Annotated in this window: 53 protein-coding genes (2 of these 53 only partly in view); 25 read left to right on the top strand and 28 right to left on the bottom strand. The window is 72.1% G+C overall.

Annotated features, from left to right (window positions below; genetic code table 11):
- Positions 1–761: the 3' portion of a cytochrome P450 gene (locus ACWEVP_RS42845; RefSeq protein WP_452068324.1), read on the top strand. It extends 430 nt beyond the left edge of the window; 761 of the gene's 1,191 nt are visible here — the last part of the coding sequence; its start codon lies off the left edge, out of view; the stop codon is at positions 759–761.
- A gap of 2 nt (positions 762–763) precedes the next feature.
- Complete coding sequence (locus ACWEVP_RS42840; protein WP_452068323.1) at positions 764–979, top strand: ferredoxin; 216 nt, start codon at positions 764–766, stop codon at positions 977–979.
- On the opposite strand, the gene mtnA is transcribed toward ACWEVP_RS42840, so the two are convergent.
- Positions 976–1,941: an S-methyl-5-thioribose-1-phosphate isomerase gene (gene mtnA / locus ACWEVP_RS42835; protein WP_452068322.1), complete on the bottom strand. Its 966-nt coding sequence runs from the start codon at positions 1,939–1,941 to the stop codon at positions 976–978. The two genes, ACWEVP_RS42840 and mtnA, sit on opposite strands and share 4 nt — an antisense overlap.
- A 46-nt stretch (positions 1,942–1,987) precedes the next feature.
- Here mtnA and ACWEVP_RS42830 point away from each other — a divergent pair, with 46 nt between their 5' ends.
- A complete protein-coding gene (locus ACWEVP_RS42830) occupies positions 1,988–2,383 on the top strand; it encodes a RidA family protein (protein WP_452068321.1) in 396 nt (131 codons plus the stop codon).
- Between the two features lie 296 nt (positions 2,384–2,679).
- On the opposite strand, the gene ACWEVP_RS42825 is transcribed toward ACWEVP_RS42830, so the two are convergent.
- Positions 2,680–3,474 carry a PIG-L family deacetylase gene (locus ACWEVP_RS42825; protein ID WP_452068320.1) on the bottom strand — a complete coding sequence of 265 codons (795 nt, stop codon included), beginning with the start codon at positions 3,472–3,474 and terminating at the stop codon, positions 2,680–2,682.
- A gap of 73 nt (positions 3,475–3,547) precedes the next feature.
- Between ACWEVP_RS42825 and ACWEVP_RS42820 the strand changes: the two genes are divergently transcribed.
- Positions 3,548–4,030, top strand: coding sequence for a DinB family protein (locus ACWEVP_RS42820; RefSeq protein ID WP_452068319.1), 483 nt, complete (start codon positions 3,548–3,550; stop codon positions 4,028–4,030).
- On the opposite strand, the gene ACWEVP_RS42815 is transcribed toward ACWEVP_RS42820, so the two are convergent.
- The 4 genes from ACWEVP_RS42815 to ACWEVP_RS42800 form a co-directional block, all read right to left on the bottom strand.
- Positions 4,027–4,824, bottom strand: coding sequence for an Fpg/Nei family DNA glycosylase (locus ACWEVP_RS42815; RefSeq protein WP_452068318.1), 798 nt, complete (start codon positions 4,822–4,824; stop codon positions 4,027–4,029). The genes ACWEVP_RS42820 and ACWEVP_RS42815 overlap by 4 nt on opposite strands.
- 37 nt (positions 4,825–4,861) lie before the next feature.
- Positions 4,862–5,920 carry a helix-turn-helix domain-containing protein gene (locus tag ACWEVP_RS42810; RefSeq protein WP_452068317.1) on the bottom strand — a complete coding sequence of 353 codons (1,059 nt, stop codon included), beginning with the start codon at positions 5,918–5,920 and terminating at the stop codon, positions 4,862–4,864.
- Positions 5,921–6,664: 744 nt separating this feature from the next.
- Positions 6,665–7,294: a glyoxalase gene (locus tag ACWEVP_RS42805; protein ID WP_452068316.1), complete on the bottom strand. Its 630-nt coding sequence runs from the start codon at positions 7,292–7,294 to the stop codon at positions 6,665–6,667.
- A gap of 64 nt (positions 7,295–7,358) precedes the next feature.
- Positions 7,359–7,913, bottom strand: a complete 555-nt coding sequence (locus ACWEVP_RS42800; protein ID WP_452068315.1) for an ester cyclase — start codon at positions 7,911–7,913, stop codon at positions 7,359–7,361.
- Positions 7,914–7,968: 55 nt separating this feature from the next.
- On the opposite strand from ACWEVP_RS42800, the gene ACWEVP_RS42795 reads away from it, so the two are divergent.
- Entirely contained in the window at positions 7,969–8,631 is a 663-nt protein-coding gene (locus tag ACWEVP_RS42795; protein ID WP_452068314.1) for a TetR/AcrR family transcriptional regulator, read from the top strand.
- A 6-nt stretch (positions 8,632–8,637) separates the two neighbouring features.
- Here the strand turns inward: ACWEVP_RS42795 and ACWEVP_RS42790 are convergent, their stop codons facing one another.
- The 4 genes from ACWEVP_RS42790 to ACWEVP_RS42775 are packed head-to-tail and all read right to left on the bottom strand — an operon-like array spanning position 8,638 to position 11,379.
- Positions 8,638–9,099: a phage tail protein gene (locus tag ACWEVP_RS42790; RefSeq protein ID WP_452068313.1), complete on the bottom strand. Its 462-nt coding sequence runs from the start codon at positions 9,097–9,099 to the stop codon at positions 8,638–8,640.
- Between the two features lie 47 nt (positions 9,100–9,146).
- Complete coding sequence (locus tag ACWEVP_RS42785) at positions 9,147–9,854, bottom strand: phosphatase PAP2 family protein (RefSeq protein WP_452068312.1); 708 nt, start codon at positions 9,852–9,854, stop codon at positions 9,147–9,149.
- Entirely contained in the window at positions 9,851–10,525 is a 675-nt protein-coding gene (locus ACWEVP_RS42780) for a dienelactone hydrolase family protein (protein ID WP_452068311.1), read from the bottom strand. Before ACWEVP_RS42780 ends, ACWEVP_RS42785 begins: the two co-directional genes overlap by 4 nt.
- Entirely contained in the window at positions 10,522–11,379 is an 858-nt protein-coding gene (locus ACWEVP_RS42775; RefSeq protein WP_452068310.1) for an arginase family protein, read from the bottom strand. The genes ACWEVP_RS42780 and ACWEVP_RS42775 overlap by 4 nt, the downstream gene beginning before the upstream one ends.
- 65 nt (positions 11,380–11,444) lie before the next feature.
- Between ACWEVP_RS42775 and ACWEVP_RS42770 the strand changes: the two genes are divergently transcribed.
- Positions 11,445–12,797 (top strand): TrpB-like pyridoxal phosphate-dependent enzyme, encoded by a 1,353-nt coding sequence (locus ACWEVP_RS42770; RefSeq protein ID WP_452068309.1) that lies wholly within the window; start codon positions 11,445–11,447, stop codon positions 12,795–12,797.
- A gap of 19 nt (positions 12,798–12,816) precedes the next feature.
- On the opposite strand, the gene ACWEVP_RS42765 is transcribed toward ACWEVP_RS42770, so the two are convergent.
- A complete protein-coding gene (locus ACWEVP_RS42765) occupies positions 12,817–14,091 on the bottom strand; it encodes a diguanylate cyclase (protein WP_452068308.1) in 1,275 nt (424 codons plus the stop codon).
- A 208-nt stretch (positions 14,092–14,299) separates the two neighbouring features.
- Here ACWEVP_RS42765 and ACWEVP_RS42760 point away from each other — a divergent pair, with 208 nt between their 5' ends.
- Entirely contained in the window at positions 14,300–14,557 is a 258-nt protein-coding gene (locus tag ACWEVP_RS42760; RefSeq protein WP_452068307.1) for a hypothetical protein, read from the top strand.
- A gap of 31 nt (positions 14,558–14,588) precedes the next feature.
- Here the strand turns inward: ACWEVP_RS42760 and ACWEVP_RS42755 are convergent, their stop codons facing one another.
- From ACWEVP_RS42755 to araD, 3 genes are all read right to left on the bottom strand, one after another.
- Positions 14,589–15,788: an MFS transporter gene (locus ACWEVP_RS42755; RefSeq protein ID WP_452068306.1), complete on the bottom strand. Its 1,200-nt coding sequence runs from the start codon at positions 15,786–15,788 to the stop codon at positions 14,589–14,591.
- 43 nt (positions 15,789–15,831) lie between these two features.
- Positions 15,832–17,610, bottom strand: coding sequence for a VanW family protein (locus tag ACWEVP_RS42750; RefSeq protein WP_452068305.1), 1,779 nt, complete (start codon positions 17,608–17,610; stop codon positions 15,832–15,834).
- Between the two features lie 93 nt (positions 17,611–17,703).
- Positions 17,704–19,416, bottom strand: a complete 1,713-nt coding sequence (araD, locus tag ACWEVP_RS42745; protein ID WP_452068304.1) for an L-arabinonate dehydratase — start codon at positions 19,414–19,416, stop codon at positions 17,704–17,706.
- Positions 19,417–19,493: 77 nt separating this feature from the next.
- On the opposite strand from araD, the gene ACWEVP_RS42740 reads away from it, so the two are divergent.
- Genes ACWEVP_RS42740 through ACWEVP_RS42730 form a run of 3 tightly spaced genes read left to right on the top strand, consistent with a single transcriptional unit; the run spans position 19,494 to position 21,643 of the window.
- Positions 19,494–20,147 carry a GntR family transcriptional regulator gene (locus ACWEVP_RS42740; RefSeq protein ID WP_452068303.1) on the top strand — a complete coding sequence of 218 codons (654 nt, stop codon included), beginning with the start codon at positions 19,494–19,496 and terminating at the stop codon, positions 20,145–20,147.
- Complete coding sequence (locus tag ACWEVP_RS42735) at positions 20,144–20,647, top strand: metallophosphoesterase family protein (protein ID WP_452068302.1); 504 nt, start codon at positions 20,144–20,146, stop codon at positions 20,645–20,647. Before ACWEVP_RS42740 ends, ACWEVP_RS42735 begins: the two co-directional genes overlap by 4 nt.
- Positions 20,648–20,656: 9 nt before the next feature.
- Positions 20,657–21,643 carry a PHP domain-containing protein gene (locus ACWEVP_RS42730; RefSeq protein ID WP_452068301.1) on the top strand — a complete coding sequence of 329 codons (987 nt, stop codon included), beginning with the start codon at positions 20,657–20,659 and terminating at the stop codon, positions 21,641–21,643.
- Here ACWEVP_RS42730 and ACWEVP_RS42725 read toward each other — a convergent pair.
- The 3 genes from ACWEVP_RS42725 to ACWEVP_RS42715 all read right to left on the bottom strand — a co-directional run bounded on the left by ACWEVP_RS42725 (position 21,633) and on the right by ACWEVP_RS42715 (position 23,915).
- Positions 21,633–22,268, bottom strand: coding sequence for a L,D-transpeptidase family protein (locus ACWEVP_RS42725; protein WP_452068300.1), 636 nt, complete (start codon positions 22,266–22,268; stop codon positions 21,633–21,635). The two genes, ACWEVP_RS42730 and ACWEVP_RS42725, sit on opposite strands and share 11 nt — an antisense overlap.
- A 35-nt stretch (positions 22,269–22,303) precedes the next feature.
- Complete coding sequence (locus ACWEVP_RS42720) at positions 22,304–23,149, bottom strand: chitosanase (protein ID WP_452068299.1); 846 nt, start codon at positions 23,147–23,149, stop codon at positions 22,304–22,306.
- 175 nt (positions 23,150–23,324) lie between these two features.
- Entirely contained in the window at positions 23,325–23,915 is a 591-nt protein-coding gene (locus ACWEVP_RS42715) for a TetR/AcrR family transcriptional regulator (protein WP_452068298.1), read from the bottom strand.
- Positions 23,916–23,981: 66 nt separating this feature from the next.
- Here ACWEVP_RS42715 and ACWEVP_RS42710 point away from each other — a divergent pair, with 66 nt between their 5' ends.
- Positions 23,982–25,460, top strand: a complete 1,479-nt coding sequence (locus ACWEVP_RS42710) for a flavin-containing monooxygenase (RefSeq protein WP_452068297.1) — start codon at positions 23,982–23,984, stop codon at positions 25,458–25,460.
- On the top strand, positions 25,441–26,277 hold the full coding sequence (locus tag ACWEVP_RS42705; RefSeq protein ID WP_452068296.1) for an SDR family oxidoreductase: 837 nt from the start codon (positions 25,441–25,443) through the stop codon (positions 26,275–26,277). Before ACWEVP_RS42710 ends, ACWEVP_RS42705 begins: the two co-directional genes overlap by 20 nt.
- On the opposite strand, the gene ACWEVP_RS42700 is transcribed toward ACWEVP_RS42705, so the two are convergent.
- From ACWEVP_RS42700 to ACWEVP_RS42685, 4 genes are all read right to left on the bottom strand, one after another.
- Positions 26,250–27,140 carry a hypothetical protein gene (locus ACWEVP_RS42700; RefSeq protein WP_452068295.1) on the bottom strand — a complete coding sequence of 297 codons (891 nt, stop codon included), beginning with the start codon at positions 27,138–27,140 and terminating at the stop codon, positions 26,250–26,252. The two genes, ACWEVP_RS42705 and ACWEVP_RS42700, sit on opposite strands and share 28 nt — an antisense overlap.
- 76 nt (positions 27,141–27,216) lie before the next feature.
- Entirely contained in the window at positions 27,217–29,307 is a 2,091-nt protein-coding gene (locus ACWEVP_RS42695; RefSeq protein ID WP_452068294.1) for a M4 family metallopeptidase, read from the bottom strand.
- A gap of 125 nt (positions 29,308–29,432) precedes the next feature.
- Positions 29,433–30,593, bottom strand: coding sequence for a saccharopine dehydrogenase family protein (locus ACWEVP_RS42690; protein WP_452068293.1), 1,161 nt, complete (start codon positions 30,591–30,593; stop codon positions 29,433–29,435).
- Between the two features lie 79 nt (positions 30,594–30,672).
- On the bottom strand, positions 30,673–31,287 hold the full coding sequence (locus tag ACWEVP_RS42685; RefSeq protein ID WP_452068292.1) for a GOLPH3/VPS74 family protein: 615 nt from the start codon (positions 31,285–31,287) through the stop codon (positions 30,673–30,675).
- Positions 31,288–31,477: 190 nt separating this feature from the next.
- Between ACWEVP_RS42685 and ACWEVP_RS42680 the strand changes: the two genes are divergently transcribed.
- The 5 genes from ACWEVP_RS42680 to hrpA all read left to right on the top strand — a co-directional run bounded on the left by ACWEVP_RS42680 (position 31,478) and on the right by hrpA (position 39,147).
- Positions 31,478–32,935 (top strand): APC family permease, encoded by a 1,458-nt coding sequence (locus ACWEVP_RS42680; RefSeq protein ID WP_452068291.1) that lies wholly within the window; start codon positions 31,478–31,480, stop codon positions 32,933–32,935.
- Positions 32,932–33,498, top strand: coding sequence for a GNAT family N-acetyltransferase (locus ACWEVP_RS42675; protein ID WP_452068290.1), 567 nt, complete (start codon positions 32,932–32,934; stop codon positions 33,496–33,498). The genes ACWEVP_RS42680 and ACWEVP_RS42675 overlap by 4 nt, the downstream gene beginning before the upstream one ends.
- A gap of 48 nt (positions 33,499–33,546) precedes the next feature.
- Positions 33,547–34,710 carry a lactate 2-monooxygenase gene (locus ACWEVP_RS42670; RefSeq protein ID WP_452068289.1) on the top strand — a complete coding sequence of 388 codons (1,164 nt, stop codon included), beginning with the start codon at positions 33,547–33,549 and terminating at the stop codon, positions 34,708–34,710.
- Between the two features lie 115 nt (positions 34,711–34,825).
- Positions 34,826–35,149: a hypothetical protein gene (locus ACWEVP_RS42665; protein WP_452068288.1), complete on the top strand. Its 324-nt coding sequence runs from the start codon at positions 34,826–34,828 to the stop codon at positions 35,147–35,149.
- A 113-nt stretch (positions 35,150–35,262) separates the two neighbouring features.
- Positions 35,263–39,147, top strand: coding sequence for an ATP-dependent RNA helicase HrpA (hrpA, locus tag ACWEVP_RS42660; protein ID WP_452068287.1), 3,885 nt, complete (start codon positions 35,263–35,265; stop codon positions 39,145–39,147).
- Here hrpA and ACWEVP_RS42655 read toward each other — a convergent pair.
- Positions 39,116–39,364 (bottom strand): hypothetical protein, encoded by a 249-nt coding sequence (locus tag ACWEVP_RS42655; RefSeq protein ID WP_452068286.1) that lies wholly within the window; start codon positions 39,362–39,364, stop codon positions 39,116–39,118. The two genes, hrpA and ACWEVP_RS42655, sit on opposite strands and share 32 nt — an antisense overlap.
- 116 nt (positions 39,365–39,480) lie before the next feature.
- Between ACWEVP_RS42655 and ACWEVP_RS42650 the strand changes: the two genes are divergently transcribed.
- A complete protein-coding gene (locus tag ACWEVP_RS42650) occupies positions 39,481–41,244 on the top strand; it encodes a sialidase family protein (RefSeq protein WP_452068285.1) in 1,764 nt (587 codons plus the stop codon).
- 78 nt (positions 41,245–41,322) lie between these two features.
- Positions 41,323–41,916 (top strand): hypothetical protein, encoded by a 594-nt coding sequence (locus tag ACWEVP_RS42645; RefSeq protein ID WP_452068284.1) that lies wholly within the window; start codon positions 41,323–41,325, stop codon positions 41,914–41,916.
- Here ACWEVP_RS42645 and ACWEVP_RS42640 read toward each other — a convergent pair whose 3' ends face one another.
- Positions 41,917–43,605, bottom strand: a complete 1,689-nt coding sequence (locus ACWEVP_RS42640; RefSeq protein ID WP_452068283.1) for a bifunctional 3'-5' exonuclease/DNA polymerase — start codon at positions 43,603–43,605, stop codon at positions 41,917–41,919.
- Between the two features lie 156 nt (positions 43,606–43,761).
- Here ACWEVP_RS42640 and ACWEVP_RS42635 point away from each other — a divergent pair, with 156 nt between their 5' ends.
- Positions 43,762–45,396 carry an acyl-CoA synthetase gene (locus ACWEVP_RS42635; protein ID WP_452068282.1) on the top strand — a complete coding sequence of 545 codons (1,635 nt, stop codon included), beginning with the start codon at positions 43,762–43,764 and terminating at the stop codon, positions 45,394–45,396.
- Here the strand turns inward: ACWEVP_RS42635 and ACWEVP_RS42630 are convergent.
- A complete protein-coding gene (locus tag ACWEVP_RS42630; protein WP_452068281.1) occupies positions 45,391–45,681 on the bottom strand; it encodes a nuclear transport factor 2 family protein in 291 nt (96 codons plus the stop codon). The genes ACWEVP_RS42635 and ACWEVP_RS42630 overlap by 6 nt on opposite strands.
- A gap of 75 nt (positions 45,682–45,756) precedes the next feature.
- Between ACWEVP_RS42630 and ACWEVP_RS42625 the strand changes: the two genes are divergently transcribed.
- Positions 45,757–48,693 (top strand): helix-turn-helix transcriptional regulator, encoded by a 2,937-nt coding sequence (locus tag ACWEVP_RS42625; RefSeq protein WP_452068280.1) that lies wholly within the window; start codon positions 45,757–45,759, stop codon positions 48,691–48,693.
- Positions 48,694–48,787: 94 nt separating this feature from the next.
- Here the strand turns inward: ACWEVP_RS42625 and ACWEVP_RS42620 are convergent, their stop codons facing one another.
- Positions 48,788–49,708 (bottom strand): hypothetical protein, encoded by a 921-nt coding sequence (locus ACWEVP_RS42620; protein ID WP_452068279.1) that lies wholly within the window; start codon positions 49,706–49,708, stop codon positions 48,788–48,790.
- A gap of 369 nt (positions 49,709–50,077) precedes the next feature.
- Here ACWEVP_RS42620 and ACWEVP_RS42615 point away from each other — a divergent pair, with 369 nt between their 5' ends.
- The 4 genes from ACWEVP_RS42615 to ACWEVP_RS42600 are packed head-to-tail and all read left to right on the top strand — an operon-like array spanning position 50,078 to position 53,461.
- On the top strand, positions 50,078–50,830 hold the full coding sequence (locus tag ACWEVP_RS42615) for an SDR family oxidoreductase (RefSeq protein WP_452068278.1): 753 nt from the start codon (positions 50,078–50,080) through the stop codon (positions 50,828–50,830).
- The gene (locus ACWEVP_RS42610) at positions 50,827–51,882 is read left to right on the top strand and encodes a phosphotransferase family protein (RefSeq protein WP_452068277.1); all 1,056 of its coding nucleotides are present in this window, start codon (positions 50,827–50,829) and stop codon (positions 51,880–51,882) included. Before ACWEVP_RS42615 ends, ACWEVP_RS42610 begins: the two co-directional genes overlap by 4 nt.
- Positions 51,883–52,539 (top strand): histidine phosphatase family protein, encoded by a 657-nt coding sequence (locus tag ACWEVP_RS42605; RefSeq protein WP_452068276.1) that lies wholly within the window; start codon positions 51,883–51,885, stop codon positions 52,537–52,539.
- Between the two features lie 10 nt (positions 52,540–52,549).
- Complete coding sequence (locus tag ACWEVP_RS42600) at positions 52,550–53,461, top strand: SMP-30/gluconolactonase/LRE family protein (protein WP_452068275.1); 912 nt, start codon at positions 52,550–52,552, stop codon at positions 53,459–53,461.
- Here the strand turns inward: ACWEVP_RS42600 and ACWEVP_RS42595 are convergent.
- The 3 genes in view from ACWEVP_RS42595 to ACWEVP_RS42585 are tightly spaced (each overlapping or abutting the next) and all read right to left on the bottom strand, a layout consistent with a single transcriptional unit that may run on beyond the window.
- Positions 53,458–54,285: an enoyl-CoA hydratase family protein gene (locus tag ACWEVP_RS42595; protein WP_452068274.1), complete on the bottom strand. Its 828-nt coding sequence runs from the start codon at positions 54,283–54,285 to the stop codon at positions 53,458–53,460. The genes ACWEVP_RS42600 and ACWEVP_RS42595 overlap by 4 nt on opposite strands.
- Complete coding sequence (locus ACWEVP_RS42590) at positions 54,282–54,974, bottom strand: SDR family NAD(P)-dependent oxidoreductase (protein ID WP_452068273.1); 693 nt, start codon at positions 54,972–54,974, stop codon at positions 54,282–54,284. Before ACWEVP_RS42590 ends, ACWEVP_RS42595 begins: the two co-directional genes overlap by 4 nt.
- On the bottom strand, positions 54,971–55,478 hold the 3' portion of the coding sequence (locus ACWEVP_RS42585) for a benzoate-CoA ligase family protein (RefSeq protein WP_452068272.1). It continues 995 nt past the right edge of the window; 508 of the gene's 1,503 nt are visible here — the last part of the coding sequence; the start codon falls outside the window, past its right edge; it ends in the stop codon at positions 54,971–54,973. Before ACWEVP_RS42585 ends, ACWEVP_RS42590 begins: the two co-directional genes overlap by 4 nt.

Raw genomic sequence — 55,478 nt, 5'->3', positions numbered from 1 at the left:
TCCCGGTCGCGGTGATCTGCGAGCTGCTCGGCGTCCCGGTCGCCGACCGGCCGAAGTTCCGCGTCTGGAGCGACGCCGCGCTGTCCACCAGCGGCCTGACGCCGGAGGAGTTCGAGCGCAACCGCGAAGAGCTGCGCGACTACATGCGCGGGCTGATCGCCGAACACCGGGCGCAGCCCCAGGACGACCTGATGACGGCGCTGATCGAGGCGCGCGACACGCGCGACCGGCTGACCGAGCTCGAGCTGGTCGACCTGTGCGTCGGCATTCTCGTCGCCGGCCACGAGACCACCGCGAGCCAGATCCCCAACTTCGTCTACGCGCTGCTCGACCAGCCTGAGCAGTGGAAGCGGCTGGTCGACGACCCGGACCTGATCCCGGCGGCCGTCGAGGAGCTGCTGCGGTTCGTGCCGCTGGGCGCCGGCGCCGGGTTCGCGCGCTACGCGACCGAAGACGTCGAGGTCGGCGGGGTGCTCGTGAAGGCGGGGGAGCCGGTGCTGGTGGCGGTCGGCGCGGCCAACCGCGACCGGCTGCAGTTCGACGACGCCGACCGGCTGCGGTTCGACCGCGGCGACACCCACCACCTGGGCTTCGGCCACGGCGTCCACCACTGCCTGGGCGCGCCGCTGGCCCGGCTCGAGCTGCAGGAGGCGCTGCGCGCGTTGGTCACCGAGTTGCCCGGCATCCACCTGGCCGGCGATATCGTGTGGAAGACGCAGATGCTCGTCCGCGGACCGCGGTCGATGCCGATCGGATGGTGAGCATGACCTGGCACGTGGAAGTCGACGAACACACCTGCATCGGCTCGGGGATGTGCGCCGCGCTGATGCCCGAGGTGTTCGTCCTGGACGGTGCGGTCGCGCAGACGGCGGCGTCCGAGGTGGAGGCCGACGAGACGGTGCTGGACGCGGCGGACTCGTGCCCGGCGATGGCGATCACGGTGACCGACGGCGGCCGCGAGATCGGCCCGCGCCCCTAGGGTTCGAGGCGGCCGTGTTCGGTGACCACGGCCGTGATGAGCTCGTACGGGGTGACGTCGAAGGCCGGGTTGAAGGCTTGGGTTCCCCCCGGCGTGATCGGCGTGCCGGCGAACGCGGTGAGCTCGCGGGCGTCGCGCTCTTCGATGGCGATGCCCGCGCCGGTCTCGAGGGTCGTGTCCACAGTGGACGACGGCGCGACGACGACGAACGGGATCCCGTGGTGCTTGGCGGCGATGGCGAGGCCGTAGGTCCCGATCTTGTTGGCGACGTCGCCGTTGGCGGCGATCCGGTCGGCCCCGACGAGCACGCAGTCGACCATCCCCCTGGCCATGGCGGCCGCGGCGGCGCCGTCGGGCTGGACGCGGTAGGGGACGCCGGCCTCGGCGAGTTCCCACGCCGTCAGCCGGGCGCCTTGGAGGAGCGGGCGGGTCTCGTCGACGAGGACTTCGCCGACGAGCCCGCGATCGTGCAGGTGCCAGACGACGCCGAGGGCGCTGCCCCACCCGACGGTGGCGAGCTGCCCGGCGTTGCAGTGGCTGAGCAGCCTCAGCGGCCGGCGCGGGCATTCGTGGAGCACGACTTCGGCGGCGTGCGCCGAGGCGGCCTTGTTGAGTGCTTCGTCCTCGTCGAGCAGGGCCAGAGCTTCTTTGAGGACGGCTTCGGGACCTTCGCTGCGCTTCGCGAGGGCGCGCTCGACGCCCCAGGCGAGGTTGACGGCGGTGGGCCGGGCGGTGGCGATCCGACGGGCATCGGCCTCGACGTCGTCCCCGATCCGGGCGGCGAGGGCGACCCCGAGAGCGCCGGCGGCCCCGAGGGCGGGCGCCCCGCGGACGGCGAGCCGTTTGATGGCGTCGACGAGCTCACCGACGGTCCGCAGGTACAGCAGCCGGAACTCGCCGGGCAGGGCGGTCTGGTCGATGACGACGACGGCGCCGTCGGCCCAGTCGATGGTCCTGCGCACGTGCCCTCCCTGGGTAATCGGTTGCGCGCCCGGCGAAGATGCGGTGGTGACCATTGAACGGCAGAACCCACCCGGGCTGCACACACCACCGGGCTACCACCACGTGGTCTCGGTCTCGCGCGGACGAACGGTGTACCTGGCGGGCCAGTGCCCGCTGGCGCCGGACGGAACGGTGGCGGAGGGGCTGAGCGACCAGGTCGACCGGGTGGTGGCCAACACGGCGACGGCGTTGAAGTTCGCGGGGGCAACGCCGGCGGACGTGGTCCGGACGGTGGTCTACGTGGTGACGACGGACCGCGAGGTGCTGTCGGAGGTGTGGGACCGGTTGACGGGCTCGGAGATCGGAGCGGCGTTCACCTCGGCGAGCACGCTGCTGGGGGTGGCCCAGCTGGGGTATGAAGGCCAGTTGGTGGAGCTGGAGGTAACGGCGGCGCTGGACTGAGAGCGGCCGGGCGGGCGACCGCCACCGGCAGCGGCACCGGCGCCGCGAACGCTCGCCGGGCCCACCAACGCAGGCAGGGCGGGCTCGCCAGTGGGGGCGTGGGGTGACGGGGGCCCGGCGCTGCGCCCCGCGATTTACCCTCTCCCCGGCCCCGGCCCCGGCCCCGGCCCCGGCCCCGGCCCCGGCCCCGGCCCAAGCCCTCGGCCCCGGCCCAAGCCCTCGGCCCGCCCCGGCCCCGGCTTGGCCCAAGCCCCCGGCCGGCTCGGCCCGGTCTCGGCCCCGGCCCAGCCCGGCCCCTACAGCCCGGCCAGCAAATCCGTCTCCGTGATCCCCGGCCCCTGCCCGGTCCGGATGAACCACTCGGTCCCGAACGCGAAAGCGAAAGCATCATCGGGCATGGCCAGCATGAACATGTCCTCGCTGATCTGACTCGGGTGCGCCCGCATCGCCGCCCGCTTCAGCCCCACGTACTTCGACACGTCCACGGCCGCCGTGATCTCGGCCTCCGGCTTCCCGAACTCGACGTTCTCCGGTGGCTTCGGCGCCGCCTCCTCGGGCATGAGCCCCTGCTCCACCGCCTCCTCGAAGCCGCGCTGCATGAACTCGCGGTTGAACGTCGCCTGGAACACCCTGGCGGTGCCCGCCAGCTCGGCCGCGCGCAGGCCGACCCGGTGGACCTGGATGTGGTCCGGGTGGCCGTAGTCGCCGTTGTCGTCGTACACCGTCAGCACGTCGGCCGACTCTTCGCGCAGGATCTCCGCCAGCTGCCCGGCCGCCGTTTCGACGTCCGCCCGCCAGAAGCACGCCGGGTCGTCGTTCGTCGGCTCGCCCATCATCCCGGAGTCGCGGTAGCCCAGGAACTCGACGCGGGCCACCCCGAGGATCTCCGCGGCCGCGTGCGACTCCCGCACGCGCCGTTCCCACAGTTGTTCGCCCTCGGCGAGGAAGCCGTCGGGGACCTCGCCGACCTCGCCCTTGGTGGCGACGACGAGCACGACGCGGTGCCCTTCGGCGACGGCCTTGGCCATGACACCGGCGGTGCGCAGGCATTCGTCGTCCGGGTGGGCGTGGAAGGTGACCAGTGTTGCCATGTCCGCCAAGCTACCGAACACCACCGACAAAAACCGTCCGCCAGGGTGCCCACCTGCCGCTAGGGTGCCCGTCGTGGCGGACGAGAAGAGCACCCTGCTGTCGTTCCTGCACGCCCAGCGCGTGGTCGTGACGGCGATCCTCGACGGCCTCGGCGAAGCGGCGCTGACGACCCCGGTCCTGCCGTCCGGCTGGACCCCGCTGGGCATGGTCGAGCACCTCGGGTACGCCGAGCGGCACTGGTTCCAGGAGATCGTCACCGGTACCGCGGACCCGCTGCCCTGGCCCGGCGACGACCACGAGCCGCTGCGAACCCCCCGTTCGCCCGACGTCGTCTTCGCCTTCTACCGCGAACAGTGCCGCCGCTCCGACGAGATCTTCGCCGCGACGCCGTTGTCCGCGCCGCCGAAGCTGCGCCACCCCGCGCCGCTCGGGGACGAGATCGCCGACCTGCGCGGCGTGGTCCTGCACATGGTCGAGGAGACGGCCCGCCACGCCGGCCACCTCGACGTCGCCCGGGAGCTGATCGACGGGCGCACCGGGCTCGGGCCGCGCTAGGCCTGTTCCTTCGCGCACCACCAGGTCGACCGGCCGCCGACCGTGCCGTGCGCCATCTCCGCGCCGCAGCGGGGGCAGTGGCCGCCCGCGTGGCGGTGCCCGATGATCTCGCCCGTGTGCACGCCGCCGTGCTTGATCGCCGCGCGCAACGACTTCCGCAGCGCCTTGTGCAGGTCCGTGAGCTCCTCGCCGGTCAGCTCGTGCACCGGGCGGGCCGGGCTCACCGCCGCCTGCCACAGGGTTTCGTCGGCCAGCAGGTTCCCGATCCCGGCCAGCACGGACTGGTCGAGCAGCCGCGCCTTCACCGGCGCGCGCCCGCGGCCCACGCGCGTGCGGAAGTCCGCGCGCGACACCTCGCCCGCGTCCGGGCCGAGCGCGTCGAGGTCGGGGTCGAGGCGCACCCGGCTGAGCCGGCGCGTGTCGAAGAGGCGCAGCCGTTCGCCGTCGGCGAAGGTGATCCCGAAGCGGAACCATTCGGGCTTCTCGTCGCGGCCGCGGAAGCGGCGGGGCCCGGGCGGCCCGCTACGGCCCGCGAACCGCAGCTGCCCGGCCATCCCCAGGTGCAGGCCGAGGTTCGGGCCGGGCTCGCCGTCGCCGTTCTCCGTTTCGCACCACAGCGTCTTGCCCCGCCGGTGCGCCTCGGTGAGCCGCCCGCCCCGCAGCGCGGCGGCGAGGTCCCCGGGCGCGTGCGGACGGCAGACCCAGTCGTCGTGGTCGTCGACGTCCCGGATCTCCCGGCCGAGCGCGTCGGCGAGGACCTGGCGGGCGAGCTCCACTTCGGGCAGTTCCGGCACGCCGACCAGTCTGACCGGTCCGGCACGCGGCCGCAGATCACTCGGGCCGCATCCACTCGTAGAGCCGGTGCTCCGGGTTGGTGAGGTCCGGCGGGGCCACCACCCGGTCGATGACGAACGCGCGCGCGACGAACCCGAAGTGCTGGTTGGCGCCGACCCTGCCGCGCAGGTACGCCTGGTTGGCGGGCCCGAGGACCGGGTCGGTCAGGCACCGGGCCGCGGCCAGGGTGCCACGGGCGTACCCGCCCGCGCAGATCGTGATGGTGCGCCGCCGGTCGAGCGGGTTGACGCCGCGGAAGAACAGGATCACGTCCTCGTGGAGAATCGGCGTCCCGGTCCCGTACGCGTCGTCGCGGACGGGGCTGAACCGCCGTGGTTCGCCTCCGTCGAGGACTTCCACGCCGAGCCAATCCATTTCGTCCCTGCGGACCGATATTTTCGCGGGCAGGTGCAGGGCGGAAAACATGTCCCGGGTCAGCGCGTTGAAGTCCGATCCGCCGATCACCACAAGGTGACTGGCGTAGTCCGCGGTTTGGAGCTCGTCCGTTCGCGCGAACCGTACGTCGTTTTCCGGGTTCAGCGCGCGGATATGGCCGAAGAGGTGGACCAGCGCATCCGGATCGGCGTAGGTCAGCAAATCGACGTAGTCGGGGTCCCGCGGATCGCTCGGTCCGAATTTGCCTGCCGCCGATTCCGGGATCCGCCCGCAGGTGATCATCACCGGCTCGTCCGGCGGGAACCGCCAGAAGTCGGGCACCTCTTCGTCCTCCGCGTCGGCGACGACGTCCGCGGGCTGCCCGGCGACGGCTCTTTCCCACGCGTTCGTCCACGCAGCCCGGTCTTCTTCGGGAATGCCGAACGCCGTCAGCAGGGCCAGGAAAAGATCGCGCCGCGGCCCGCGCCTGCCCGCCAGTACCCCGGCCACGGTGGAGCGGGGCAGCACGTGGCCCTGTTTCTCGCCGAGCCGCTCGATGTCGCGCAGCGACGGGTTCCCGGCGCGCACCCGGCATTGCCGGAGCAGCGCGGCCAACTGGGTGAGCGTCGAGACCCCGGACGGGTCAAGGTCACCGAACGGTCCGGTTCGGGCAAGCGGCATGGTGACATCGTGTCCCATCCCGGCCGGTTTTGTCTCACATCGTCTCATCCTTTCGCGTTCGTCTTCGTGTGTCCGCCAACGTGGTGCGAAAACCGCGCGCGCCTGTTCAATCGGCTCAGGGACATCGGCTCTGCCGAGGGGACGGACAATGCTGCACAAAGGTCAACTCGTTTACGGACTGGTCATCGCCGTCGACGTCGAAGGGTTCTCACGACGGGGGATCCTCGATCAGGCCGCGGTGCTGCTCCGGCTGGAAGAAGTGCTCGACCGGGCCGCCGAACGGGCCGGGCTCGCCCGCGCCGAATGGCTCCGGCAACCACGGGGGGACGGTGAACTGGCGATCCTGCCCGCCGATTCCGACGTTTCCCGGGTCGTCGCGGATTTCGCCCACGAGGTCGCGGAAGAACTGCGCCGGGGGAGCCGGCCCCGGGTGCGGTTGCGGATTTCGATGCACCACGGCGCCCTGACCGCCGGCGTGTTCGGGCCGATCGGGGACGCCCTGGTCGTCGCCTGCCGGTTGCTCGACGCGGACTCCGCGCGCGAAACGCTGGCCCGCCACGCCGGTGAAGACGTCGTGGTGGTCGTTTCCGATCGGCTGTACGAAGACGTCGTCGCCACGCGGTTCCGCGGGCTGCGCCCCGATCGGTTCCGGCCGGTGACCGAGCGGGTGAAGGGGCGCACCTACCGCGGCTACCTCTGCGTCGGCAGCCCCAAGGCCGTGCCCGCCGAGCGGGTCAGTGGCTTTTACGCGTCAAGTGACTCGTGCGTGCTCACTTCCCAAGCGAACCCGTCCGGGTCCGTGAACGCCCCGGACGGGTTGTTGACGGCGATCCGGTGCGACCCACTGCCTTCGTGGGCGACGCCGGCCTGCTTGGCGAGCGCCTTGCGGCGGTAGAGCGCCAGCTTGATCGGGCTCTCGCCGCCTTCGAACTCGACGTACATGCGGCCGAAGCTCTTCGCGACGGCGAGCCCGTGATCGACGTAGAACTTCTTGGTGGCGGCGACGTCGGCCACGCCGAGCAGCAGCACGATGGCGTCGAACGCCCGCGTGACGGGGCCGGTGTCCTTCTTGTTCGAGGTGGCGAGGGTCCAGATCGCGCCGTCGGGGGCCTGGACGGCGCCGCCGTAGCCCCACATGGACTTGGCGGCGGGCTTGAGCGTGGTGGCCCCGGCTTCCACGGCACTGGCCATGAGCGAGTCGACGTCGCCGGGCTGGGCGACGGTGAGGGAGAGGGTGTAGCCGCGGAACCCGCTGGACGGCTGCCGCGCGGTCCGGAAGCGGAGCCGGCCGGTGAGGCCGAAGGCGTCGGCGTAGAAGCGCTCGGCCGCCGCGGTGTCGGCGACCTCGAGGGTGATGGAGTCGATGTTCGTCATGCCGGTAACGCTAGGTCCGGCGCGGTGACCAGCGCTTCTCGATTCCTGATCGGTTGGCGGGCGGTCAGGAAGCGGCCCGCGCGGCCCGGCGTTTGGCCAGCGCCATCCGCACCAGGTACGGCGGGGTGGGCGGGATCCAGCCCAGCTGCTCGGCCATGCCCAGGTCGTCGCGGTTCGCCCAGTGCTCGACGACCTTGCTCCCCGCCACCCGGAACCAGTGGGACTGCGTGACGCTGAAGGCGTTCCCCCTGGGCGGCATCGCCTGCTTGACCGCGGCACGCTCGTCGTAAGTCACGAACGGCCCGGTCTGCCGGCCCACCATGCTGGTGTGGAGCACCACCAGGTCGCCGGCGTGCACGGCGTCGTGGATTTCCCAGTGCAGGTCCGAATAGGCGGCGCGCAGCCACAACGCCGTCGCGTAGAACGCTTCGGCACCACGTCCGCGGCAGGCCTCGGGCTCGTCCTTGCCCTCCCGGTTGGTGGCGTCGGGGTGGATGACGGTGCGGAGGTCGGCGAGGCTGCCGGTGCCCATCAGGTGCATCGCGCGGACGCAGACCGCGATGGCTTCGTCGTCGGAGGTGCTGGGTCTTCCGGTGGAACCGCGGGTCGTGGTGTCCATGACACCTCTCCTTGGTTATAGTAGAGATAGATTGAATCTAAGGGGACTATAAGCAATGTCACACGAGGGCGTCAAGAAGCCCGCGGAGCCACGCCGCTACGACAACTCGACCCGGGCCGAGCAGGCGAGAGCCACCCGGCGGCGGATCCTCGACGCGACCTACCGGCTGCTGCTCGACAACGGCTACGCGGCCACCACGATCAAGGCTGTCGCGGGGGCGGCCGGGGTGTCGATCGACACCGTGTACAAGGCCTTCGGCACCAAGGGGAACCTGATCAAGGGCGTCTACGACGTGGTGCTCGCGGGCGACGACGAGCCGACGCCGCTCATGGAGCGGCCCGTCTGGCGGGAGTTCGCCGCCGAGACCTCGGCCGTCGGAAAACTGCACAAGTACGCGGCGGTGTGCCGCGTGCTGTCGGCCCGCCTCAGCCCGCTGCTGGCGCTGCTGCTGTCGGCGGCGCGCTCGGGAAACCCGGAGCTGGCCGCGTTCGCCGACACGATCGAGGGGGAACGGCTGGTGGGCGCCGGTGCGGTGGTCCGGGCGGTCGCCGAGATCGGCGGGCTGCGCCCCGGGCTCGGCTTCGACCGCGCCCGGGACATCGTGTGGACGCTGAATTCGCCGCAGGTCTACCAGCTGCTGGCGGGCGGGCGCGGGTGGACCGACGACGAGTACGAGGAGTGGCTCGCGCGCGCGTTGACCACGCAGCTGATCGGTTAGCCCGGGTCAGTACTCGCCCTTGATGACGAAGTAGGAGCCGCGGATCGTACCGGCCAGCTTGGACTTCTGGCGGGCGAACTTGAACGCCGCCAGTTCGGCAGGCACCTCCATCCCGTCGGACAGCTTGAACCCGACCGCGCGCTTCCCGCCGTCGTCCACTGTGTACATCACGTTGACCGACAGGCCGTTCTCGTAGAACACGTAGGCCATCCGGATGTTCTCGACCTGGAACTCCGTCGCCTCGAGCGGGCGGGACGCGATGGTGATCCCGCGTTCGGTCTCGAGGATCCGGTGCACCCAGTCGACGACGGGCCGCGCGTCCGGCGCGGGCTCGACCGTGAACACGTGGTCGTACTTGTTCTTGAAGTACCGGGCCTCGTTCGCCCGCAGGCCGGCGAGCGCGGCCGCGACCGGCGACGACTCCAGGCCGGTGGTCGACACGGTGGTGAAGTCCACGGCGTAGGGCATGGGCGTTCCTCCGGCTGACGGACTCGGCTTATGCGCTGGTGGTGACTTTAGACGACGCGGTGCCAACCGTGGTGCCGACGCGCGACGAGGCGGCCCGACGCCCACGCCGCCGCGATCGACGCCGCCAGCAACGCCACGCTGCCCACGACGTCCAGCACGTAGTGGTTCCCCGTGGTGATCACCACGCCCACCATGAGCACCGGGAACAGCCACGCCGACAACGCCCACCGCTTGCCCCGGAGCGCGGTCCACACCGCATAAGCGCACCACAGCGACCAGCCCACGTGCATGCTCGGCATCGCCGTGTAGTGGGTCGGATGCACCCAGCTCTCCTGGTGGAACAAGTCGTACCGGGCCACGATGTCCACCGCGCCCGGCAACGCCGAGCGTGGTGGAGCCAGCGGTACCGCCCAGTAGACCGGCAGCACGAGCACCGTCATCGCGACCATCGTCCGGCGGACCCGGCGGTACACCTCGGTGTGCCGGACGAACACCCACACCAGCACGCCCGCGATCGCCACGTAGTACAGCCGGTACACATACACCGCCAGGTGGGCGAGCGGCGGATTCCCGGCCAGCCAACGGTTCGCGCTCGACTCGACGTCGATGTGCACCGCGTGTTCCGCCGACTGGACGGCCAGCGCATGAGCGTTGGCGGCGGCGAGGTCCGTGCCCAGTAAAGCGGCGATACGAGCGAACAGCACGAACCACAGCAGCAGGATGACCACCTCGGCGACCCGCCCGCCCGGTGTCACGCCGGCAGGGTGCGCCGGAGGAACTCCGTGGTCAGGCCCCAGGCGTGCGCCGCCGCCTCCGGGTGGTGGAACATCGGGGCCACGTTGTTGTGGAACGCGTGCCCCGCCTCCTCCTGCACGTGGATCTCCGCCCCCGGGTGCCCGGCCACCGCCGCCTCGACCACGGCCACGTCCGTCCGCGGGATGTACGGGTCCCGCCCGCCGAAGTGGAACTGGATCGGGCACGTCACCCGCGCCAGGTCCGCGATCCCGCTCGCGACCGTCGAGCCGTAGAACGACACCGCCACGTCGGGATCGCCCTCGGCCGCCGCCGCGAACGCCAGCGACCCGCCCAAGCAGAAGCCCAGCACACCCACTCCGCCCGTCACCGAAGGCGAAGAACGCAAGCGGGCCACGGTTTCCAGCACGTCGGCGAGCCCCAGCGCCGGGTCGAACTTCGACGCCACCTCCATCGACGCCGCCACCCCGGCCTCGTCGTGGGTCGACGACCAGCCGGGCGCGATGCGCCGGAACAGCTCCGGGATCGCCACCACGTACCCCGCCGCCGCGAGGTCCGCCGCCACCGAACGCAGGTAGTCGTCCAGGCCGAAGATCTCCTGGACCAGCACCAGGCCCGGGCCGCGACCGGACGGCGGGTGCCACACCGGGAGGTCCGTCGGCGCACTGTTCATCGGAAGGTCCTTTCCAGGATGTCGGCGACCAGCTCGGCCTGGCGGCCGTCCGGGTCGAGGTCGGGGTCGAACACCGTCAGCTCGAACCCCGCCGCGCCCGGCAGCGCCAGCAGCCCGCGCAGCAGCGAAACCAGCGTGTCCGGGTCCAGGCCGCCCGGATCGGGACTGTCCACAGCGGACACGTACGCCGGGTCCAGCACGTCGATGTCCACGTGGACCCAGAACCCGGCCACGCCGTCGAACGACGGCAGGGAAACGCCGGAGGTCATCAGCTCTTCGGAAGTGACGAAGGAAATTCCCGCCGCGTCCAGCTGGGACGACTCCGCCGTCCGCACCCCCAGCACCCGTACGTCCTCGTCGCGCACGTACGGCCGCAGCCCGTCGATGTCGGCCAGTTCGGCGGCGCCGCGGCCGGTCATGATGGCCAGGTCTTCGCCGGCCGCCGCGCCGACGTGGGCGGCGATGCCCAGGTGGCGGAAGTCGTCGTGGCCGTCCAGGTAGGCGATGCCGTGGCGGCCGGTCCGGCGCAGCGCCAGCATCGCGCCCAGGGAGATCGAACAGTCGCCGCCCAGCACCACCGGGAAGCCGCCCGACGAACGGACCGAGGCGATCCGCGAAGCGAGGGCGCGCGTGTAGGAGGCGATGGCCGCCGAATTGCGGACGCCGTCGCCCGGCGACCACGTGCCGACGTAGCGCCCCGGCGTCACGACGCCGCCGTCGGAGGCGCCCAGGCGATCCAGGATCCCGAGGTCGCGCAGCACCCCGGGCGTCTTGTAGCAGCCGGGCACCGCGCCCTCGGCCGGCGGGCGGAGGCCCAGGTTGGACGGTGCGTCGATCAGGACGTAGTTCCCCACCCGGTCACCGTACTGGCTCCGCGGCCGGAGGCGTCCTAAGTTGAGGTGCCGACCAAGGAGGCTCGATGGCCGAGAAGACCAAGTACGTCCTGGACGAAGACGAGCTGCCGACCCAGTGGTACAACGTCATCCCCGATCTGCCGGAGCCGCCCCCGCCCCCGCTGCACCCCGGCACCCGCGAGCCCGTCGGGCCGGCGGACCTCGCCCCGCTCTTCCCTCAGGCGCTCATCGCCCAGGAAGTGACGACTGATCGCTATGTCGACATCCCGGAGGAGGTGCGGGAGGTCTACCGGCTCTGGCGGCCCTCGCCGCTGTTCCGGGCGCGGCGGCTGGAGAAGGCGCTCGGCACGCCGGCGCGGATCTACTACAAGTACGAAGGTGTCAGCCCGGTCGGGTCGCACAAGCCGAACACCGCGGTGCCGCAGGCGTTCTACAACGCGCAGGAGGGCGTCACCCGGCTGACCACCGAGACCGGGGCCGGCCAGTGGGGGAGCGCGCTCGCGTTCGCCTGCGCCCAGTACGGGCTGGAGTGCGAGGTCTGGCAGGTCCGCGCGTCCTACGACCAGAAGCCCTACCGCAAGCTGATGATGGAGACGTTCGGCGCGACGGTCCACCCGAGCCCGTCGGAGCTGACCGAGTCCGGCAAGGCGATCCTCGCCGAGCACCCCGACTCGACCGGCAGCCTCGGCATCGCGATCAGCGAGGCGGTCGAGCAGGCCGCGCAGGACCCGGACGCGCGGTACGCGCTCGGCAGCGTGCTCAACCACGTGCTGCTGCACCAGACGATCATCGGCGAAGAGGCGCTCAAGCAGTTCGAGCTGGCCGGGGACACCCCGGACGTGCTGGTCGGCTGCACCGGCGGCGGCTCGAACTTCGGCGGGCTGGCGTTCCCGTTCCTGCGGGAAAAGCTGGCCGGCCGGATGGACCCGGTGATCCGCGCGGTCGAGCCGGCCGCGTGCCCGTCGCTGACGCGCGGGAAGTACGCCTACGACTTCGGCGACACGGCCGGGCTCACGCCGTTGCTCAAGATGCACACGCTCGGGCACGAGTTCATCCCGGACCCGATCCACGCGGGTGGCCTGCGCTACCACGGGATGTCGCCGCTGATCTCGCACATCTACGAGCTCGGCCTGATCGAGGCGATCGCGATCGGGCAGCAGGAGTGCTTCGCCGCGGGCGTGCGCTTCGCGCGGTCCGAGGGCATCATCCCGGCGCCGGAGCCGACCCACGCGCTGGCGGCGTGCATCCAGGAAGCGTTGCGGTGCAAGGAGACCGGTGAGGAGAAGGTGATCCTCACGGCGCTGTGCGGCCACGCGCACCTGGACCTGCCGGCCTACGGCGCCTACCTGGCGGGGGACATGGTGGACAACGACCTGTCCGCGGCCACACTGGAGCACTCGCTGGCGACGCTGCCGTGACCACCGGCCCGTCCGGAGATCAGAGAACGTCCGGGATCTCCGGGCGGGCCAGCTCGGTCCGCGTCTCCGCCAGGACCACCCGGTCGCGGCCCGCCGCCTTCGCCGTGAACACCGCGTCGTCGGCCGCCTGCAGCAGGATCGTGTACTCCTGCGCCGTTTCCGGGTACACCGCCGCGCCGATCGACGCCGTCAGGCCGTCGATCACCTCGGGCTTGCCCGGGCGGATCACCGGGACCGGCACCTCGACGCGGGCGATCGCCGCGCGGATGCGGTCGGCGATGGACACGATCTCCGCGCTCGTCGTGCCCGGCAGCAGCACCACGAACTCGTCGCCGCCGAAGCGGCCCACGTAGTCGCCGCCGCGGACCGAGCCCTGGATCGCCGCCGCGATCGCGCGCAGGACCTCGTCGCCCGCGAGGTGGCCGTTGCCGTCGTCGATGGCCTTGAAGTGGTCGATGTCGATCATCAGCACGCCGGCCGTCGACGCCAGCTCGGCGGCGCGGGCCAGCTCGTTGCGCGCCAGCTGGACCCAGAACTCCGGCGCGAGCAGCGCCGTCTTGGAGTCCGTGCGCGCGGCCGCCTGGAACTGCGGCAGCAGCAGGCCGACGTGCAGCGCCACCGGCGTCACCATGAGCACCGGCAGCAGCCACGGCCGGACCGTCATCACCAGCGCGATCCCGCAGCCCACGCCGACCGCGGCGAGCACGATCAGCACGTCCGACGGGTTCCCGAACGCCTGCCGCGGCGGCTTGCCCGGGTTGCTCATCAGGATCGCCAGGATCACCAGCACGTAGTTGAGTCCGAAGTAGACGATCCCGGACAGCAGCAGCGCGGTCATCCCGCCGAACCCGTCCAGGTACGGCACGTACGGCGCCACGTGCCCGGTGCCGGCCGACAGCACGGCGCCCGCGGCGAAGCAGGCGAGGACGACCGTGGCTCCGGAGAACACTTTCCGGTGAATCACGCCGCGTCGTTTGTAGACCCGCACCCAGGAATGGGCGTAGCTGACGACGATGACGAGCGTGGCCAGCGGCGGGGGCAGCAGGAGCAGCCCGGCGAAGATCCAGATCGACTGCAGGTGCATGTGCGGGCGACCGTCCGCGGCCAGCTCGCGGATGCGCTCGATGCGTTGCGCCGCTTCGAGGTGCACGATCTCGCCCGCGAGGATCAGTCCACACCAGAGCGCCGCCTGGGTGGTGACGGGCACCAGCGCGGCCGTCGCGACGACCGCGACCACCGCCAGCGCGTCGACGATGAGGACGTAGCCGAGCACCGGAGCGTTCAGCTTCCACATCGCCCACGTACGGAAACCCGATCGTGGACGTTCTGAGCTGGGCTTTCGCCCTGGGGACCCGGACAATCCCACGAAACGCCCCTCTTCTCAGGACGGAACTCTTCGCGGAAATCGTCACTGTAATCGAATGAACGCGGTGTGTCACTAGGCTGGTCGGGCTACCGTCCGGTCACTCACCGTGCAAGATCCCTCACGAACAGGAGAAACCATGTCGCACTTCCTGCCCAACGCGAACATCGTCCCGTCCCGGCGTCGCGCGCAGCGGCCGACCGACTGGACCCGGCAGCTGCCCACCGACTGGACCCGTGAGATCCCGACGGACTGGACCCCGCGGCGGCTGCCGACCGACTGGACGGCCCGCGAACTGCCGACCGACTGGACCGTCCGCGAGCTCCCGACCGATTGGACCCGCCCCGGCGTCTCGCCAGCGCTGCCGCAGTGCCCGACCGACTGGACGCGGCGCTGACCGGTACCCGGTGACCGGCCGGCCGGGCCGGTCACCGGGGCTCCGGTCGCGCCCGCCGCCAGAACGAAGCCGCGGCGAACGCCACCACCACGCCGATCGCGCCCGCGCCGGCCACGACTCCGTGCGGCGCGGCGCGTTCGGCCGCCACCCCCGCCAGCACCACCCCCAGCCCCTGCGACACCCGCAACGCCGTCGACGCGAAGCCGAACGCCTGCGCGCGCTGGGCGTCCGGGGTCAGCTGGACGAACGTCGTGTTGGCGATCAAGTTGTACGAACCGGCCACACCGGACAGTGTCAGCAGCACCAGCGTGCCCTCGAGGTCCGGGCGCAGCGCGCAGCCCAGCAGCGCCGCGCACGCCAGGACCGCGAGCGGCCCGAGCAAGCGGGCCCGCCGGGAAGACGGGATCCGCGACAGCGCCGCCATCCCGACCACGTTTCCGGCCGCGTACGCCCCGAGCAGCAGCCCGACGGCCGCCGCGCCGCCGCCCAGTTCCGCCGCGTACGGCGCCGCGACCGCCTCGCCCGCGATGTAGATCCCCGACACGCACCCCAGCGCGACCAGCGCGAGCCGGCGCCGGTCGCCGACGACCACCGTCCAGCCCGCCCGCACGTGCCGCCACCAGCGGACGCCGGACGCCCCGCGCGGCGGCCGCGGCCGCACGCCGGCGGCCAGCACCAGCGCCGACACCGCGAAGCTCGCCGCGTCCACGAGCAGGGCGCCACCGGTGCCGGTGGCCGCCACCACGAGCCCGCCCAGCGCGAACCCGGCGATCTGCCCCGCCTGCGACAGCATCATCAGCAGGCCCATCCCGGGCACGAACGTCTCGCCGGGCAGCACCTGCGGCAGCACCGCCGCGCGAGCGGCGTTCCACACGGGGTTGAGCAGCTGGACACCGATCAGCAGGGCCGCGACCGCCGGCAGCGGCAGTCCCGGCCACGCCATCGCGGCGACCGCCGGCGCGCGCAGCACGTCGGCGGTGACCAGCACCGCGCGCGGCGGGTGCCGGTCGGCCAGGCCGGACAGCAGCGGCCCGCCCACGAGGTCCGGCAGAAACGTGAGCGCGTACGTCAGCGCCGCCCAGCCCGGCGAGTTCGTCCGGTCGTAGACCAGGATCGACAGGGCGACCCGCGCGAGCTGGTCACCGGTGACCGAGACCAGCTGCGCGGAGAACAGCGCCCGGAACTCGGCCACCGCGAGGACGTCCCGGAAGCCCGCCGCGCGCGTCGCCACGATTACCCACGGTACCTCCGTGGACGCGCTGCGTGAACGGCCGTTAGGAGGGGCCGCAGGTGATTTTCGGCTGCGGGTTGTAGTGGACGGTCCGGGTGGACCGGCTCACCTCGCGGCCGGTGGCGGCGTCCTTGAGCACGCGGGTGTCGGTCGTGGTGAACCCCGGGGCGCCGTTCGACGCGTGGCAGTTCTCCGCCGGGCCCGCCTTGGGCTGCGGGTCGCTCGGGTTCGACCGGCCGCCCGGGATCGACTCGACGGTGTAGCGCTTGGTGCCCCACAGCTTCACGGTGATCGACGACGGCGTCCAGATCGCCTGGATCGCGATGCCGGTCGGCGAGTCGTTGGTGAACTTGAGGTCGATGACGCTGGAGCCGTTGGGGTTCTGGAACACCGTCGCCTCGCGCGCGGCGGGGTAGCGGCTGATGTAGTAGCTGTGCTCCTTGTGTCCCGCGTCCTTCATGCCCGCGAAGTAGGACGCGTTGTACAGCGTGGTCGCGAACTGCGAGATGCCGCCGCCGACCTCGCGGCCCGGGGCGCCGTCCTTGATGACGCCCGCCTCGACGTAGCCCTGCGCCTTGCCGCGTGGGCCGGTGAACCCGTTGAGGCTGAAGGTTTCCCCCGGCTTGACGATGGCGCCGTTGACCTTCTGCGCGACGACGCGGATGTTGGTGCCGGAGTCGGGCGCGAAGCCGCCGGTGGTGAACTCGCCGACGACCTCCTTGACGCCCAGCTGGTTCGCCTGCTCGGTCGTCACCTTCGCCGGGGCGTCCTTGTAGATCGCCGGCACCTCGCGGCCGTCGGTCTTCTTGAGGACCTCGGGCAGCGGCTTGAGGCTCGGGTCCCAGTCGATGGTCCGGCCGTCGGTGGAGGGGTCGACCGTCGGCTTGCCGCCCTCGAAGACGATCGTCGCCTCCTTGCCCTCCTTCTCGGTGGACTTCAGCTGCGGCCCGGCGGCTTCGGCGATCTTGGCGTTGTCGATCTTCGGGGCCAGCCTGCCGCCCTCGGCGGGCTCGAACGTGATCGCCGCGGCGATCGCCTCCGGCTTCACGGTGGCGTTCTTGCCTTCGCCCTTGACGACCAGCGGGCCCGAGACGGCGGGCCGCGCGAACTCCTCCAGCGCGGCCTGGACGCCTTCGGGAGTGGTGCGGACCGGTGTGCCGGTCACCGGCAGGGCCAGCGTCGCGCCGCTCGCCCACTTCTCGACCACCGCGGCCTTGGCGGCTTCGACGTCGAGCTTCTGCCCGGGCTTCGGCGGCACGGCGACCGGGTTCGTGCCCTCGAACTTCACGGTGCCTTCGGCGGGCTCGCGGTCGACCTGGCCGCGCAGGCCCTCGAGGGCGGCGGCGAGCTTGGCGCCGTCGGATTGGCTGACGACGCCGACTTCGCGGCTGGAGAACAGCGACGCCAGGCGCGTGAACGGGTTCAGCGGCTGTTCGCCGGCCTGGTCGAGGGTCTTCGGCCAGTCGAGGCTCAGCCCGGCGGCCGCCGGCGAGAGCGTGCCCTGGACGTCGCCCGCGGTGACGGCCAGCGGTCGCGTCAGCCGCGGCTCGATCTGCCCGCGCAGCTCCTGCTCGGCCTCGGCGCGGTCCATGCCGCCGACGTCGACGCCGGCCACGGTCACCCCGCGCGGGACGCTGCCCTGGCTGACCAGCAGGTCGACGCCGTAGACCACGACGAGCAGGCCGAAGACCCCGCCCGCGATCCAGCCGGCCTTGCGCAGGTCGCGCTTCTTCGGGGGGTGCGGGTCCGGTTCGGGCCGGACGACCGGCAGGACGTCCGTCTGCTCACCGTGTGACTCGGGCCAGCGCGGTTCGTACGGCAACTCTCCACCCCTTCAACGCGTGACGGGGCTCAGCGTACGGGGCACCCGGACAAGCCGTACGACTCGCCCTAACGGGGGATGAAGCGGGCACGCTCAGCGCGCGTCGGGCTCCGGGTTGTGCCCGGCCCGGGCCAGAAAGCCGAAGTCGCAGCCCTCGTCGGCCTGCGTGATGTGCTCGCTGTAGAGCGCACCGTAACCCCGCTCATAGCGCGGTGCAGGCTCGGTCCAATCCGCACGGCGCCGCGCGAGCTCCTCATCGGACACCTCGAGCCGCAGCACGCGCGCGGGCACGTCCAGGGTGATCGAGTCGCCGTCGCGGACCAGGGCCAGCGGCCCGCCGACGTGCGACTCCGGCGCGACGTGCAGCACGCACGCGCCGTAGCTGGTGCCGCTCATCCGCGCGTCGGAGATCCGGACCATGTCGCGCACGCCCTGTTCGAGCAGGTGCTTCGGGATCGGCAGCATCCCGTACTCGGGCATGCCGGGGCCGCCGAGCGGGCCGGAGCCGCGCAGCACCAGCACCGAGTCCGCGGTGATCGACGGGTTCTCGATCCGCTTCTTGAGGTCGGCGTAGTCCTCGAACACCACGGCCGGGCCCGTGTGCGTCAACAGGTGCTCCTCGGCCGCGATGTGCTTGATGACCGCGCCCGACGGTGCCAGGTTTCCGTGCAGCACGGCGACTCCGCCCTCGGCCGCCACCGGGTTGTCCCGCGTCCGGATGACGTCGTCGTCGTGCACCCGCGCGGCCTCGAGATCGGCGCCGAGCGTGCGGCCGGTGACGGTGACCCGGTCGAGGTGCAGCAGATCGGTCAGCCGCGACAGCAGGCCGGGCAGGCCGCCCGCGTAGTAGAAGTCCTCCATCAGCCAGTCGCCGCCCGGGCGGACGTTCGCGAGCACCGGCACGCGCCGCGCGATCGCGTCGAAGTCGGCCAGGCCGACCGGGATCCCGCTGCGCCCGGCCATCGCGATCAGGTGGATCACCGCGTTGGTCGACCCGCCCAGCGCCAGCACGGTGGTGATCGCGTCTTCGTAGGCGGTCTTGCCGAGGATCCGGCTCACCGCCAGGTCCTCCCGGACCATGCCGACGATCCGCGCGCCGCTCGCCGCGGCCATCCGGTGGTGGGCCGAGTCGACGGCCGGGATCGACGCCGCGCCCGGCAGCGTCATGCCGAGCACTTCGGCGGCCGACGTCATCGTCGACGCCGTGCCCATCGTCATGCAGTGTCCCGGCGAGCGCGCGAGGCCGCGCTCCAGTTCGGACAGTTCGGCGTCGCCGATCAGGCCGGCCCGCCTGTCGTCCCAGTACTTCCACATGTCGGTGCCGCTGCCGAGGACCTCGTTCCGCCAGTGCCCGCGCAGCATCGGCCCGGCCGGCACGAAGATCGCGGGCAGGTCCGCGCTGGCCGCGCCCATCAGCAGCGCCGGGGTCGTCTTGTCGCAGCCGCCCATCAGCACGGCGCCGTCGATCGGGTAGGACCGCAGGATCTCCTCGGTCTCCATGGCCAGGAGGTTGCGGTAGAGCATCGGCGTCGGCTTCTGGTAGGTCTCCGACAGCGTCGCGACGGGGAATTCCAGCGGGAAGCCGCCGGCCTGCCAGACGCCGCGCTTGACCTGCTCGGCGCGTTCGCGCAGGTGCATGTGGCAGGGGTTGATGTCCGACCACGTGTTGAGGATGCCGATGACCGGCTTGCCGAGGTGCTCCTCCGGGTTGTAGCCGAGCTGTCGGCTGCGGGCGCGGTGGCTGAAGGTGCGCAGCTCTTCGCCGCCGAACCACCGGTGGCTGCGGAGCTCCTCGGGTGCTTTCATGCGATCCAGTATGGCATCTGATATATGATCCTGGGGGCCTGGTTGAATGGGTTCCGACACGATGCGAGGGAGCGACCATGACCGGGACGTTCAGCCTGCCCGCCTCCCGGACCGAAGTGGTCCTGGAGGAGATCCGCCGCGGCATCCTGACCCGGGAGCTGGTGCCCGGCCAGCCGCTCGTCGAAGCGGAACTGGCCGCGCGGCTCGGCGTGTCGAAGACGCCGGTGCGCGAGGCGCTCAAGGTGCTGTCCAATTCGGGCCTGGTGACGTTCAGCCCGTACAAGGGCGCCTCGGTGGTCACGGTCGACGCCGAGCTCGCGAAGTCCGTCTACGACGTGCGGATGGTCCTGGAGCCGGAAGCCGTCCGGCGGACGGTCGGGCGGCGCGATCCCGAACTGCTGGACGACGCGGCCGAGGCGCTGAAGGAGGCGTCGACGGCCATCGCGGACAAGGACCAGGCCGCGCTGAGCCTGCTCAACCGCCGGTTCCACCGCGCGCTCTACTCGGGCTGCGGCAACCCGCTGCTGGTCAGCATCCTCGACGACCTCAAGGACCGCGCGGCCCTGATCAGCGTCGTCGGCTGGGAAGCCAACCCCAGCTGGAAGAAGGAGTGGACCGAGCACAAGGCCGTGCTCGCGGCGGCCAAGAAGGGCGACGCCGAGGGCGCCGCGTCGCTGCTGAAGGACCACATCGGCGGCTTCCTCGAGCGGGTGCTCAAGGCCATCGGATGAAGCTGCTGCTCATCTCGGACACCCACCTGCCGGCCCGCGCCCGCGCGCTGCCGGAGCAGGTGTGGGACGAGGTGGCGGCGGCGGACGTCGTCGTGCACGCCGGCGACTGGGTCGAGGTCGCCCTGCTGGACGAGCTCGAAGCCCGCAGCAAGCGCCTGATCGGCGTTTACGGCAACAACGACGGCGCGGAGCTGCGCGCGCGGCTGCCCGAGATCGCGCGGGCGGACCTCGACGGCGTCCGGCTGGCCGTGATCCACGAGACAGGCTCGAAGCAGGGCCGTGAACAACGGTGCGACGCGCAGTTCCCCGATGCCGACGTGCTCGTCTTCGGCCACAGCCACATCCCGTGGGACACCACGACCCCGGCCGGGCTGCGGCTGCTCAACCCCGGTTCGCCGACCGACCGGCGTCGTCAGCCGTTCTGCACCTACCGGACCGCCCGCGTCGAGAACGGCACGCTGACCGGCGTCGAGCTGCACGAACTGCCCCGGAAGGGGTAGGAAGAGTCCATGGATCCGGCATGGGCGTTGCGGGAGATCGCGTTCCAGCTCGAACGCGCGGGGGAACCGACCTACCGCGTGCGCGCGTTCCGGAACGCGGCCGCGACCGTCGACAAGACCGACGCCGCGCAGCTGGCCTCGATGGCCGAGAACGGCACGCTGACCTCGTTGCCCGGCATCGGGAAGGCCACCGCCGGCGTCATCGAGGACGCGCTGGCCGGCCGTGACCCGGCCTACCGGTCGAAGATCGTCGAGAAGAAGCTGCCGGACGGTGAACCGCTGCGCTCGGCGTTGAAGGGCGACTGCCACACGCATTCGGACTGGTCGGACGGCGGCAGCTCGATCGGGGAGATGGCCGTCGCGGGCCGGGACGTCGGGCACGAGTGGATGGTGCTGACCGACCACTCGCCGCGGCTGACCGTCGCGAACGGGCTCTCCCCGGACCGGCTGCGGACGCAGATGCAGATCGTCGCCAAGGCCAACGAGCTGATGGCGCCGTTCCGGCTGCTGCACGGCATCGAGGTCGACATCCTCGACGACGGCGCCCTCGACCAGGAAGAGGAGCTGCTGGGGCAGCTGGACCTCGTCGTCGCGAGCGTGCACTCGAAGCTGCGGATGCCGGCGAAGGACATGACCCGGCGGATGCTGGCGGCGGTCCGGAACCCGCACGTCCGGGTGCTCGGGCACTGCACCGGACGGCTGGTCGTCGGCCGCGGCCGTCCCGAATCGGAGTTCGACGCCGAGGCGGTGTTCACCGCGTGCCGCGAGAACGGCGTCGCGGTCGAAATCAACTCGCGCCCCGAACGGCTCGACCCGCCGATGCGGCTGCTGAAGCTGGCCGCGGAGATCGGCTGCGAGTTCGCCATCGACAGCGACGCGCACGCGCCGGGCCAGCTCGACTGGCAGCCCTACGGCTGCGAACGCGCGGTCAAGGCGGGCATCGGGCCGGAGCGGATCATCAACACCCGCACGGCGGAGGCGCTGCTCAGCCGCTGATCTCGATGACGGGGTGCTTCGCCGGGTCGAGCCAGCGCAGGATCGCCTCGAGGTCCGCACCGGCGATCGCGACGCAGCCCGCGGTCGGCTTCCCGTCGGTGACGTGCAGGAAGAACGCCGAGCCCGCGCCCGGCACCACCGGCGCGCGGTTGTAGTCGATGACCACGGCCCTGGCGTAGACCGCGCCGGCCGCGCCGAGGTTCTCGCCGGCGGCCTCGTCGAACGGGCACGTGCCGGGGGCGCACGAGAAGTGCGTGTTGTAGTAAGGGGAACCGACGTCGGAGACCCACCAGTCCGAGGTGGTGACCTCGCGGTAGGGCAGCCGGGTCCGCGCGGGCCGCGTGCCGAACGCTTCGGTGAGCGGCCACACGCCCGCCGGGGTGTGGGACGTCGACTCGCTCGCCCGGCCGATGCCGTTCTTCCCGACGTGCGCCGGGACCGGGCCGTACGCTTTCGCCCATTCGTCCCCGATGCGCTGCCACGCCGTGAGCACGGCGGTGGTCGCGCCCGCCGCGTCGGCTTGCACGGTGATCCGCTGCCGCGGCTGCGGCTGCTCGGGGGTGGCGGCCCCGCTGGTCAGCAGCGCGGCCGCGGCCAGCGTGGCACCGAGGGATCTCCTGCGCATGCGGGAGAGCCTAACGGTGCCACGCCGTCGGTGCGTCAGTTGATGGTGTAGGAGTCCCCGTAGACCTTCCACTTCAGCGGGGTGTGCAGGTCGAAGTTGCCTTCGCTGAGGAACTTCGCCTGCTCGGTGTCGACGCGCGAGGTGTCGGCGTGCGCCTCCTCCTGCTTCATGATCACTTTGCGGGCGGCGAAGAACGCCTTGAGGTACGTCGCCTCGTCGCCACCCTGGGCCGGCGTCTTGGCCTTCTTCATCGCGGCCTTGCGGATGCCGCCGAAGCTGTCGGAGCTGTCGCCGGGGCCGTGCATGACGATGGCGTCGTAGTAGGCGAACTGGCCGAGGTTGCTGAGGCCGTCGGACTTGCCCTGGCCGACCGCCGGGTTGAAGTACACGCGGTCGCGTTCGTTGTTCTGCGCGGTCTGGAACGCGGTGGTGGCGGCGGCCTGCTTCCACGCGCTTTCGAACGCCGAGCCGAGGCCGGCGTGCGAGTCGGTGCCGTTCACCTTGCGCAGCGCGGGAAGGTACTTCGCGAGGGGGTTGTCCGGCACGGAGTTCGTGTAGGCCTCGACGAGTTCGAGCATGTCGCCGGTGCCGGAGCAGAACCCGATGATGCCTGCGGTGTACCCGCGGCCGTCACCGATGTCCTCGATGTACTTGTACTGCGCCTTCCAGTCCAGCGACGAGTTCTCCGCGCTGGAGACCAGCTTCATCGCGATCTCCTTCTTCGCCGGGGCCGACAGGTCGCCGACGGCGAGCGCGGTCGCGCTGGCGGCGTTGCTCACGCTCGAAGCGGTGTTCGCGACTGCGGGGGTGGTGATCACGAGGGCGGCGACGGAGGCCGCGCCGAGCGCGCCGATGACGACCGGCCGCAACTTCTTGCTCATGGGTGGAGACCCTTTCCGCGGGGTGCGCCGTGGGGGATCACGGCGGGTACGGGTGATGCGGGTGGAGCTGCGGCGTAGCGACACGGTAGCGGAGGGTCAGCGGGCTCCACAAGAGGCGGAAATCGTTCATGTTCGTGAACGGTCCAGACCACCGCCGCGGGTCCTTTGAGGACGGTCAGCGGGTCCCGGTGAAGATGCGGATCACGTCCGGCAGCACGTTGACCGGGATCGTCGGGTCGATCGCCCGCTGCACGCCGAGGCCGATGCCGAGGCTGAGCAACGCCGTCGCGGCGTCGTCGGCCGACATCGGGAGCGTGATCGCGAACCGCTCGGCGTATCCGCTCAGCAGGCCGGCGATGCTGTCGCGGATCGCCTTGTCCCGGGTGGCCAGTTCGGCGCGCACCTGGGGGTTGCGTCGCGCGTTGGTGGCGAACTCGACCTCCAGGGCCGTCCAGGCCTCGTCGCCGATGCTGCGCTCCGCCCACGTCTGGAACGCGGCCAGCAGGTCGTCCACGCCCTCGGCGCCGACCAGCCCCTCGGCGATCAGCGCGACCTGCTCGTCGTGGATCCGGTCGAGGACGGCGAGGCAGAGCTCGTCCTTGTTGCGGAAGTTCGAGTACACCGCGCCCTTCGAGTAGCCGGCCTCGTCCGCGACCTTCTCCAGCGACGTCACCGAGTAGCCGTCGCGCAGGAACAGCAGCTTGGCGGTCTCGATCAGCTGCTCGCGGGTGCGTGCCTGGCTTTCCGCGCGGGTGAGTCGGGCCATGGGGTCACTCTAGCCAGGTGTGGAATCGGGGTACCGCTAGTATTCGAATACTGCTAGTCTCCGAAAATGGAACAACGCCACTTCGCGGCCCTCGTCGTCGGTGCCGGGGCGTCCGGGCTGGGTGCCGCCATCCGGCTGGGCCAGGCCGGCGTCGACGACCTCGCCGTGCTGGAGAAGGCCGGCTCGCTCGGCGGGACCTGGCGCGACAACACCTACCCCGGCTGCGCCTGCGACGTCCCGTCCGCGCTGTACTCGTACTCGTTCGCGCCGAATCCCGGGTGGACCCGGGCCTTCGCCGGGCAGGCCGAGATCCGGGCGTACCTGGCGGACACCGCATCGAGGTTCGGGGTCACGCCGAAGATCCGCTACGGCGTCGAGGTGACGCGGGCGCAGTGGAACCCCCGCGAGTCCGTCTGGGAACTGGAGACCACGCGCGGCCCGTATTCGGCGCGGGTCCTGGTCGCGGGCACCGGGCCGTGGCACGAGCCGCTGATCCCGGACCTGCCCGGCCTCGGTGACTTCCCGGGCGAGGTCTTCCACTCCGCGCGGTGGAACCACGATTACGACCTGGCGGGCAAGCGCGTCGCGGTGATCGGCACGGGCGCGTCGGCGGTCCAGTTCGTCCCGCGGATCGTGCCTTCCGTCGGCAGGTTGCACCTGTTCCAGCGCACGGCGCAGTGGGTGCTGCCGAAGCCGGACCACCCCGTTCCCGGCGTGGAAAAGTACCTGCTGCGGCGGTTCCCGGCGATGCAGCGGGCGCTGCGTGGCGCGGAGTACGGGGCGATGGAGACGCTCGGCTTCGGGTTCCGGCACCCGTGGCTGCTGCGGCAGGTGCAGAAGATCGGGCTCGCGCACTTGCGGCTGGCGGTGCGGGACCCCGCGTTGCGCCGGGCGTTGACGCCGGACTACACGCTCGGCTGCAAGCGGCTGTTGATGTCCAACACGTACTACCGGTCACTGACCCGGTCCCATGTGGACGTTCACCCGACGGCGGTGCGTTCGATCTCGGGCAGCCGGGTGCTCGGCGCGGACGGTTCTTCCGCCGACGTCGACGCGATCATCTTCGGCACGGGCTTCCACATCCTCGACATGCCGGTGTCGTCCCGCGTGTTCGACGGCGACGGCCGCAGCCTGGACGACCACTGGAAGGGCAGCCCGCAGGCGTACGCGGGAACGACGGTGGCGGGGTTCCCGAACCTGTTCCTGCTGCTGGGCCCGAGCCTGGGGACCGGGCACTCGTCGGCGTTCACGATCCTGGAGGCCCAGCTGCGGCACACGGTGGCGGCGGTGACCCGGACGCTGGGTGCGGAGGGGACGGTCCTGTCGGTCCGCCCGGAGGCGCAGGCGGCGTTCAACGCGGAGGTCCAGGCCGCGCTGCCGGGAACGGTGTACCAGTCCGGTGGCTGCTCCAGCTACTACACGGATGTCAACGGGCGCAACAGCTTCAGCTGGCCGTTCTCCACCGGGCGGCTGCGGTCGCAGGTGGGGGCGTTCGACGAGGCGGACTACGAAATCGGGAGGGCCCATGCGGTATCCGGCGATTGAGGTCCGGGACGCGGTGGTCGCGATCACCGGCGGCGCACGGGGGATCGGCCGCGCGACCGCGGCGGAGTTCGCGGCGCGCGGGGCCACCGTCTGCGTCGGCGACCTCGACGCGGTCACGGACGTGCCGTCGTTCCCGCTGGACGTCACGAACCGGGAGTCGTTCGACGCGTTCACGGCGGCGGTCACCGAGCGGTTCGGGCGGATCGACGTCCTGGTCAACAACGCGGGCGTGATGCCGCTGGGCGACTTCCTCGAAGAACCGGACGAGGTCGGCCGCACGACCCTGGACGTCAATGTGCGGGGGCTGGTCCACGGGTTGCGCTCGGTGCTGCCGGGGATGATCGCGCGCGGGCGGGGCCACGTCGTGAACGTCGCCTCCATGGCCGGGAAGATCCCGCTGCCCGGCATGGCCGTGTACAACGCCAGCAAGTTCGCCGCGGTCGGCCTCACGGCGGCGGTGCGGCGCGAGTACGCGGCGACCGGGATCAGCGTCAGCGCGGTGCTGCCGAGCGCGGTGCGCACCGAGCTGGCCTCCGGGGTCCGGCTGGGCGGCGCACTGCCCACAGTGGACCCGGAGGACGTCGCCCGCGCGATCGCCGGCACCCTGCGGACCCGCCGCGCCGAGACGCCGGTCCCGCGCTGGCTCGCCGGCTGGGACCTGCTGGCCGCGGTGACACCCGAGCCGGTGATGGCCTGGGCGCGCGGCCTGATCGGCGACGACCGGGCACTGCGCGAACTCGACCCCGAGGCCCGTGCCGCCTACGTCCGGCGGGTCTCGGCGCAAGTGGGTCAGTCCCACTCCCAGCACAGGCCGTAGACGCCGGGCCGGGCGTCCAGCACCGCGATGTGGCTCGTGTAGCTCGGCCCCACCGGCAACTCGGGCCGCTCGGCGGAGGCGTCCCCGTCGTACCGGTAGCAGCGCACCGGCACCGCCGCCGGGTCGAAGCACGCCTGCAGCACGATCTGCCGCGCCGGCGCCCGCACCCCGAACTGCAGGTAGCTCGTCTCCGGCGGCGTGCCGTCGTAAGCGAACTCGAAGTCGAACACGTACGTCTCGCCCGCCCGCAGCGGGTAGTCGAACCGCAGCTCCAGCGCCACCAGCTCGGACGCGGCGTCGCGCCGGACGCGGCCCGGGCGGCAGCAGCGCGCCGAGCGCAGCACCGGCTGGTGACCGCCGCCGGTCTGGGGGCGGAAGAACGACACCCAGCGGTCGACGCCGTCCTCGCGGCTGGTCACCACCAGCTCCGTGCGCACCGACCGCTCGGTGCGGTCCGCGCCCAGCGTCGCCCGCTGGTGCACCGACGCCAGCGCCAGCCGCGCGTTGCCGTCGAGGTCGATGCCGTCGCACGATGCCAGTTCCGTCGGCTCGGAACCCAGCGCGCTGGCCAGGCTGACCCCGCCCGGCCACGGCTCCGCCCGGCGCACCCGGGGCCGCGCGACCAGGCTGGTCAGCGCGGCCGCGGGCAGGCCGAGACACCCCTCCGCGACGCCCACCGCGTGCAGCGAGCGCGCCCCCTCCGGATGGCGCCGGCCCCGGCGCCAGTAGCTCAGCGTGGCCAGGCTGACCTGGGCGCCCCGGATCGCCATCCGTCGCTGCAGGGCCTCCAAGCTCAGGCCTCGCTGCCGGATCGCCAGGTCGAAGGCCTCGGCGAACGGGGCCGACGCTGATAACGCCTCCATCCGGGTAAGCATGAATACCGGACGCACCGGACGCAACGAGGCCTGCCACCAAAGTAGGTGGCAGGCCTCGCGGGGGTCAGCTCACGGTGACACCGGTGTCGTCCACGGCGAACGACGTCTGCAGCGACTGGTCCTCCGTCCCGGCGAACTTCAGCGTGACCGTCTGGCCCGCGTACGGTGACAGGTCGAGCGTCTTCTGGACGTAGGCGGAGTTGCGGTCGAGGTTCGAGTACGTCGCCAGCGTCGCCGAACCGGCGGACACGACGAGCTTGTCGTAGGCGACGTTCTCGGTCTCGGCCGTCCACACGCGCAGCCAGAACGTCAGGCTCGCCCGGCAGTTCGCGGGGATCGTGACGGACTGCGTGAGCGTGTCGGTGTGCGCCGAGCCCCACCCGCCGAGCCAGGAGTCGTAGCTGCCCGAGCGCGCCGGCGCCTGGCTGCCCCACTGGCCGATGGTGGTGTTCGGGTCGGTCCACGACGCCTTGCCGGACTCGAAGCCCGGGTTCTGCACCAGCTGGCCACTGCACCCGCCCGGGGGAGTCGTGGTGGTCGGCGGCGTGGTGGTCGGGGGCGTGGTCGTGGTCGGCGGGGTGCCGGTGCACGTCGGGTCACCGGACTGCGCCGGGACGCTCACCGCGTTCCACGCCGCCTTCACGGCGTCGAACTCGGCGCAGCTGTCCGGGTACAGGTTCTTCGCCGCCTGCAGCGTCCACGTCCGGTAGCGCAGGTAGCTGCTGCCGGACGTTTTCAGCTGCACTGCGCCGTGCATGATGTTGATCGCCTTGCGGATGCCGATGCCGGCCACCGTGCTGCTGTTGCAGGTCGAGCTGGTCGGTTGCCCGTTCGTCGGGTTGCTGCCCTCGGCGAGCAGGTAGAACCAGTGGTCGCCGGGCCCGGCCGCCTTGTGCACTTCCGCGTTCGGCGTCGAGCTGGAGTAGCAGCTCGGGTCGCCCACCTTCGACGGGTCGTACATGTACCGGATCGCGCCGGTGCCGACCAGGTTGACCTCCTCGCCGATCGCGTAGTCCGGCGGGTCGTACTGCGACGGCTCGTTCGCGTAGAACTCGGTCGCCGTCCCGAAGGTGTCCGCGATGAACTCCTGCGTGCCGCCGCCCGAGAAGCCGCCGGACCCGGAGTAGTCGTCGATGCCGTGGCCCATCTCGTGACCGAGGATGTCGAGCGAGCCGACCCACTCGCCGCTCGGGTTGTGGCCGAGGTTCACGTACGCCGGCCGCGAGTTGTAGTAGTACGCGTTCTCGTCGTCGAGGCCGACGCGGATCTTCCACGCGCCGCCGTTGCCGGTGAACCCGTTGCGGCCCACCCATTCCGAGAGCATCTTCTTCTCGGTCTGCGCGACGAACAACGCGTCCGCGCAGCCGGTCTCGATGTTCGTGCCGGTGCCGTTGCCCCAGCTGTCGTCCGGTCCGGTGAGGACGGAGTCGCTGCTGTAGTCGCGGCAGTCGAGGTTCGGCGTGTTCGGGTCGGCCATCGAGTACGTGCTGCCGGACTTCGTCGTGTTCAACGGAAGTGACGGGCCGTTCCACTTGCCCGTGCCGGTGCCCGCGGCGACGTGTTGGACGGTCCGCAGCACGCGCCCGTCCACGGCGTCGACGTAGACGCTCAGGCTGCTCGGCTCGCCGTGTTCGTCGGTGCCTTCGACGGCGCTTTCGTAGGCGAGCCGCCCGGCGCCGTCGGCGACGACGACGAGCCTCCCGCCCGGCAGGCTCTTCGGCCCGCGGACCTGCCGGCGCGCCACGGCTTCGGCTTGCGAGGCGGTGAGCTTCGCGCCGTGGACGTCGAGGTCGCCGAGGGCCTCCTGCTGCGCCACGGAGGTGGTCTTGACGGTGCCGGCGGAGTCGGTGGCGATGACGAGGTCGCCGCCGATCACGGGCAGGCCGTCGTACGTGCGGTCGTACACGACGTACGACAGGCCGGCCGCCGACCGCACGTCCCGCCGGACGAACTCGTCGTGCTTGCCGGCGTGGAGGGCGGCAGGCCGGGCGTTGATCAGGCCGGCCGCCGCACTGGTGGCGTTGGCTTGGGCCTGCGCGGCCGACGGCGGGGGTTCGGGGACGGGCTGCGCGGGCGCGGCGACGGCGATGCCGACCACCACCATGCCCGCCGCCGTCGCCCCGCCGAGCGCGGCGAACCGTTGGGGCAATCTCATGACGCTCCTTGCGAAAACGTGATGGGGGAAGGGAGAACCCGATCGACGCTAATCGCGGTGCGGGAGCGGCAGAAGATTCATCACAGCGGCAAACTTTCACGCCGCGGTGGTGTGAAAGCGTGAAATCACAGGGTGGCGAAGCGCAGTCCCGCCTTGGTGAGCCGGTCGATGAGGGCGTCGCCCATCGCGGTCGCCGTCGTCACCTGGCCCGCCGTTTCCGGGAGGGTGTCGGTCGCGAGGCACAACGCCGATTCCGCGAGCATCTTCGCCGTTTCGTCGTATCCGGGGTCGCCGCCGGACACTTCGGTGACGACGCGCTCGCCGCCGCCCTCGCCGATGAACCGCACCGAAAACCACGACCGCGCCCGGCGTTCCGGGCTGGGGCCGTTGCCGGGTGCCAGCAGCCGGGAGAGCCCGCGGCGCGCGGGCGGGACCTGCGCCGCGGCGAGCAGCGCGCCGGCGCCGAGCACGCCGCCCGCGAGCACGGGAAGGTGCCTGACGGCGGCGAAGTGCCGGTAGGTGAAGTCCGGTCCGTAGCGCTCCGACGCGGCGGCCGACCGGCGGACGACCTCGGGGTCGATGGTCGGCAGCGGCACCGCCCACCAGCCGGCGTCGGCGACCCGGTGCGGGCGGCCGAGCGGGGCGCGGGTGAAGCGTCCGGCGGGCCGCGGCTCGGCGGCCGCGCGTTCCTTCGCGACCCGCGCGCCGGCCGGCAGGCGGGACATGATGGTCAGCGCGCTGAGGAACGTGCCGCCCGAGGGCATCCCGCTGGCCCGGACGTAGCCGGCGACCTCGAGCGGCACGCCTTCGGGCAGCTGCTTGACGGTGAAGTAGGCGCCGAGGTCGTGCGGGATGGAGTCGAACCCGCACGCGTGGATCAGCCGCGCACCGGTTTCGCGGGCTCGCCGGTCGTGCGCGAGGTACATGCGGTCGACGAACTCGGGTTCGCCGGTGAGGTCGACGTAGTCGGTCCCGGCCGCGGCGCAGGCGGTCACCAGGGGCTCGCCCTGGGTGAGGTAGGGGCCGACGGTGGTGATGACGACCTTGGCGGACTCGGCGACGGCCCGGAGTGAGGCGGGTTCGCCGGAATCGGCGACGAGCAGGTCGAGAGTGGCGAAGCGGTCGTCGATGGCCGCCAGCTTCGCCCGGACGGCCTCGAGCTTGCCGAGGTTGCGCCCGGCGAGGGCCCAGCGCAGGTCGGCGGGCGCGTGCCGGGCGAGGTATTCGGCGGTGAGGCCCCCGGTGAACCCGGTGGCACCGAACAGGACCACGTCGTGCGCGCGCATGTCTGCTCCAGGGGACGTCGACGGCGGACGCGCCTCAGGTTACCCGCGAGTACGGAAGGGTGCCGGGTATGGCAGGCCGCTACCTCCGGTCCCCGGTGTACACGACGGCCGCCGCCACCGCGGCCACCCCCGCGATCACGTCCGCGATCCGGCGCGGCATCGCGTGGTGCGTGTCCTCCATCCACGCCCGGACCCGCGCCCGGTCCAGCTCCGGCTCGCACAGGTCGTCGACGCCCGCGGTCCACGCCAGCAGCGCGAGGCACGCCGCGTGCGGGTCGGGCCGGTCGATGCCGAACACCGCCGCCCGGGCCTTGCTGCGCGCCGCCGTCGACACCAGCAGGTCCGCCGGCGGGTAGCGGAACCGGCGCACCAGCGCCGGCGTCCGCCGGACCAGGCCGAGCGCGACCAGATTGTCCGCGGCGATCGACGGCAGTTCCGCGCGCAGGTGATCCACCCACTCGCGGACGCGGTACGTCCCCGTTTCCGAAACGATTTCGGAAAACACGTGATCGGCGGTCGGAATGCCCGGAGGCCGCGTGGCGATCGCGCGCACCCTGCGGTCCTCGACCGTGACCCGGTCGGTGAACAGCAAGTCGCACAACGCCGCGCCGGCCAGCCCGATCCCCAGCGACGTCCGGCTGAGCACCGGGCGGCCGGTGAACTCGTCGTGGCCGAGGAAGAAGAACGAATCCACCAAAGTGAGCCGGCGCATGACGGAAAACGGCCCCCTGGGCGGTCGCGGTGAGGATGCCGAAGATAGCGGTCCGGCTTCACGGCGCTTTCGGTACCCGTAACGGTTTGCCCCGAACGGACGTACCGTCGCACCCTGCTTACCCCTACTCTGGGTCGCCGCCGACCAAGATCACCTAGGCGGGGAAAGGTCCATGGGAAACCGGACGCCGGGGCGCGGCCTCGGCACCAGGCGGCTCGGCGCCGTCCAGATCGTCTTCTTCGTCGTCGCGGCGGCCGGTCCGCTGTACGCGATCGCCGGCGGCGTCTCGGCGACGTACGCGGTCACCGGCAGCGTCGGCGTGCCGCTGTCGTTCGTGCTGCTGGCCCCGGTGCTCGCGCTGTTCGGCGTCGGGTACGCCGCCATGAGCCGGTACGTCACGAACGCCGGCGCGTTCTACCCCTATGTGGCGCACGGGATCGGGCGCTCCGCGGGCACCGCCGTCGCCTACGTGACTGTGCTCGCCTACAGCGCCATCCAGACCGGCGTCTTCGGCCTCTTCGGGCTGTCGGTTTCCACCTGGCTGAACACGACCTTCGGGACGGACCTGCCGTGGTGGCCGGTCGCGCTGCTGATGGTGCTGGTCGTCGGCGCCGGCGGCGTGCTGCGGATCGACCTCAACGCGAAGGTGCTCGGCATCGCGCTCGGCCTCGAAGTCGCCGTCCTCGTCGTCCTCGACGTCGCGATGTTCGGCCACCCCGCGGGAAACGCGCTGACGCCACTCGAGCCGTCGAGCCTGTTCACGGCGGGCGTCGGCGCGGTTTTCGCTTTCTCCATCGCGGTTTTCGTCGGCTTCGAGGGCGCTGCCACCTACGGCGAGGAGTGCCGCGACCCGCGCCGGACCGTCGGCCGCGCGACCTACATCGCGATCGGGCTGACCGCCGCGCTGTACATCACCTCCTCGCTCGGGCTGGCGGTCGCGACCGGTCCGGACCACATCGCCGAGCGGGCCGCGGCCGAAGGACCCGGCCTGCTGTTCGGCCTCGGCGGGCAGTACCTGGGCCCGGCCTTCGCCGGCACCGCGTACGTGCTCTTCCTGACCAGCCAGTGCGCCGCGCTGCTGAGCCTCCACAACGCCGTCGCGCGGTACTTCTTCGCGCTGGGCCGGGAAGGGCTGCTGCCGGACGGGCTCAGCCGCACCAGCAAGCGCACCGGCGCGCCGATCGGCGGCTCGCTGGTCCAGACCACGATCGGCCTGGTCGTCGTCGCGGTGTTCGCGCTGGCCGGCCGCGACCCGTTCACCGACCTGTTCGCCGGGACCGGGGTGACCGCGTCGACCGGCGTCACGATCATCATGGTCGCGGTCTCGCTTTCGGTCGTCGGTTTCTTCCGCCGCCACCCCGGCCGGGAGACGTGGTGGCGGCGCGCGGGCGCGCCCGCGCTCGCGGCGGTGACGCTGACCGGGGTCCTGGTGCTGATCGTCGTCAACTTCGACGTCCTGCTCGGGCCGGCGGGCTCGATCCCGTGGCTGCGCTGGGGCCTGCCGGGGCTGCTGGTGCTCGCCGGCCTGGCCGGCTTCCTGCGAGCCGAGGCGCTGCGCACCCGGCGGCCGGAGAGCTACGCGGCGATCGGCGGCCCGCTGCGCGAGGACGAACTCGTGGCGGCGCGGTGAGCGACGTCCGCGCCGCGGAACCGGCCGAGCTGGAGGCGGTGCTCGCCATCCTGGTCGCCGCGTTCCAGGACGACCCGGTGAGCCGCTGGGTGTTCCCCGGCGACGAACGGCGCCGGGCCGTCTCGCACCCGGCGTTCTTCCGCGATCTGATCCAGGCGGGGTTCGCCGCGGGCGGCGTGGACGTCACCGACGACCATTCGGCGGCGGTGATCTGGCTGCCGCCGGGCGCGGGCGACGACGAGCCGGTCGCGGGCCTCGACCCGGCGGAGCAGGACCGGCTGGCGGTCCTGCTCGGCATGATGGCGGACCGCGAACCCGCGGAGCGGCACTGGCACGCGCAGTTCATCGGCGTGCTGCCCGGCCGCCGGCGCCGGGGCCTCGGCGCGCGGCTGCTGGGCCACGGCCTGGCCCGCTACGACGCCGAGGGCGTGCCCACCTACCTCGAGGCCAGCTCGCCGGACAGCACGCGGCTCTACCGCCGGCTGGGGTTCCGGGACCACGGGCCCGCGTTCCGGCCACCCGGCGGGCCGCCGGTGCAACCGATGTGGCGCGCCCCGGCCTGACCCCGTTACCGGCGGGTACAGTGCCCCCTCGAACGCGAGGAGGAAGCCGTGACCGAACGCTTCGGCAGCTACCAGAACGAGCTCTACCTGCAGGGACTCGGTGGGCAGCTGCCGCCGTGCTCGACCGACGCGACCCGGCTGGAGGACTCGGCCCGCGAGGTCATGGCGCCCGGCCCCTTCTCCTACGTCGCGGGGTCGGCGGGCTCGGGCGCGACCGCGCGCGCGAACCGCGAAGCGTTCGACCGCTGGCGCGTCGTGCCGCGGATGCTGACCGGCGCGACCGACCGCGACCTCTCGACCACGGTGCTCGGCACCCGGCTGGCCGCGCCGGTGGCCGTCGCGCCTGTCGGCGTCCAGTCGATCGTCCACCCGGACGCCGAATCGGCGACCGCCCGCGCGGCCGCCTCGGTGGGGCTGCCGTTCATCCTCTCCACGGCGTCCTCGACCGGCATCGAGGACGCCGCCGCGGCCAACGGCGACGGCCCGCGCTGGTTCCAGCTGTACTGGCCGGGCGACCCGGACGTCTGCGCGAGCCTGCTGGCCCGCGCGAAGGCGGCCGGCTACACGGCGCTGGTCGTCACGCTCGACACGTGGACGCTGGCCTGGCGACCGTCCGATCTGGACCAGTCGTACCTGCCGTTCCTGCAGGGGGAGGGCCTGGCCGTCCCGTTCACCGACCCGGTGTTCCTCTCCCGGCTGGCGAAGACTCCCGAGGAGGACCGCGGTACGGCGATCCTGACGTGGATCGGCATGATCACCGGCACCGACCGGACGTGGGACCAGCTGCCGTTCCTGCGCGAGCACTGGGACGGCCCGATCGTGCTCAAGGGCATCCAGCACGTCGCGGACGCGCGCCGCGCGGCGGAGGCCGGGATGGACGGTGTCGTCGTCTCCAACCACGGCGGCCGCCAGGTCGACGGCGCGATCGGGGCGCTGGAAGCGCTGCCGGGCATCGTCGCGGCGGTGGGCGACCGCATGGAGGTGCTGTTCGACTCCGGCGTGCGCACGGGCGCGGACGTGCTCAAGGCGATCGCGCTCGGTGCGCGGGCGGTGCTGGTGGGCCGCCCGTGGGTGTACGGCCTGGCGCACGCGGGCGAGGACGGCGTGCGTCACGTGCTGCGGAGCCTGCTGGCGGACTTCGACCTGACCATGGGACTTTCCGGCCACCGCACCCTCGCCGACCTGGGCCCGGACTCGCTCCAGCGCACGTGAGGTAACGAATCGGGAAATCCCGGGACAGGTCGGGAACCGGCGGCTACTGTTCGAGTCCCATTGCGGGCCGTCGGGGCGGCCGGCTCCTGTTTCCCTTTCCCGTTGGGGGTTTCCCGTGTCTTCCGTCATGATGCGCATCGGCATCCTGTTCGCCGTCCTCGGCTTCGGCTCGCTCGTGCTCGAGCAGTTCGACATGGAGTTCCGGCTGCTGTCCTGGGCCAGCGACATGCAGCCGACGTTCGGCATCGGGCTGGGCGTCCTCGGCCTCGTGCTGATCGGCGGTTCGGTGGCGATCAGCCGCACGAAGTCCGCCCCGCAGCCGCAGCAGCAGTTCGCCCAGCAGCCGCCGGCGCCCGGCCAGCAGTTCCCGGGCCAGCCGCAGCAGTTCCAGGGGCAGCCGCAGGCCCCGCAGCAGCAGTACCCGAACCAGCAGGGCTGACCACGCCCCGAGCGCCCCAATGTCGCCTTGGGGCGCTCGTCGGGTGGGCCCGGTCACGCGGCGGGGATATTCGGAGGCCGGGTTCGTCACGCACGGCTATCCTTGGTCCAAGCATGTCCACGCCATCCCCCTTCGAAGCGCTGCGTGCGCGCCTGCCCGAGCTGATGCCGCGCGACGAGCACCGGCTGCGCCGGCGGCTCGACGGTGCCCGCAAGGCTCGCAACCGCGACGCCGCCCTCGCGCAGATCGCCGCCGACATCGACAAGGCCGAGCTGCGGATCCAGTCGCGCCGCGAGAGCGTGCCCAAGATCGACTACCCCGAAGAGCTGCCGGTCAGCAGGCTCAAGGACGAGATCGGCGCCGCGATCGAGAAGCACCAGGTCGTGATCGTCGCGGGGGAGACCGGCTCGGGCAAGACCACCCAGCTGCCGAAGATCTGCCTCGAGCTCGGCCGCGGCATCCGCGGCCAGATCGGGCACACCCAGCCGCGCCGGCTGGCCGCGCGCACGGTCGCCGACCGGATCGCCGGCGAACTCAAGACCGAGCTCGGCGACGCCGTCGGCTACAAGGTGCGGTTCACCGACCAGTCCGGGCAGGACACCCTGGTCAAGCTGATGACCGACGGCATCCTGCTGGCCGAGATCCAGACCGACCGGTCGCTGCGCCAGTACGACACGCTGATCATCGACGAGGCCCACGAGCGCAGCCTCAACATCGACTTCATCCTCGGCTACCTCAAGCAGCTGCTGCCGCGCCGCCCCGACCTCAAGGTCGTCATCACCTCGGCGACCATCGACCCCGAGCGCTTCTCGAAGCACTTCGACGACGCGCCGATCGTCGAGGTCTCCGGCCGGACGTACCCGGTCGAGACGCGCTACCGGCCGCTGGTCGACCCGGACGACCCCGAGGGCGACGACGAGCGCGACCAGACCCAGGGCATCCTCGAGGCCGTCGAGGAGCTGTGCGCCGAGGGCCCGGGCGACATCCTCGTGTTCCTCTCCGGCGAACGCGAGATCCGCGACACCGCCGACGTGCTCAACCGCGCGAACCTCCGCAACACCGAGGTCCTGCCGCTGTACGCGCGGCTGTCGTCGGCCGAGCAGCAGCGCATCTTCCAGTCCCACACCGGCCGCCGGGTGGTGCTCGCGACGAACGTCGCCGAGACGTCGCTGACCGTGCCGGGCATCAAGTACGTCGTCGACCCGGGCACCGCGCGCATCTCGCGCTACAGCCACCGCACCAAGGTGCAGCGGCTGCCGATCGAGCCGGTGTCGCAGGCGTCGGCGAACCAGCGCAAGGGCCGCTGCGGCCGGACCTCGGACGGCATCTGCATCCGGCTCTATTCCGAAGAGGACTTCGAGAGCCGGCCCGAGTTCACCGACCCCGAGATCCTGCGGACCAACCTCGCGTCGGTCATCCTGCAGATGACCTCGCTCGGCCTCGGCGACATCGCGGCGTTCCCGTTCGTCGAGCCGCCGGACCGCCGCCAGGTCACCGACGGCATCGGGCTGCTGCAGGAGCTGGGCGCGTTCTCCAGCACCGGGTCCGACCGCAGCCTGACCGACATCGGCCGCAAGCTCGCGCAGCTGCCGGTCGACCCCCGGATGGGCCGGATGGTGCTGGAGGCGGCGAAGAACGGCTGCGTCCGCGAGGTCATGATCATCGCGGCGGCGCTGTCCATCCAGGACCCGCGCGAGCGGCCGGCGGAGAAGCAGCAGGCGGCCGACGCCCAGCACGCGCGCTTCGCCGACCCGACGTCGGACTTCCTCGCCTACCTCAACCTCTGGGAGTACGTCGCCGAGCAGCAGAAGGCGTTGTCCGGCAACCAGTTCCGGCGCATGTGCCGCACCGAGTACCTGAACTACCTGCGGCTGCGCGAATGGCAGGACATCTTCAGCCAGCTGCGCCAGCTGGCCAAGCCGCTCGGCATCTCCCTGAACACGAACACGACCCCGGTGGACCCGCAGCGCGTGCACACGTCGCTGATCGCCGGCCTGCTGTCGCACATCGGCCTCAAGGACCCGGCGAAGGGCGACTACCTGGGCGCGCGCGGGGCCCGGTTCGGCGTCTTCCCGGGCTCGGCGCTGTTCAAGAAGCAGCCGCGCTGGGTGATGTCGGCCGAACTGGTCGAGACGTCCCGGCTCTGGGCGCGGGTGAACGCGCGCATCGAGCCGGAATGGGTCGAGCCGCTGGCCCAGCACGTCGTGAAGCGGTCGTATTCCGAGCCGCACTGGGAACGCAAGCAGGGCGCGGTGATGGCGACCGAACGCGTCACGCTGTACGGCGTCCCGCTGATCGCCGACCGCCGGGTCAACTACGGCCGGATCGACCCCGAGATGTCGCGCGCGCTGTTCATCCGGCACGCGCTCGTCGAGGGCGACTGGCAGACGCGCCACCACTTCTTCGCCGAGAACCGCGCGCTCCTGGAAGAGGTCGAGGACCTCGAGAACCGGGCGCGGCGGCGCGACATCCTCGTCGACGACCAGACGCTGTACGAGTTCTACGACGCCCGCGTCCCGGCCGACGTCGTCTCGGTGCGCCACTTCGACACCTGGTGGAAGAAGGCCCGCCACGAGCAGCCGGACCTGCTCTCGTTCGAGAAGTCCATGCTGATCAACGAGACCGCGGGCGGCGTCCGCGAGGGCGACTACCCGGACTCGTGGACCCAGGGCACTCAGGTCTTCCCGCTGACCTACCAGTTCGAGCCGGGCGCGGACGCCGACGGCGTCACCGTGCACGTCCCGCTGCCGGTGCTGAACCAGGTGACACCGGACGGCTTCGACTGGCAGGTGCCGGGCCTGCGCGCGGAGCTGGTGACGCAGCTGATCAAGTCGCTGCCGAAAGCCTTGCGCCGCAACTTCGTCCCGGCGCCGGACACGGCCCGGGACGTCCTTTCGCGAGTGTCGCCTTCGGACGGTCCGCTGCTGGAGGTGCTCGGCCGCGAGCTGCGTTCCTTGCGCGGGGTCACGGTTCCGTACGCGGACTGGGACCTTTCCTCGGTGCCGGAGCACCTGAAGATGACCTTCCGGGTGGTCGACGAGCGCGGCAAGCGCGTCGCCGAAGGCAAGGACATCGAAGAGCTGCAGCGCCGGCTGGCCCCGAAGGTCCGGGCGACGATCTCCAAGGCGGCCAACAGCCTCGAAAAGGCCGGGCTGACCAAGCCGTCGTTCGGTGCGCTGCCGAAGGTGTTCGAATCGACGCAGCGCGGCCACGACGTCAAGGCGTACCCGGCGCTGGTCGACGAGGGAGCGTCGGTGGCGGTGCGGCTGCTGGACACCCCCGGCCAGCAGGAGCACGCGATGTGGGCGGGCACGCGGCGGATGCTGCGGCTGAACCTGAACTCGCCGATGAAGTTCATCACGCGGTCGCTGTCCAACTCCTCGAAGCTGGTGCTCAACCGCAACCCGCACGGCAGTGTGGCGGCGTTGCTCGAGGACTGCGTCGACTGCGCGGTGGACGCCCTGATGATCGCCGGTGGCGGCCCGGTGTTCGACGAGACCGGCTTCAAGGTGCTGCTGGAGAAGGTCCGGGCGGGTCTGCACCCGGAGGTCCTCGCGGTCCTGACGGACGTGGAGAAGATCCTCCGCGCGGCGAACGACGTCGAGGTGGCGCTACCGTCGGCTCGCGGTCCGGCGGAGTCACTGGCCGATATCCGCACCCAGCTGGCCGGCCTGGTGTACCCGGGTTTCGTGACGGCGACGGGTGCTTCGCGACTGCGTCACGTCGTGCGGTACCTGCAGGGGATTTCGCGGCGGCTGGAGAAGCTGGCTTCGGAGCCGACGCGCGACCTGCAGCGGACGGCGGACATCGCGTGGATCCAGGCCGAGTACGCCGACGCGGTGGCGTCGCTGCCGCCGGGGACGTCGTCACCGGCGTTGAACGAGGTGCGGTGGATGATCGAGGAGCTGCGGGTGTCGTTCTTCGCCCAGACCCTCGGCACGGCGCACCCGGTGTCGCTGAAGCGGATCACGAAGGCCATCGACGACGCGCTGGCCTAGCGGAAGACCCGGGCGACCTCCAGCCACTTCCGGGCCAGCGGTCCAGCAGCTCCGCGCGCGGGAGCGCGGCTCCCGCGGCGGCGTCGGGGTCCTTCGGAGTGGCGTCGAAGGCCTCCGGCGTCCGGACGAGGGTGTCGAGTTCGCCGCCTTCGGCCACCAGGTCGGGCAGCGCGCGGTCGTGTTCCACCGCGGACAGGTCGAGGCCGTAGTCGATCATCGTGCCAAATTACCGAAGAACCCGGATGTCCGGATCCGGACTTCCGTCGGTTGACCGGGGCCGGACGGGGGTCAAGCCTGGACCGGCTGAAGCCCCTCCTGGGAAAGGACCTTCCGATGTCCTTGGGTGTTTCGTCCGCCAGGCGAAGAATCGCCGCCGCCGTCACCGCGCTGCTCCTGCCGCTCGCCGTCGTGCTCGCGCCGGCCGCGCACGCCGCCGGGGGCCCGCCGCAGCCCGTGGATCCACTCCACGGCAAGCACAAGATCGCCGGGGAGCCACGGCACGACGTGCCCAACCCGCTGCTCAAGGAGCGGTTCGCCGAGGATGAAGAGGAGGACGGCGACGATCCCGCGCTGTCCGCGCTCTGCCAGACCTACATCGGCAAGCCGAACCCCTACCGGCCGCTCGCGCCGAACACCGACGTCATCGACGGCGACACGATCGTGCCCACCGGCAGCCAGACCGGGTGCAGCACCGCCCAGAACGAGACGACCATCGCGGTCAACCCGGAAAACCCGCGCAACATCGTCGCCGGGTCGAACGACTACCGGCTCTACAACACCCGTGAGGCCCGCAACGACTCCGGCGGCTTCGCCTACACGTCGTTCGACGGTGGCCGCACCTGGGCGAACGTCCAGCTGCCGCACCTCGACTTCCCGACCGGCGCGGCCGCGCCACTGTCCTACATGGACGCTGCCGGCGACCCGGCGGTCGCGTTCGGGCCGCACAACACCGTCTACTACGCCACGCTCGTGTTCAGCCGCGCGGCGGTGCCCGAAGAGCAGCAGCTCGCCAGCGGCATCGCCGTGTCGGTGTCGCACGACGGCGGCCGCAGCTTCGGCGACCCGGCGATCCTGCACCTCGACGGCGTCACGCCGGCCGGTACGCCGACGCCGGCGAACATCTTCAACGACAAGGAGTGGATCGCCGCCGACCCCGTGTCCGGCGACGTCTACGTGACCTGGACGCAGTTCACCTACGACGCTTCCGGGGCCTTCGTCGAGTCGCCGATCGTGCTGTCGAAGTCGGGCGACTTCGGGCGGACGTGGTCGCCGATGCGCCGGATTTCGCCGTCGCTGACCGGGTTCCACGGCGGGATCACGCCGTACGGCAGCGGCTCGAACCCGGTGGTCACCCGCGACGGGACGCTCCAGGTCGCCTACGAGACGTCGGTGTGCGCGACGGCCGCGTGCGACCGGCCCGCCGACCACGACGCGGTGGTCGTGGCCACCTCCCGCGACGGCGGCCGGACGTTCCGGCACGCCGAAGTGGCGCTCGACTTCGACTTCCCGGTCGACGAAGACGTCGCCAACAACGCGCTGACCGGCGAGAACTTCCGCGTCAACAGCTTCCCGCAGCTGACCTACGACCGCGTGACCGACCGGCTCTGGGTGACCTGGGCCGACGACCGCAACGGCACCTACCGCGACGGCGAGTCGGTCAAGACGAACGGCGACGCGTTCCTGAGCGGCTCCGACGGACGGCACGGCTGGTCGAAGCCGGTGAAGATCGGCTCGGGCGCCGACGAGGTGTTCCCGGCGGTCGCGGCACTGGCGGGCCGGGTCGCGGTGACGTTCTACACGCGCGCGTACGACCCGAACGGCATCGGGCTGGACTACGCGTACGCGACCGGCTGGGGCGACGGCCTGTCCCCGATCCGGAGGATCACGACGCAGACGGCGAACCCGCAGATCCAGTTCGTCGGAACGGGCGCGGAGACGGGCAAGGAGCTGCAGGGGGTGTTCATCGGCGACTACACGGCGGCGGCGGTGGGCGCGGACTTCCGGCTGCACCCGTGCTGGACGGACTTCCGCGGCAACCCGGGCCGGACGCTGCCGAACCAGGACGTCGGCACGCAGACGCTGGCGATGTTCCCGTAGGCGGAAGGGCCGTGCCGGGGGACCGGCACGGCCTCTTTCCCGCCGCAGTCGATTGACGACGCTCGGTAGACTCGGGCCATGGCCGTCGAGGGGGACAAGCCGCCGAAATCCGACGACGAACCGGACTACAAGAAGTTCGGCGTCATCATCGGCTCGATCAGCGCGCTGTGCGCGATCCTGCTGGCGGTCAACACGCTGACCGGGTTCAACCCGTTGAAGGACCTCACCACCACCAGCAGCACGGCCGCGCCGCCGTCGACGACCGTCCCGCTCCTGGCGCGGACCAGCGCCGAGTGGCCGACGCCGACCACCGAGGCAACCGAGGAGACGACCGAAGCCCCGGAGACCACGGCGACCACCGAGACCACCGCCCCGGCCGAGCCCGCGTTCCACGTGCGCTCGTCCCAGTGGAACGGGCCGTGCCAGACGACGTCGTGCTCGATGAGCGCCGTGTTCCGCAACGACGGCGGTCCGGGCTCCGGATCGGCGACCTTCTACGTCCTGCGGCCGGACGAGAACACGTACTTGGCCAAGTGTTCCGTCGTCCTCTACCGGACGGCCGCGGACGATTTCGCCAACGCCGGGTGCACGGCGAGCAGCGGCCAGCTGCAGCTGTGGTTCCGCACCCACCCCGGCGGCACCGTGCGGATGGACATCCGGGTCGACAGCTGACTACTTCGCGTCGGCGTAGGTGTCCACCACCGCGACCTGCATCGGGAACCGGACCGGGCACGCCGGGCCGAACAGCATTCTCGCGGCCTCCGTCACCGACTCCGTGATGGCGGAAGACACTTCCGGTGCCAGCTCCGCCGGCGTGTGCACGATGACCTCGTCGTGCTGGAAGAACACCAGGTGCGCCGGCGGGGGCAGCCGGCGGCGCAGCGTCGCCAGCATCACCGCCGTCATGTCGGCCGCGCTCGCCTGGACCACGAAGTTGCGCGTGAACCGGCCCCAGCCCCGCGACGCCCGGCGGGCCTTCAGCTCGCCCGCCTCGTCCGATGCCAATCCGCCGGTCAACGCCCGCCACGCCGCCGACGGCGCCGGTGACGTGCGGCCGAGGCGGGACCGGACCCGCTCGCCGCGCTCGCCGGCCTGGGCCGCACGCTCCACATAGGACACCGCCGCCGGGAACCGCTGGCGCAGCAGGCCCAGCAGCGGTCCCGCTTCGCCGGACGTGCCGCCGTACATCGCCGACAGCATCGCGATCTTCGCGCGCGCCCGGTCGTCGCGGTCGTCGTCGGCGGCCGGGACCCAGCGGGCGCCCGAGAACAACGCCTCGCCGAGCCGCGCGTACAGGTCCGTCGCCGCCGCGACGTCGGCCAGCCGCCGGTCGCCCGACAGCGCCGTCAGCACCCGCGGCTCCAGCTGGGCCGCGTCCGCCACCACCAGCTTCCAGCCCGGGTCCGCGCGCACGCACGTGCGCAGCACCTTCGGGATTTGCAGCGCCCCGCCGCCGCGGCTGGCCCAGCGCCCGGACACCACCCCGCCGACGACGTAGTGCGGGCGGAACCGGCCGTCGCGCACCCACTCCTCGAGCCACGCCCAGCCGTTCGCCGCGTACAGCCGGGACAGCTCCTTGTACTCCAGCAACGGTCCGACCGCGGGATGATCGATTCCGCGGAGCAGGTACTTCCGCGCCGCGGGAACCTCGATGCCGGCCCTGGCCAGCGCCCGGACCACGCTCGGCGGGGAATCCGGGTTGACCGGCCGCCCGCCGAACGCCTCGCTGATCTTCGCCGCCAGCTCGACGAGCACCTTCGGCCGCTCGCCGGGGCGCACCCGCGGCCCCAGCCGTGAGACGAGCAGCTCCTCGTGCAGGTCGGCCCGCCACGGCAGGCCGTCGGCCGACATCTCCGCCGCGGCCAGCGCGCTCGCCGACTCCGCGGCGAGCAGCAGCCGCAGCCGGTCCGGGTGCTCGGCCGCGGCCACCCGCCGCTCCTGCTCGGCGAGCACGCGCCGGACCGCCGTGACGACCGTCACGCCGTCGGGCAGCGTCGGCACCCTGGTGTCGAACAGCGTCGGCTGCGCCGACTCGACGGCCGCCGAGTCCGGTGGCGGTTCCTCGCCGTTCGCCCTGGCCCAGGCCGCGCGCAGGCTCCGCGGCTGCCCGTCGGCGCCCTCGTACGCCAGCAGCAGCCCCTCGGCCAGCGCGAGGTCGTAGCAGCGCTCGACCCGCAGCCCGGCCGCCACGAGCACCGGGTACACGCCTTCCACCGACGGGAACACCCAGCGCGGCCGCACCGACCTCTCCAGCTCCCGCGCCACGGCCGCGAAACCGGCCTCGTCCAGGCCGTTCGCGGTCGACGACGGCGACTGCACGGTGAAGCTCCCGTCCTCCTCCCGCCCGGCGATCACCTGCACGAAGACATCATGCCGGGCACCACCGACAAAAACCGGACCACGCACACGGCTGGTGCGCTCGCGGCCGCGTTGGTTTACTGTCCAGTAGCCCCCATACCGCCGGTACGCCCGCCGTCGGCGTGGGCTCGCTTCCCCAGCAGCAACGGAGGTGCCTGGATGAGCCTGGTCGAGCTCGCCACGCAGGTGGCGGACAAGGTGGCCGAGACGGCCCGCAGCGTCGACGTGATGCGGCGGGCGGGACTCGTTCCCTTCCCCCGGCTCGACGAGGGGGTCCGCTCGCTGGTCGCGCTCCGCAAGTTCGGGCCGTTCGCCGGCGCGAACCACATCTCCGCGCGCCGCGACCCGACCGCCGTCGGCATCGTCGACGAACTCGGCCCGCTGACCTACAAGCAGCTGGACGACCAGTCCAACGCGCTGGCCAGGGCCTGGTCCGAGCGTGGGATCCGGCCGGGTCAGGTCGTCGCCGCGCTCTGCCGGGACCACCGCGGCCTGGTGATCACCATGGCCGCGTCGGGCAAGCTCGGCGTGCGGCTGCTGCTGATGAACACCGGGTTCGCCAAGCCGCAACTGGCCGACGTCGCGAAGCGGGAAGGCGTCACCGCGCTGGTCTACGACCAGGAGTTCACCGGCCTGCTCGACGCCATCCCGGCCGGCGTCGACCGGTACCTGGCCTGGGTCGACCCGGACACCGACCTGACCGACCGGGACACCCCGGTGCTCTCGGAGATCATCGCCAGCACCGACGACCGGCCGTGGCCCGCGCCGGCCAAGCCGGGCGGGTTCGTGCTGCTGACCAGCGGCACCACCGGCACGCCGAAGGGCGCCCCGCGCCCGCACACCTCGGCGCTGGCGTCGGCGCAGTTCCTCGACCGGATCCCGCTGCGCTCCAACGAAGCCACGTACATGGGCGCGCCGCTGTTCCACGGCACCGGCCTCTCGCAGTTCATCCTCTCCTTCGCGCTGGGTTCGAAGGTGGTGATGCGCCGCAAGTTCACGCCGGAGGAGGCGCTGCGCGGCGTCGCCGAGCACAAGTGCACCGCGCTCGTGCTGGTGCCGACCATGCTGCAGCGCATCGTCGACCTGCCGAAGGACGTCCGGGAGAAGTACGACACCTCGTCGCTGCGGATCATCTTCGTCGCCGGCTCGGCGCTGTCACCGGACCTCGGCAACCGCGCCAACGAGGCGTTCGGCCCGGTCGTGCACAACCTCTACGGCTCGACCGAGGTCGCCGTGGCGACGGTCGCGACACCGGAGGACTGGGCGAAGGCCCCGGGCACCGTCGGGCGCGCGCCGGTCGGCTGCAAGGTGGCGCTCTACGACGAGAAGGGCGTGAAGATCACCGAGCCGAACGTCACCGGCCGGGTGTTCGTGGGCAGCGGGCTCAGCTTCGGCGGCTACACCGACGGCCGCCACAAGGAGATCATCGACGGGCTGCTCTCCAGCGGCGACGTCGGCCACTTCGACGACGACGGCCTCCTGTTCATCGATGGCCGCGACGACGAGATGATCGTCTCCGGCGGGGAGAACGTGTTCCCGATCGAGGTGGAGAACCTGCTGGTCGAGCGCGAAGACGTGCTCGAGGCCGCGGTGATCGGCGTCGAGGACCCGGAGTTCGGCCAGCGGCTCAAGGCGTTCGTCGTGCGCACGGAGGATTCCAAGCTCGACGTCGACGGCGTCCGCGAGTACGTCAAGGCGAACCTGGCGCGGTACAAGGTGCCGCGTGACGTCGAATTCCTGGACGAGCTGCCCCGCAACGCGACCGGGAAGGTGCTGCGCAACAAACTGTCATGATCCTCGCTGGACGTTGACGATCAGCCAACGTCCGTCGCGGCACGCGGCGACGACGGTGCAGGCGGCACCGTCGCGCCGCCCGGTCGCGACCCCGACGGCGGCGGTCACCTCCAGCCGGGTCCACCGGAACGCCGCCGCCGGCGCCCGGCCGGGCCAGTGGTCGCGGTCGAGCACCAGCCCGTCGGGGCCGTCACCGCGGAAGTCGGCGGCCAGCAACGACGCGGCGCCGTCGCCGCGGGTTTCGGCGTCGCGCCAGCGAGCCAGCAGGTCTTCGAACGTGTCCACGGGTCGAAGGTCGCAGGCGGCGGGGGCGCGGACATCTGCCACCTGGCCGAGATTCGCTGGCAGACTGGCCGGGCGATGAGCGAGACGAACCTGGTGCCCGCGGGCACGGTCACGATCCTGTGCGCCGGCGACGAACCCCCGGCGGTCTTCGCGACGCCTGGGGCGGCGCTGGCGGCCCTGACCGGCGGACCCGCCGCCGTCCACACCGGCGAAGTGCTGCTCCGCGGAGACGGCACTCCCACCGGTCCCGCCGTCCGGCGCTGCCGGCACCTGCGCGAACTGGCCGACGGCCGCACGCTCGTCTCCGCGCGCGCCGCCGCCGAACTGCCGGGCGAGCCGCTGCACGACCTCGGCGTGCACCGGCTGCCCGACCTCACCGGGCCCGAGCGGATCTTCCAGCTCGGCGGCCGCCCCGGCCCGCTGCGCTCGCTCGACACGACCCCGAACAACCTCCCCGTGCAGCTGACCGGCTTCGTCGGCCGCGGAACCGAAGCCGCCGAACTCGGGCAGCGGCTCGCCGGGGGACAGCTCGTCACGCTGGCCGGGACCGGCGGCAGCGGCAAGACCCGGCTGGCGGCGCAGGTCGCCGCCGCCGGGATCCGGCGCTGGCCCGACGGGGTGTGGTGGGTCGGACTCGACGCCGAGCCCGCCGAAGCCGCCGAGCTGGTCGCCGCGACCCTCGGGGTGCCCGTCGAACCGCACGCCGGCGCCGTCCGGTCGGTGGCGACCCACCTGCGCGACCGGCGTGTCCTGCTCTGCCTCGACAACTGCGAGCAGGTCCTCGACGGCGTCGCGGACCTCGCGGTCGAGCTGCTCCGCTCGTGTCCCGAGGTCGCGCTGCTGGCGACCAGCCGCGAACCCCTCGGCGTGCCGGGGGAGACGGTGTGGCGGGTGCCGCCGCTGGCCGTCGAGGAGGCGGTGGCGCTGTTCGTCGAACGGGCGGGCGCGGTCCGGCCACTGTTCACTTTGGACACTTCGAGCGCGGCCGCCGTCCGGTCGGTGTGCACCCGGCTCGACGGCATCCCGCTGGCCGTCGAGCTCGCCGCCGCGTGGCTCGGAACCCTTACCCCGCACCAGATCGACGCCGGTCTCGACGACCGCTTCGCCCTCCTCACCCGCGGCTCGCGCGGGGTGCCCGCGCGGCAGCAGACCCTCGCGGCGTCGATCGCGTGGAGCCACGACCAGCTCGACGACGAGGACCGCGCGGTGTTCCGCCGGCTCGCCGTGTTCGCCGGCGGGTTCACCCTCGACGCGGCGGGCGGCCCGGCCGTGCTGCCCGCGCTGGGCCGGCTGGTCGACAAGTCCCTGGTACTGGCCGAAAACGGCCGTTACCGGCTGCTGGAGACGCTTCGCGAGTACGCGGCGGCCCGGCTGGCCGAAGCGGGCGAGACCGACGCCGTCCGCGACCGCCACCTCGACCACTTCCTCGCCGTCGCCGAAGCCGCCGAACCGGACCTCGACCGCGACAAGGACGCGTGGCGCGCGCGGATGGAACCCGAGTGCGACAACCTGCGCGCGGCCCTGGAATGGGGGCTGGCGCGGGAAGATCCGGCGCGGGGCCGCCGGCTCGCCGCCGCCGTCGCGTGGCTGTGGAACCTGCGCGGCCGTGGCCACGAGGGGCTCGGGTACCTGAAGCGCGCGGTCGCCCGGCGCCCGGACGAGCGGTCGACGCTGCAGGCCCGGCTGCTCACCGGCATGGGACTGATCGCGGACACGACGGCACCGTTCGACCTCGAAGCCGCACGGCTGGGCTTGGAGATCGCCACCGAACTCGGCGAGGCGAGCCTGCGCGCGCGGTGCCTGACGCTGACCGCGCTCGGGCACCTGTACACCGACTTCGACGCGGCCTGGGACGTCGCCCTCGAAGCCGAGCAGGCCGCGGGAAGCGACGGCTTCGCCCGCGACAGCGCGTTGATGCTGCGGGGAATCGTCCTGCACGCGCGGGACCGCCACGACGAAGCCGGGCCGTTGCTCGCCGAGGCGGCCGAAGGGCTGCTTCGCCGGGGAGACCGCGGTCTCGCGTCGACGGTCCTCAGTGCCTTGTCGGCGAGCGCGCTCGCGGCGGCGGACCTGCCGCGGGCGCGGGAACTGGCCGGGCAAGCCGTCGAGGTCGCCGCGCCGCTCGGCGACTTCCACCGCGTCAACACGACGTTGTGCCGGCTGGCGATGGTGCACTGCCTGGCCGGCGACGTCGACGCGGGGTTCCGCGTGATGGCGCCGTTCCTGCGGCTCCTCGAGACCGCGGGCGAGGTCTTCGTGCCCGGCATGGCCGGGGTGATGGGCGAGCTGCACCGGCGGCGCGGCGAGTTCGCCGACGCCGAGCGCTGGTTCGCCCGCGAGGCCGTTCCCGGGACGTACCTGGCGTCGCAGGGGCTGGCCGAACGCGGGGCCGTGCTGCGCGCGCTGGGCCGGACCGACGAGGCCGCGGCCGTGCTGGCCACCGCGGTCGAGCTGACCCGCCGCTGGGGCCTGCGGTCGGCGCTGGCCGACGCGCTGGACCAGCAGGGCTACCTGGCCGGGCCGGAGCAGGCCGCCGATTTGCACCACGAGGCCCTGGCGCTGCGCCTGGACCACGGCCTCCGCCTGGGTGTCCTGGACAGCCTGGACGCGCTGACGGCGTTGCTGGCCCGCACCGGCCGCGAAGCCGACGCGGCGCGGGTGTTCGTCTCGTGTTCCCGCGCCCGCGCGGAACTGGGCTTCCCGCGGCGACCGGAGCAGGCCGGCCCGGGGCTCACCACCGAGGACGAGCCGATGAGCCTCGACGACGTGGTGGCCTACGTCCGCCGCACGAGGGGCGCGCGCGGCCGCCCGTCGAGCGGCTGGGGCAGCTTGACGCCGACGGAGCTGGAGGTGGTCAAGCTCGCGGCCGAGGGCTGCACGAACCCGGAGATCGGGGCCAAGCTGTTCATCAGCCGCGGCACGGTGAAGACGCACCTCGCGCACGTGTACGCCAAGCTGGGCATCGCGAACCGCACGGAGCTGGCGACCGTGGCGGCCGCGCACCTCGGGTGAGCCGATGCCCAAGACGCCGGGGCCGAAGGCGCTGGCCTCGCCTCCGAGCCGCGTGGCGCCGGCGACCCTTGCGGCTGGCCACCTGGCGCGCGGGTCAGTCCCAGTCGATGCCGAAGACGCCCGGTCCGAAGTCCAGCGCCACCGCGTGCACCCCGTCACCGCCGTCGAGTTTGAGGGGGCGGCGGCTGGCCGTGGTGCCGTTGCGGGCGTACTGCCAGCAGCGGTCCGGGGCCGCGGCCGGGGCGAACCGGACCTCCAGCAGGTACTCCCGCACCGGGCGGCGGAACTCGCGGTAGTAGGTGTTGCGGCACTCCGGGTACGGCGGCCCGCCGTTGGTCAGCGTGTACTCGATCAGGTGCGTCTCGCCCCGGTCGATCGGCCGGTCGAACACCAGCTCGGCGACGAGGAGCCCGTGCGTGACGTCGGCTTCGGCGCGCCCGATCCGGCAGTTGCGCACCGCGTGCAGGTCCGGCGGGCCCGCCGCCGGGTCGTCCTGGGTGTACACGAGCAGCCAACGGTCCTGGCCGTCCGCGCCCGCCTGGAACACCGCCCGCGCCGTGACCGCGCGCTGGCCGCCGTCCGCGGCGATCTCGCACAGGTCGTGCAGCCCCACCAGCTTCAGCGGGTGCTGGCGCTCCAGCGCGTCCGGCGCGCCGACCTTGTCCAGCAGCGGCTGCAGGACCTCGCGGGGGAACGTCAGCGGCTCGCCGCCCGCGTGGCGCTTCCCCGCGCCGCCGCGGGGCCGGGGCGGGGGCAGCAGCCCGAGCAGCGACCCGGCGGGCACGTCGAGGATTTCTTCCAGCGTGCGCACGGCCGACAGCGAGCTCTGCCGCTCCGGCTGGCGCTTGCCTGACTGCCAGTAGCTGAGGGCGGTGACGCTGACGACGACGCCGCGGGCGCGCAGCCGCGCCTGGATCCGGTCGAGGGACAGGCCGCTCGTCGCGATGGCCGCGCGCAGGTGCGTGGCGAACGCGGTGCGCTCACCCTGCTGACCGCCCGCCGTGCTGCCCGCCATGGCCGACCCGCCCCGTAACGTCCCCCGACGATCCCCGACTCCGTGCACGTTAGCAGGATCCGCCACCCCCATCGCCGAGGCCGCCGGTGGCCGGGAGCCGCGCCGCCACTCGGGCGAACGGGCTAGTACTGGCAACTGTGAACCATTGCCCCGGCCTGGGCGGACGCGCTTGTATGACTTGCCCGCGCCGGTGGCCCCGCCTCCCCCCTCACGGTCCATCCGCGTGCGGGCCGCAGCCGTGGACGAACGGCTCCGGCTCACCCGGCCGCGTTGTGCGACCGGCCGGGGTGGCCGCGCGATGACCGGTGGCCCGGCGACGCCCCCAGCGCCGGGCCACCGGTCTTGTTACCAACGGGTAGGCTCCGGGACATGACGGTCCGGAAGAACATCCTGATCACCGGCGCGAGCAGCGGGTTGGGCGAGGGCATGGCCCGCCGGTTCGCCGCCGCGGGGCGCAACCTGGCGCTGTGCGCCCGCCGCACCGACCGGCTGGAGAAGCTGGCGGCCGAGCTGACCGCGGCGCACCCGGGGATCAGGGTCGTGACGCGCAAGCTCGACGTCACCGACCACGACAGCGTCTTCACCGTCTTCGAGGAGTTCCGCGCCGAGCTGGGGTCCCTCGACCGGGTGATCGTGAACGCCGGGCTCGGCAAGGGGCAGCCGGTCGGCAAGGGCCGGTTCGACGCCAACCGGCAGACCCTCGAGGTCAACTTCGTCGCGGCCGCCGCCCAGATCGAGGCCGCCGCCGGGATCCTCCGCGCGCAGGGCGCCGGGCACCTCGCCGTCGTCTCGTCGTTCAGCGCGATCCGCGGCCTGCCGGGCAACCTCACCGCCTACGCCGCTTCGAAGGCCGGCATCTCGGCGTTCGTCGACGGCACCCGCCTGGAGCTCAAGCGCAAGGGCATCACCGTCACCGACGTCCGGCCCGGCTACATCGAGTCGGAGATGAACGACCGGCTGGGCCGCAACCCCCTGCTGGCCAAGGCCGAGAGGGGCGCCCGCGCGCTGGTGAAGGCCATCGAGGCCGAACCGCGCCGCGCCTACGTCCCGGCGTGGCCGTGGGTGCCGCTGAGCGTCGCCATGCGCGTCGTGCCGGCGTCGATCCTGCGGAGGTTCGCATGACCACCGTCGAGGTCCGCGAGGAGGACGCTTTCGACGCCGCCGCGGTGCACGCCTGGCTGGCCACGCGGATCGAAGGTCTCGGCACCGAGCCGCCGCGCGTCCGGCAGTTCCCCGGCGGGGCGTCGAACCTGACGTACCTGCTGAGCTACCCGGACCGCGAGCTGATCCTGCGCCGCCCACCGGCCGGGCACAAGGCGGCGTCGGCGCACGACATGCGGCGCGAGTACCGCGTGCAGCACGCGCTGAAGCCGGTGTTCCCGTACGTGCCGCGGATGCTGGCGTTCGGCGACGACGAGAGCGTGCTCGGCGGCGACTTCTACGTCATGGAGAAACTGGACGGCCTGATCCTGCGCGGAGATCTGCCGTCCGGCCTCGACCTGAGCGCGGACCAGGCCCGCGAGCTGTCGGGAAAGGTCGTCGACCGGCTGGTCGACCTGCACGCCGTCGACGTCGAGGCGGCCGGGCTGGCCGACCTCGGCAAGGGCGCCGGGTACGTCGGGCGGCAGATCCGCGGCTGGTCGGACCGGTACGTCGCGGCGCGCACGGACAACGTCGGCGACTTCGCCGAGGTCCGCGCGTGGCTGGCCGCGAACCAGCCCGGCGAGGTGAAGATCTGCCTGATCCACAACGACTACCGGCTCGACAACCTGGTGCTGGACGGGCCGTCGACGTTGAACATCACCGGCGTCCTCGACTGGGAGATGGCCACGCTCGGCGACCCGCTGATGGAGCTGGGCAGCATGCTGGCCTACTGGGTGCAGGCCGACGACGACGACGTCATGAAGGCCAGCCGCCGCCAGCCGACGCACCTGCCGGGGATGTTCACGCGCGCGGAGTTCGTCGCGCGGTACGCGGAGAAGACCGGGCTCGCCGTGGGGGACTGGCGGTTCTACGAGGTCTACGGCCTGTTCCGGCTCGCCGCGGTGCTGCAGCAGCTTTACCGGCGCTACCGCGAAGGTGCCACCCGCAACCCGGCGTTCAAGGACTTCTGGCAGTTCGTCGGGTACCTCGACTGGCGGTGCCGCGAGATCATCGCGAAGGGGAGGGTCTGAGTGGGCGCCATCTACCTGGTCCGGCACGGGCAGGCGTCCTTCGGCGCGTCCGACTACGACGCGCTTTCGCCGCGCGGGTTCGAACAGTCCACTGTGGTCGGTGCGGAACTGATGCGGCGCGGGATGGTGTTCACCCAGGTCCGGTCCGGAACGCTGGCCCGGCAACGTGACACCGCGGCGACCGCGCTGAAGGTGCTCGGCACCGACGTCCCGGTGGTCGAGGACCCGCGCTGGAACGAGTACGACCACGTCGACATCGCACGGCACCACGCCGGGGGCGCGCCGCAGGAGGATTCCCGGGCGTACCAAGGGGTTCTGGACGCGGCGCTGACCGCGTGGACCACGGCCGGCGACGGCGGGCCGTGCGCGGAGACGTGGCCGGCGTTCCTCGCGCGCTGCCGGTCCGCTCTGGAAGACCTGGTGACGTCCTTGGGCAAGGGCGAGCACGCGGTCGTGTTCACCTCCGGCGGCGTGATCGCCGCGATCTGCGGCCTGCTGATGGGAACACCGGAAGCCGGGCTGCTGAAGCTCAACCGCGTGACGGTCAACGGCGGCATCACGAAGCTGGTGTCCGGCCGCGGCGGTGTCACCATGTTGTCCTTCAACGAACACCCGCACTTCGAAGCCGACGCGGCTTCGCTGCTCACCTACCGGTAGGAGACGTTCGATGCGGTTCGGCGAGGTCACGGTCATCCCGGTGAACGGGCACGGCCCGGAGGACGTCGTGGTCGACGGCGAGGGCCGGATCTACACGGGCGTGGACGACGGCCGGATCCTGCGCGTCGCACCCGACGGACGGCACATCGACGTCATCGCCGACACCGGCGGGCGCCCGCTGGGGCTCGAGCTGTACGGCGAAGACGAGCTGCTGGTCTGCGACGCGCGGGCCGGCCTGCTGGTGGTGCCCCTGGCAGGCGGGTCGCCTTCGGTCCTGGCGACTTCGGCGCTGGGGCTGGACTTCGTCTTCTGCAACAACGCGGCGGTGGCGGCCGACGGGACGGTGTACTTCACGGACTCCTCGCGCCGGTTCGGCATCGACAACTGGCGCGACGACCTGATCGAGCAGACCGGCGGCGGCCGCCTGCTGCGCCGCGCCCCGGACGGCGCGATCGACCTCGTCCTCGACGGCCTGCAGTTCGCGAACGGCGTCGCGCTGGCCCCGGACGAGTCGTTCGTGGCGGTCGCGGAGACGGGCGCGTTCAGCGTGTCCCGCGTCCGGCTCGCCGACGGTCACGTGGACGCGCTGGCCGAGAACCTGTGGGGCTTCCCGGACAACATCGCCACGGGCTCGGACGGCCTGATCTGGATCACCCAGGCGTCCCCGCGCGTCGCGGCGCTGGACGTGGTCCGCCGCCTGCCGTCGTTCGCCCGCGCGGGCGTCCGGCGGCTGCCGGCGTCGTTGCAGCCGAGCCCGGGCCGCGAGGTGGGGGTGCTGGGCGTGACCCCGGAGGGCAAGGTGGAGCGGGAGTTCCGCGGGGAGATCGCCGGGTTCCACATGCTCGTCGGGGTCCGCGAGTGGCAGGGACAGCTGTACTTCGGCTCGCTGGAGGAGAACGCGATCGCGGTGACGGCCCGCTAGCGGCCGGTCCAGCGGGGCTCGCGGCCCGCGGTCCACGCCGCGTAGAACTCCTTGTGGTCCTTCGCCGTCATCAGCAGCGCCTGGGTCATCGCCTCCAGCTCGATCGCGCTGCCCAGGTCCATGTCGAGTTCGCGGGTCAGCAGCACCTTCGTCGTCGCGTACGCCAGTGCCGGGCCGTCCGCGAGCCGGCGCGCCAACGCCGTGGCCGTGGCCGGGAGGTCCGCGTCCGGGACCACCTGCGAAGCCAGCCCGATCTCGGACGCCCGCGCGGCGGAGATCTTGTCGCCCAGGATCAGCAGCTCCGTCGCGCGGCCCAAGCCCACGAGCCGCGGCAACAGGTAAGCCGAGCCCATGTCCGCACCCGCCAAGCCCACCTTCGTGAACAGGAACGCGAACTTCGCCGACTCCGCCAGCAGCCGGAAGTCACTGGCCAGCGCGATCACCGAGCCCGCCCCCGCCGCCACCCCGTTGACCGCCGCGATCACCGGCAGCGGGCACTCGCGCAGCGCCTTCACCACCGCGCCCGTCATGCGGGTGAACTCCAGCAGCTGTGCGGTTTCGAACTTCTGCAGCTCGCCGATGATCTCCTCGACGTCGCCGCCGGAGCAGAACCCGCGGCCCTGCCCCGTGATCACCAGCACCCGCACGTCTTCGTGCTGCGGCAGCTCGAGTACCAGGTCCCGCAGGTCGGCGTAGACGTCGAACGTCAGCGCGTTCAGCCTGTCCGGCCGGGTGAACGTCACGGTCGCGACGCCACTGTCCACAGTGAACTCGAAGTGTTCCCACTCCTTCGTCAGCGGTGCGGTCGCGCGGAACGGGCTCATGACTGGATTCCTCCGCCGTCGAGTACGAGGGTCTGGCCGTTGATCGCGGCGGCTTCGGGCGCCGCCAGGAAGGCGACGGCGAACGCCACCTCCGAAGGGTCCAGCAGCCGGCCGAGCGGGGACGCCGCGGCCAGCGCCGCTTCCGCGTCCGAAGTGGACCGGCCGGAGCGCGAGACGATCCGCTCCACCGAAGTGGCCGTCATGTCGGTGCGGACGAACGCCGGGCAGACCGCGTTGGCCGTGACGCCGGTGCCGGCCAGCTCCGCCGCGACCGCGCGCATCAGCCCGGCCGCGGCGTGCTTCGACGCCGTGTACCCGGCCGTGTAGCGGTAGCCGACGTGCGACGCCGTCGACGCCACCGTCACGATCCGGCCGCTGTCCCGGGAGCGCATTCCCGGCAGGACCGCCCGCGTGCACAGGAAAGCGCCGGTCGCGTTGACCTCGATCTGCGACCGCCAGTCGGCGAGCGAAGTCTTCGCGAGCGGGGCGCTGGCGGAGATCCCGGCGTTGTTCACCAGCACGTCCACCGGCCCGGCGGCCGCGAAGTACGCCGCGACGGCGTCCTCGTCGGTGACGTCGCAGTCGGCCCGGCCGGGCGCGAGCACGGTGTCACCCGCCTCGGTGAACCGGGCCGCGATCGCCGCGCCGATCCCGCGGGTGCCGCCGGTGACGACGACCAGCCGGCTCACGACCGGCCCGCCAGTGCGCGCCGGTCGAGCTTTCCGTTGGCGGTGCGGGGGAGTTCGGTCATGAACACCACTTCACGGGGGTACTTGTGCTTGGCCAGGTGGGCTTTCGCGTGGGCCTTCAGCTCGTCCGCGGTCACCGGGTCGCGCACCACGACGTACGCGCGCGGCACGACCAGCCCGTCGACCTCCTGGCCGACGACCGCGCAGTCCACCACCGCGGGGTGGCCGAGCAGGCAATCCTCGATTTCGCCGGGCGCCACGAACACCCCGCCGACCTTCAGCAGCGCGTCGGCACGGCCGTGGTGGCGGAAGAACCCGCCGGAGCGGCTGAACAGGTCACCGGACGTCAGCGTGTCGCCGTCGAACGTCTTCGCGGACTTCTCGGGATCGCCGAAGTACTCCCGCGCGATCGTCGGGCCGGTGACCCGCAGCGGCCCGATTTCCCCGTCGGGCAACGGGTTTCCGAGCTCGTCGACGACCTCGGCGGTATAACCGGGCACGGGC

This window comes from Amycolatopsis sp. NPDC003865 (assembly GCF_053605345.1).
Note: the sequence above shows the minus strand (reverse complement) of the source record. Positions and strands in the feature narration are given on the sequence as shown.

What these genes read in the sequence shown, in the direction of transcription:
- ACWEVP_RS42760 (WP_452068307.1), top strand. Translation starts at nt 14,300, where the DNA reads ATGTCGCACTTCCTGCCCAACGCGAACATCGTCCCGTCCCGGCGTCGC.
- ACWEVP_RS42765 (WP_452068308.1), bottom strand. Translation starts at nt 14,091, where the DNA reads ATGTGGAAGCTGAACGCTCCGGTGCTCGGCTACGTCCTCATCGTCGAC.
- ACWEVP_RS42735 (WP_452068302.1), top strand. Translation starts at nt 20,144, where the DNA reads ATGAAGCTGCTGCTCATCTCGGACACCCACCTGCCGGCCCGCGCCCGC.
- ACWEVP_RS42740 (WP_452068303.1), top strand. Translation starts at nt 19,494, where the DNA reads ATGACCGGGACGTTCAGCCTGCCCGCCTCCCGGACCGAAGTGGTCCTG.
- ACWEVP_RS42710 (WP_452068297.1), top strand. Translation starts at nt 23,982, where the DNA reads ATGGAACAACGCCACTTCGCGGCCCTCGTCGTCGGTGCCGGGGCGTCC.
- ACWEVP_RS42615 (WP_452068278.1), top strand. Translation starts at nt 50,078, where the DNA reads ATGACGGTCCGGAAGAACATCCTGATCACCGGCGCGAGCAGCGGGTTG.
- ACWEVP_RS42780 (WP_452068311.1), bottom strand. Translation starts at nt 10,525, where the DNA reads ATGAACAGTGCGCCGACGGACCTCCCGGTGTGGCACCCGCCGTCCGGT.
- ACWEVP_RS42655 (WP_452068286.1), bottom strand. Translation starts at nt 39,364, where the DNA reads ATGATCGACTACGGCCTCGACCTGTCCGCGGTGGAACACGACCGCGCG.
- ACWEVP_RS42840 (WP_452068323.1), top strand. Translation starts at nt 764, where the DNA reads ATGACCTGGCACGTGGAAGTCGACGAACACACCTGCATCGGCTCGGGG.
- ACWEVP_RS42795 (WP_452068314.1), top strand. Translation starts at nt 7,969, where the DNA reads ATGTCACACGAGGGCGTCAAGAAGCCCGCGGAGCCACGCCGCTACGAC.
- ACWEVP_RS42805 (WP_452068316.1), bottom strand. Translation starts at nt 7,294, where the DNA reads ATGACGAACATCGACTCCATCACCCTCGAGGTCGCCGACACCGCGGCG.
- ACWEVP_RS42620 (WP_452068279.1), bottom strand. Translation starts at nt 49,708, where the DNA reads ATGGCGGGCAGCACGGCGGGCGGTCAGCAGGGTGAGCGCACCGCGTTC.
- ACWEVP_RS42725 (WP_452068300.1), bottom strand. Translation starts at nt 22,268, where the DNA reads ATGCGCAGGAGATCCCTCGGTGCCACGCTGGCCGCGGCCGCGCTGCTG.
- ACWEVP_RS42690 (WP_452068293.1), bottom strand. Translation starts at nt 30,593, where the DNA reads ATGCGCGCGCACGACGTGGTCCTGTTCGGTGCCACCGGGTTCACCGGG.
- ACWEVP_RS42645 (WP_452068284.1), top strand. Translation starts at nt 41,323, where the DNA reads ATGGCCGTCGAGGGGGACAAGCCGCCGAAATCCGACGACGAACCGGAC.
- ACWEVP_RS42610 (WP_452068277.1), top strand. Translation starts at nt 50,827, where the DNA reads ATGACCACCGTCGAGGTCCGCGAGGAGGACGCTTTCGACGCCGCCGCG.
- ACWEVP_RS42595 (WP_452068274.1), bottom strand. Translation starts at nt 54,285, where the DNA reads ATGAGCCCGTTCCGCGCGACCGCACCGCTGACGAAGGAGTGGGAACAC.
- ACWEVP_RS42720 (WP_452068299.1), bottom strand. Translation starts at nt 23,149, where the DNA reads ATGAGCAAGAAGTTGCGGCCGGTCGTCATCGGCGCGCTCGGCGCGGCC.
- ACWEVP_RS42800 (WP_452068315.1), bottom strand. Translation starts at nt 7,913, where the DNA reads ATGGACACCACGACCCGCGGTTCCACCGGAAGACCCAGCACCTCCGAC.
- ACWEVP_RS42650 (WP_452068285.1), top strand. Translation starts at nt 39,481, where the DNA reads ATGTCCTTGGGTGTTTCGTCCGCCAGGCGAAGAATCGCCGCCGCCGTC.
- ACWEVP_RS42810 (WP_452068317.1), bottom strand. Translation starts at nt 5,920, where the DNA reads ATGCCGCTTGCCCGAACCGGACCGTTCGGTGACCTTGACCCGTCCGGG.
- ACWEVP_RS42625 (WP_452068280.1), top strand. Translation starts at nt 45,757, where the DNA reads ATGAGCGAGACGAACCTGGTGCCCGCGGGCACGGTCACGATCCTGTGC.
- ACWEVP_RS42825 (WP_452068320.1), bottom strand. Translation starts at nt 3,474, where the DNA reads ATGGCAACACTGGTCACCTTCCACGCCCACCCGGACGACGAATGCCTG.
- araD (WP_452068304.1), bottom strand. Translation starts at nt 19,416, where the DNA reads ATGAAAGCACCCGAGGAGCTCCGCAGCCACCGGTGGTTCGGCGGCGAA.
- ACWEVP_RS42705 (WP_452068296.1), top strand. Translation starts at nt 25,441, where the DNA reads ATGCGGTATCCGGCGATTGAGGTCCGGGACGCGGTGGTCGCGATCACC.
- ACWEVP_RS42700 (WP_452068295.1), bottom strand. Translation starts at nt 27,140, where the DNA reads ATGGAGGCGTTATCAGCGTCGGCCCCGTTCGCCGAGGCCTTCGACCTG.
- ACWEVP_RS42730 (WP_452068301.1), top strand. Translation starts at nt 20,657, where the DNA reads ATGGATCCGGCATGGGCGTTGCGGGAGATCGCGTTCCAGCTCGAACGC.
- ACWEVP_RS42600 (WP_452068275.1), top strand. Translation starts at nt 52,550, where the DNA reads ATGCGGTTCGGCGAGGTCACGGTCATCCCGGTGAACGGGCACGGCCCG.
- ACWEVP_RS42680 (WP_452068291.1), top strand. Translation starts at nt 31,478, where the DNA reads ATGGGAAACCGGACGCCGGGGCGCGGCCTCGGCACCAGGCGGCTCGGC.
- ACWEVP_RS42715 (WP_452068298.1), bottom strand. Translation starts at nt 23,915, where the DNA reads ATGGCCCGACTCACCCGCGCGGAAAGCCAGGCACGCACCCGCGAGCAG.
- ACWEVP_RS42790 (WP_452068313.1), bottom strand. Translation starts at nt 9,099, where the DNA reads ATGCCCTACGCCGTGGACTTCACCACCGTGTCGACCACCGGCCTGGAG.
- ACWEVP_RS42770 (WP_452068309.1), top strand. Translation starts at nt 11,445, where the DNA reads ATGGCCGAGAAGACCAAGTACGTCCTGGACGAAGACGAGCTGCCGACC.
- ACWEVP_RS42695 (WP_452068294.1), bottom strand. Translation starts at nt 29,307, where the DNA reads ATGAGATTGCCCCAACGGTTCGCCGCGCTCGGCGGGGCGACGGCGGCG.
- ACWEVP_RS42635 (WP_452068282.1), top strand. Translation starts at nt 43,762, where the DNA reads ATGAGCCTGGTCGAGCTCGCCACGCAGGTGGCGGACAAGGTGGCCGAG.
- hrpA (WP_452068287.1), top strand. Translation starts at nt 35,263, where the DNA reads ATGTCCACGCCATCCCCCTTCGAAGCGCTGCGTGCGCGCCTGCCCGAG.